Origin of the sequence: Kocuria sp. JC486 (genome assembly GCF_011602805.1) — a bacterium.
Taxonomy (GTDB): Bacteria; Actinomycetota; Actinomycetes; order Actinomycetales; family Micrococcaceae; genus Kocuria; species Kocuria soli.
In genome coordinates this window covers 57672-115342 of record NZ_JAAOZS010000006.1, presented here as the reverse complement: position 1 = coordinate 115342, position 57671 = coordinate 57672, and the positions used below count along the sequence as shown (strand labels likewise).

The window sequence follows — 57671 nt, the reverse complement described above, 5'->3', positions numbered from 1 at the left end:
CCCGGTCGAACAGGGTCCCAGCCTCCGGCAGGGAGGCATCACCCGACTCACCGGCCGAGCCGGTGGCCGACTGATGGAGTTCTTCCTGCGCACGGGCCTCACGGCGTGACGTCGGGGTACGCTCCAGGCTGCTCTCCCCGCTGCTTCCCCACGGCGTGGGTGAGGTGGCTGCGTTCACGTCAGCGTCCGCTTCCGGTCGTGCGGCCTGTGCCGCGCGCGGTTGGAACCGTACCCAGAACTGCGTCGACCGTCGGTGCCCAGTCGGCGTGCTCCGCCTGCGTCACGGCGGCCGCCCGGGTGCCGCGGGCCACGGCGTCGTCGAACCCCTGGCGCAGCGCGGCCGCGAAGGCCGCGGTGTCCCGGACATCGGCGAAGAGCGCGGGTTCGTGAGAGCCCGCCTGTTCCTTCAGGGAGGGCAGGTCGGAGGCGACGATCGGCAGACCGGCCGCGACGGCCTTGGCGAGGATGCCCGACTGCGCGTCGAAGTGGGTGTAGGGCAGCACGACGACGGCGGCCCCTTCCAGCAGTTGCGTGAACTCGGACCGTTCCAGGAACCGGTCCAGGATTTCCACGCTGCCGGCGGCGCGGGCACGGTCGTGCAGGAGCTGGCCAAGCTCAGCGCTCTCGGGCCGACCCGCGACCAGGAGGGGTACACCTGCCTGACCGGCGGCATCGATGGCCAGCTCCACGCCCTTGTTGGCCCGCAGTTCACCCAACACCAGAGCGTAGGGCTCGGCGGTGGCCGATGTGAGACCCCGCCCGGTGCGCGCTGCCGCGGTGCTGTCCGTACCGGTCTCCCCGGGAACGTCTACCGGTACGGACTCGGCCGTGGCTGCCTGGTCGATCCGGGTGGAGGTGGGCAGGGTCACAGCCACCAGATCCCCGGGGACCGTGGCGCGCGCGGTGCGCTTCTGGTCCTCGCCGTGGACGATCACGCGATCCACCCCGCGTGCCGCCCCGAGTTCGAGGTAGCGCAGGACGCGTTCCCGCAGGGATGCCGCGTTCTCGTCATGGTGAGGTTTGACGTTGTGCAGGAACAGCGCGGTCCGCTGGTCGCGGCGCGCGGTCAGCAGACCCGGCCAGGGGTACTTGCTCGAGTCCAGTGCCAACACGGTTCCCGGGCCGGCGAGTCGGCTCAGGCGGCGGATTTGGGCGTGCTCCCGGATCAGGTCCAGGACCTGCAGTCCCTGACGCAACGGGCCGAAGCCACCTGTACGGCGCGGGGGCACTGTCTCCACGACCGTGAGGCCCTCCACGGCGGGGCGGCCCAGGTAGGCGTCGGCCCCAGGGCGCGACAGCAGGACCACGCTCTCGACTCGCGGGTCGACGGCCAGCGCCATGGCGGTGTCAGCGGCGTGTTCGATCTGCCCGCCGTATTCGGTCGGGCAGACCACGAGTACGCGGGTACGGGCGTCGTTGCTCACCGGGATCTCCGATCAGGCGTCGGCGCGGCGGGTGGTCCCGGCGCGGGCCAGGACGATCAGCAGCCCGATCAGCAGCCCGACGACGGCGCCCACCAGCATGTTCATGGAGGTCGAGGGGGCCGACGGCGAGCTCGGGACGGCGGCCTCCTCCATGACGTTCAGCTTGACGGGGGAGGAGTCGGCGTCCTTGGCCCCTTCGAGTTCGGCCGAGGTGTCCACGAGCGACTGGGCGGCACCGTTGGCGATCTCCGCGGCCCGCTCCGGGTGCCCGTCCGTGCCGGTCACGGTGATCACGGCGGTGTTGGGGGAGTTGGTCACGGTCACCTGTGAGCCCAGCGAGGAGGCGGTCACATCGCCTCCCAGTTCTTCGGCCAGCGGCTCGAGGACTCGCGACGACGTTCCGATGGCCGCGTAGGAAGCGGCCCTCGCCTGAGCGAACTGCTCGCCCATCTGCAGGTCCTGGACGGTCTCCGAGTCGGACACGTTGACGAAGATCGTGGACTGCGCCTCGTAGGACTTCGGCATGACCAGGGCCGAGCCGAAGCCCAGCGCCAGCCCCAGTCCGGTGGTGATCAGTGCGATCGGCCACAGGCGGCGTAGAGCCCTCAGAAAACGCGCGAGCGTCACGGTGTTTCCCCCTTCTCGGTGGCCCGGTCACAGGACCGTGCCGTTCGGCCCGGTCCCACCGGGACGTCTGTTCCGGTGCACCGTTCGACGACCTCGTGGGGGCGGTCGTGCCGGGCACGGTTTGTCGATGACGGTTTTCAGGAGCCGGGCGTCGTCACGGACCCCGACGGGACAGCGTGCGTGGCCCGTGGCCTCCCCTGACCTCGCGGGCACTGCGATCAACTCGGCCGGGCTCTTGGGGGATCGGCGCGGTGATCGACGCTGCGTTTGGCGAGACTACATCGGAATTCGTCCGAAAAGATGGTGCCTGGGCCGGATGAGACCCAGTACACGCTCCGTTTGGGGGACAGGTCCCCGCGATGGTGCGGCGGCCCGTCGTTAGACTCGCCGTGATCGCCGAGGCGTCGGTCCTTGTGACCCGCATGTCGCGTACAACCTTGCGTGGCACCCGTGCGATCACCGTCCATGTCGTGAGGGGGACTCACGAGAACAGTCGCGGGGGGATCGAGACCATGACCCAAGAGTCGTCAGCGGAAGCCGTAGCCACTAGTGCTGACAACAAGCATGCTGAGCAGCGCGGCGACGCCGCATCCGCGCAGGTCGGCAAGGCAGGGCAGGGCGGGAGCGCGTCGGAGTTCCCGCTGGTCTCCGTGGTGGTCCCGGTCTACAACGCACGGGCCAGCGTGGGAGAGACGATCTCGTCCTTGTTGCGCCAGACCTGGCCCAACCTGGAAATCATCGTGGTGGACGACGGCTCCCCGGACAACAGCCTGGACCTGGTGCGCGTGTATGCGGAGATGGACATCCCCGGCCGGAAGTTCGTCGTCGTCTCCCAGCCCAATGGTGGCGTAGCCTCGGCGCGCAACCACGGCCTGCGGCTCTACACCGGTGACTGGGTCGTGTTCCTGGACTCCGACGACGCCTACCTCCCCGGTGCCATCACCCACCTGATGGCCGAGCGGGAGAAGCTCGGTGAGGGCAACTGGCTGGTGGTCCCGCAGTCGGTCGAGGTCACCGGCGGAGGGCTGGACACCACCCGCCCGATGTACCGCGAGCCCATGCCGGCTCCCCACGATCAGCGCAACGTGATCCTGCAGTACAACTTCGGTGCGTTCACCGCATTGTTCCCCCGTAGGTTCTTCGAGGAGGTCGGGGTCTTCGACGAGACCATGGCCTACGTGGAGGACTGGGAGTTCTGGATCCGCGCCGTCTACTCCGGCTGGCGTTTCCACCGGACGCAGGAGGTGCTGTGCATGGTCTGGTGGACGGCAGGTTCCATGATGTCCAACCGGGAGGCCATGGACGCCGGTGAGGACGAGGCGCTGCGCCGTAACCTGGAACGCTTCCGGGACGAGATGACCCCGGCGGAGATCGCGTTCGTCGAACGGCGCCTGGAGGTGGGTTCGCCCCAGGGCCTGTTGAAGCAGATGGCCGCCAACCTCCGCAGTGGGCACCTGGACGAGGCCAGGCGCCAGCTGGACGCCGCGGCGGAGGTCATGCCCGCCCAGAAGCGCGTGGCGGTCAAACACAAGATCTCCAAGGTGCCCGGCGGCATGAAGTGGCTGCAGAAGCGCCAGGCCAAGATCGACGGATTCGTGGACTACGACCCCGGCCTGGGGCGCTGAGAACGCACCGGACCCCACAACTTAATGATCTTCACTTCGGTGGATGTCCCCACGTACGCTACTCATGAGTACACCTCATGGATTCAGACGGCCGTTGCGGGTGGGTACCGCATTTTTCTTCGGCCCGGGTGATTGCGTGGACGACGGGCAGCAGTGAAGCTGCGCGCTCCGTTCCAGATTGGTCACATCGGAATCCTGGGGCCTTGTGTACAGCGATTCGGGGGAGGAATGTGCTGTGAATTGGGGAAACGGGTTCAACTTGTCTGGTGGTGCGGAGGCGCCACGAGAGGACGACACGCGGTCACGGGAAGCGGATGGGATCGCAGGGTGGTTGCAGGTCGATGACGACGCCTTGGCCGTTGTGACACACATTCCGGACGGGCAGCCACGCGGGATCATGGTCATCGCCACGTCTGTTGGACGGGAAGGTGTCGTGGCCTATCGTTCCTTGCGTGTCCTGGCGTTGACCGCCGTTGCGGCTGGTCTGCTGGTCTATCGATTCGCCTGGCGAGGCACGGGGGACAGCGGTGGCGAGCTGCCCGACGACGTGGCGGCGGCATGGTCTCGTGACCTGACAGCAGTGATACAGCATGCTCGGCAGACGGCGCCTGGTCGTCCAGTGACTGTTGTGGGTCTGCGACTCGGGGCGGCCATCGCATTCAGTTGCCGAACCGTTCTGGACGATGGTGACCTCACCATCGGGTGGGAGCCGGTCGCGGGCCGCCGTTGGCTTCGTGAACACGTGGCACTGCGCAAGCTTTGGGTGTCACAAGCTCCCGATTCGACGGGCGTTGAGGTCGGGGGTGCTTTGTTCTCCCAGGCCGGCGCGAACTCATTGTCCAATCTCAGGTTGCCGAAATCACCAACGCCCGGGTGGGTCGAAATGAGGGGCGAGAACCGGGAATCTGCCGAGCGCCTGTACGCCGTCCCCTCCCGTGATGCGCTCGTCGAGTACCAAGCAATCAACCGTGTCGTCGAACTTGCGGTTGCAACGTGCGCGACGGCGCCGGGAGCGGGCGAGAGTGTTTCGGTCGATCTGCCGGAAGAGTGGATGCACGTCGTCGATGGTTCACGCGTTCGCGAACATTTCGTCAGAGTGGGGCCCGAACACCTGCCTGCCGTGCTGACGGAGCCGGCGGAGAAGACGCAGATCAATAACGCGATGGTCCTGGTACCGGCTGATGCGGAGCCGAGGGACGGGCCGACCGGCCTGTGGGCTCGTACCGCGCGCCGGTTGGCCAGCCGAGGTGCCAGCGTGCTCAGAGTGGACCGTCGTGACATGGGCGAGGCCACCCAGATGGGACGGGCGGAGCAACCCATCCCGTACCGCGAGGAAATCCTCCAGGACGTGGCTGCCGCAGTGTGCGATCAACGAGCGCGGACCGGCATGGAGGTGACCGGAGTGGGGTTGTGTTCCGGTGCGTGGCTGTTGCTGCGGGATGCTGCCAGGCTGCCCCTGAAGAAAGTGATTGCCATAAACAACGTGGCGTGGTCTCCTCGACCCGATTACTACGATCGGTATTACAAAACAGGCCGACTCAAGGCCCTATTGGGTGCTGATGCAACGTCGGAACCCGTTGCCCCGTTCACCAAAGCTCCAACCAGCTGGAAATTACGACTCAAACTTTTCCTCAAGGCGGCACGAAATGAGGCACAAATGCGAATGCCCCACGCGGCTCGTCGCCAACTGTCGCGTTACGGGGTCATGCAGACCGTGAGTCAGCTGTTCGAGAAAGGCACACCGGAAGTACTCCTGGCCATGGGCTCTGAGGACCTGATCGAATTCAAGCGATCAGGAGGTGTGCAAGAGGTGCAGCGACTCCGGAAGGCCGGCCACAAAATTCAGGTATTCCCTCTGGGGGACGTGGATCATGCACTTCTTTCGTTTGCCGGAAGATCTTCGGTGGAGCAAATGCTGCTCAGGGAGATTCGCGCGTGAGAAGGCGGATGTCTTTCTTGGTCACCACGTTTCGTCGTTGGATTCAAGCATGTTGATTCGTGAGACAGCGAGTTCGCTTCACGGAGCTGTGTTCGTCCCCGAAAAACCCCACAATGAATGGCATTGTGCCGCGGAGACTCGTGAGACGCTGAGTCTTGGTGGGACGACGCGCACCACGGGGTCAGCAATCCCATGAGTCGACCGAAATTGGAGGTCAAGTGTCTCGAGTCTTGATCGTGCAACCCATGATTCCCGGCTACCGGTCGGAGTTCTTTCGGCGGGTGGTTGACCGTCTTCAGAGCTCCGGGAACCAGGTCATCGTGGCCACGGGAGTTTCCTCCGGGGAGCACGCCAAGCGGGGGGATGTCGCGAACGACAGCCTGCCGTGGCAGCGCAGCGGTCGGGGGTGGGGCCGATTCTTCGGCCCCATGTATGTGCGATACCACGGTTCCGTCGGATTCCAGCGAACGGCCGACGTCGTGGTCTGTGAACTGGCCACGGGTTGCATTGACACACATGTGGCACTGTTGCGGCGCGCTCTGACCCGGTGGTTGCCGGGCATCCGCTCCCCGCGGGTCATCACGTGGGGCCACGTCGGGGCATACACACGAACGCACGGGACCTTCTTGAATGCGGTGGAAACCATCATGATGAGGGCCTCGGACCAGGTTCTCGCCTACACACCCAAGGGGGTTCTGGACGCCCGTGACCGCGGCGTGCCCCAGAACAGGGTGCGGTCCCTGGACAACACCGTGGATCTCGAAGCGCTTCAAGCGGCAGTCGACGAAGTGTCTGTCTTGTCCCCCTCCCAGGCATGGTCGGAGCTCACCAGCGGTGCGGAGCAGGAGACCGTTCCGGTGCGGTGCGTCGCATACGTCGGTGGCCTCGATCGTTCCAAACGAGTTGATTTCCTGGCGGAGGCATTGGAGCGGTGGTGGCAGGCCGATCCGCAATTGCGCGTGTTGGTGGGTGGGGCTGGTGCGGACGCCCACCTCCTGGACCTGGCGGTCCAGCGTGGACAGGTTCTCCGCCTGGGACGCGTGGGAGATCGAGAAAAAGCCCTCATGTCTCGGGTTGCCCAGTTCATGCTCATGCCGGGGCGGGTCGGCCTTGTCGCGGTTGAGAGTTTCGTCCTCGCACTGCCGGTGGTGACCACACCGCACCCCTACCACGCTCCGGAGTTCGACTATCTGGTTCCCGGAACGGACTCATTGGTTCTCACGGATGAGCCGACGCAGTGGGCCGATGAGATCCTGGACGTGTACGAACAGCCGGGGGCAATTGACCGTCTTCGCTCGGCGGCGAGGGAGCGCGCGGGGACGCCGAGCATGGACCACATGGTTGCCACCTTCGTCGACGCCTGTGAGTCGGCGATGTGAGTCAGGGGTGCACAACCGTGCACGCTTGGACATGGGGCCGGGGCACCGTAAGAAATGCCCCCTGGAAGTCAGCAAGCGTAGACAAATCGCAGAACAAGGGGGAGAGATGGATTTTGTCGATTATGTGATGGCGTTTCGGCGCAGCGTGGTTTGGGTGCTGATCAGTACGATCATCGGTGCGCTCATCGGAGGTGCTGTCGCTTTGATGACACCACCCAGGTATTTGGCCACGGCCACAACGTTGTTGACGGCCACAGAGGCAACTGAGGCTGCCGAACTGCCTCAGATCGGAACCTACATGTCCCAACAAATCGCGACGTTGTCGACCTTGGCCACTACGGAGACGGTCCTGCAGCCCGTCATCGACGACCTCGGAATGGACACGACGCCCCAGGAACTCGCCACCCGGGTGAGCGTCTCCACTCCTCCCGACACCATGATGGTGGAAATCACGACCACTGGCGCGGACCCTGACGAGGCCGCGGAAACGTCGAACGCCATTGCTCAGCAGCTGTCCGAGACGGTCGATGAGGTCGCACCGACCGTGGCCGAAGAGGGCCCTGTGACCAGCATGGAAACTGTGACGCAGGCACCGGTGCCCACCCGGGACCAGTCAGTTTCCCTGACCACGGCGGCACTGGCGGGGGCCGCTCTCGGTTTCTTGCTGGGACTGGTGATCGCTGTGGCGCAGTATGCGTTTGCTCAGCGACGGCACGTGACCAGGGCCTCCTGACATGGACAGTCTGTCCCTGAGGCTCCACGGGTACTGCTCGGACGCTCGGGGTGGTGACCGACAGTGGAGTGGCTCGCGCTGATCGTCGCCGTCCTGTGCGTCACGGCTGTGATCGCAACCTGCCCGGTGCAGGGAGTCGGACGCTTCTTGGCTCCTGAAACCTTGGCTGTTCTGGTTCTGTCCTTCATCTTCGGTGCCAGGCCGGTGTTCAAAGCCACGATGCCGGACGCCATCGAGGCTTCGGGTAGGGACCCTTGGTATCTCTACGAGCAGCCCATCACGTCGCTCGGCTGGGACATAGCCCTGTGGGTCGGAATCTGTGCACTGGTGGCGTTCACGCTGGGTGTGGTGGTCCTCAGTTTTGCCAGGCGGCCCGGGCGGCCGCTGGCCCGGGACACCGGGCCCTGGAGTGCCCAAGAACGCGTGGACACATGGAGCTTCGGTGCAACTGCCTGCCTTGTGACGGCTGTTGGCGGAACCGTGATCAACTTCGGTGCAATTGCCGCGATTGCTGGGCCGCAGACCGTGCTGACCATGTTCGGGGGGCGCTCAGCCGAAAGCACTGTGCCTGGGTTGCCGGAAGCCGTCGTCATTGCGGGCATGTCCGGTTCTCTGGCGGCAGCCGTGTTGCTGATCAGCAAGCGGCACACTGCCTTGCTGCCCGCGCAGTGGGCAGCGGTGGTATTTTCTGTGGCACTTTCCGTGTTCCAGGTCTCCTTGGGCGGTAACCGCCGATTCCTGATTCCGGCGCTCTTGATTCCCATCATTGCGTTTCTGGTCAGGAAACCGCAGAGAGTCACGCTTCCGTGGGTGGTTGCTGCCGGAATCGGTGCCGTCTTCTTGGCGGTGGTTCCGATGGTTCGATCGGCTGGGGCCCGGTTGCCCGGAGAGAATCTGTTCTCCGCGAGCTGGCGCTACATCACCGAAGAGGGTCCATTGGCAAGTGTGTTGCCGGTGTTCACCTCCTACGACACCGAGATGATCGACTACATTGCGGTGATTGCCCCCCGCTTGGGAGGAGACCAACCCTGGGGGTGGGGAAGAGGGACGCTGCTGGAATTCCTGGAACACCCGTTGCCCTCGGGTGGATTGGACGGTTCCACCACAACTCAGGTGTTCTCGGATGAAGTCCTCAGTAGGGTCTGGGGCGGCGGGTGCGCGGAGGCTGTCTGCCCCGTGAGTTCGGTGGCCGGGGTCTCGTACTTCGACGGAGGGTTCCTGGGCGTCGCAATCGGCTGCTTCCTCTTCGGCGCCGTACTGCGGTTGCTTTCCAATCTGTGGAGCCGAGCCGACGAACTCAGCGATTCGACGGTCGTCGTCGTGGTGGTTCTGTCGGCCTTCGCCCTGGTGGCAGCACGGACCAACACCGTCCATGCCACATGGTGGGCCATGTACGCCGTGGGCTTTGCCCTGGTGCCGTTCTGGGTATTGCGCAGCAGAGTTCAGGCACTCTCGATCCCGGCGGCGTGGAACTCGAAGGGTGGGCGTCACGTGATGTCGTGATTGGCGTGACCGGAGTGCGGTGTCTGGTCAGAGGTGGCGACCGCGTTGCGGACCGAAGAACAGATGTCCCCCTCCGACGAGCATGATGACGAACTGCACGACGTAGGACAGCGCCAGACCGGCTGCGGCGCCCGTGGCGCCCTCGAGCCAACCTCCCAGTGCCACGGCGCCCAGCCCGAGGAGGGAGGACGCAGTGGCCGACCATGCCACCACCCTCTCCAGGCCGGAGCCCTGCATGACTGCCGTGATCACGGAGGAGACCCCGTCCAGGGCAAGTGCCACCAGGAGAAACCGGAATCCGGCGACGGCGCCCTGGTAGTCGCTGCCCAGGAGCCAAACCACCCAGCTGTGTGCAGTGACACCCAGGGCGGTGTAGGCCAGGCCCAGGCCCAGGAGGAGGACCATGAGCACGCGGCGCTTGCCGCGCTTGTCGCCGCGGCCGCTCTTCACCGCAGCCGGCATCATGACGCCCGCCAGGGACGTCCCGATCATGCGCAACGGGGAGACGGAGCGGGAGATCGCACCGTAGTAACCGGTCTGGACCGAACTGGCAACAAAACCCACCACGAGTGTGTCCAGGTTTCGAACTTGGGCCATGAACGAGTTCGCCCAGAAGGGTCGGCTGCGTCGCAGGATGTAGCGCGTGTCATTCGGGGGACGCTCGCTGCTGGGCGTGGTGACGCTGACGAGTTGAGTACCCAGCAGCCAACTCAGCAGCGCTGCCAGAAGACTTCCGAGCCCGTATGCCGTAATGGGGCCCAACGCCTCTGCGGCAACCACGACAATGCCCAGCGCAACCATTCGGCGTGCCACCAGCACGCTTGAGTTCTTCCACGTGTCCCCGTCGGCGATGGCCATGTTCAACCGCATGTCCGCTTGTCGCTCCACGGTCAGTCCCACGGCCAGCGGAATCAGCCACCACCACGGGATTTCACCGAATGTTGCGAGGAGCATGCCCGCAACCAGGAGCGCGGACAGCAAGACCGCCCCGAGCCACCGGTAAACGTTCAGGCACCGTCGAATGTCTGGATCGGACGGATCAGCGGCGCGGGCGCGCAGCGCATAGGTCGACACACCCAGGTCAACCGAAGTCTGGAGCACCACCACCAGACCCAGGAAAGCGGAGAACACCCCGAACTTCTCGGGGTCGGTGCCACGCGCGACCAGGATCAGGGCCAGAGACTGCAGGAGGGCAGCGGCCAACCTGCCACCGGTGACCCACAGGAACCCGCTGAGTACCCGGTACCTGGGTGGTTCCTGACGCTGGTCAGGCACGGAGGTCGTCTCGGTGCTCTCGGTACCAGGTGACGGTTGAACGCAGTCCCTCCTCCAAGGTGATGGCGTGCTGCCAACCCGCGGCGTTGAGCTTCGAGACGTCCAGGAGTTTCTGGGGCGTGCCGTCCGGCTTGGTGGTGTCCCACTGGACCTCGCCGGTGTAGCCCACAGCCGCGGCAATCAGGTCGGACAGTTCCGCGATCGTGATGTCTTTGCCCGTACCCACATTGACCTGTTGGCCGCCGTCGTAGTGGTCCAGAAGGTGGAGGCAGGCATCGGCCATGTCGTCCACGTGCAGGAACTCTCTGCGAGGGGTTCCGGTGCCCCAGTTCGTCACTGAGGGAGTTCCGTCGATTCTGGCCTGTTCGAAGCGTCGGATCAGGGCCGGCAGCACGTGTGACCCCTGCGGCGAGAAATTGTCTCCCGGGCCGTAGAGGTTGGTGGGCATGGCCGAAATCCATGGCAGGCCGTCTTGCTTCCGCACCGCCTGCACCTGCTGGATTCCCGCGATCTTGGCGATGGCGTAGGCGTCGTTGGTCGGTTCCAGGTGCCCTGTGAGGAGGGCATCTTCCACAATGGGTTGCTCCGCGAACTTGGGGTAGATGCAGGAGGAACCCAAGAACAGCAACCGTTGCACCCCGACGGAACGGGCCGCATCCATCACGTTGAGTTGGATCCTGAGGTTGTCGCTCAGGAAGTCCACGGGGTAGGTGTCGTTGGCCAGGATTCCGCCGACCTTGGCGGCCGCGAGTACGACCGCCTGAGGTTTGTGTTGTTGGAAGAAGTCCGACACGCTGTCGCGCTCTCGCAGATCAAGCTCCGCCGAGGTCACTCCAAGGAGGTTGGTGAATCCGGCGGCTTGCAATCGGCGCCAGATGGCGGAACCAACCAGTCCACGGTGCCCCGCCACGTAGACCAGGGCGTCGCGTGGTATCGGTTGGACGGTTCGGGAAGTGGTTTCAACAGACATGACAGATTCCTTAAAGAGTCAGTTCAATCAGGCGGGGGTCGACGTCACGCGGTGCTCGGACGGGGCGTGTCGATGTAGGGGCGCCCTTGGCACTCCAGCCGTTCGATGTCAGCATCAACCATGATCCTCGCCAACTCGGCGCTGTTGACGGAGGTCCGCCAGCCGAGTTTCTCGGCGGCTTTGGACGGGTCCCCGATCAGTGCGTCCACCTCCGTGGGGCGAAGGTAGCGGGGGTCGAACCGGACGTGCTTCTCCCAGTCCAGACCCGCATGCTCGAAAGCAACGATCAGGAAGTCCCGCACGGTGCTCTCCTGCCCCGTGGCAAGGACAAAGTCTTCCGGTTCGTCGGCTTGGAGCATCCTCCACATGCCCTCGACGTACTCGGGGGCATAGCCCCAGTCCCGTACGGCATCCAGATTTCCCATGTAGAGATGGTCCTGGACACCGGCTTTGATGGCTGCAGCCGCCCTGGTGATCTTGCGAGTCACGAAAGTCTCTCCGCGTCGCGGTGATTCGTGATTGAAAAGGATGCCGTTGACGGCAAAAAGTCCGTAGGCTTCGCGATAATTCTTTGTGATCCAGTACGAATAGAGTTTCGCAACTCCGTACGGGGACCTCGGGTAGAAGGGGGTCGTTTCGTTCTGGGGTGGTGGTGTGGCGCCGAACAGCTCAGAAGTCGAGGCCTGATAGAACTTACAGCCCACGCCGGACTGCCGGACGGCTTCGAGCAGGCGGATGGTGGAGGCGCCAGTGGTTTCTGCCGTGTGTACCGGCTCGTCGAAGGACACCCGCACGTGGGACTGCGCGCCCAAGTTGTAGATCTCGTCCGGCTCGATGTCACGCAACAGTGTGGTGAGGCGAACACCGTCGGAAAGATCACCGTAGTGCAGTTGCAACCTGACATCCGGATCGTGCGGATCCTGGTACAGGTGATCAATCCGTTCCGTATTGAAACTCGAAGAGCGCCGGATCAGACCATGCACCTCGTAGTTCTTGCTCAACAACAATTCAGCCAGGTACGAGCCGTCTTGGCCCGTGATGCCCGTGATAAATGCCTTACGACGTTCACTTGTCATTGCAGTATCTCTCCCGCTTTCGTTGCTCGTGCTGCCTCTGGTTCTGTTCGTTGCGGCTTGGAGGTACGTGGCATGTTCGTTCCGAGTGACCGGCTTCGCTCGGCCCTCGACGAGGGGCGGACGGCCAGTTGCCTCAACCACGCCTCGTTGCGGGCCAGGGCTGAACTCTGGGTCAGGTTCTCCTCTGCGTGGCGCAAGCCGTTGGCACCCAGTGCTTGACACCTGACGGCATCCGCAGTCAGGTCCTGGGCGGCCTGGAGGAGCAGGGACGGATCACCCGGTGGAACGACCACTCCCGCCCGCGCCTCGAGGACCTCCTGCGCGGTGGTTCCGTCCGGTTCAACCGCCGCCAGAACGGGGAGACCGGTTCTGAAATAGGACGTGAGCTTGCTGGGCACCGCCATTTCCCGCAGTCCGGGCTGTTCATTCACCAGGAGAGCGTCGGCACTGTGCAGGATTTCCTGGAATCGTCGATCGTCCTGGGGAGGCAGGAAGTGAAGGTTCTCCACTCCCTGACCGAGTTCTTCCAGGGCTGCGCGTCGGGAACCCGAGCCCAGGAGCACGAAGTGCACGGATGACCCTTGAACCTGCGCGCGTCGAGCGGCCTCCACCACATTCTCCAGGTCCTGCTTGGCGCCCATGTTCCCTGCGTGCAGGATGATGCGGTCACCATCGCCCCACCCGTGCTTGGCTCTGACGGCTGCGCGGTCGACCGGGGAACTCACGGTCTGGAGGTGTGACCAATTGCGGTGTACGACAACACCTTGGGACGGAAAACCGAGGGACTCGATGACATGCGCCGCAAAGCGCGGATGGATCACGGCCACGGACTGGGCCTGTCCGAGCACCTTCCCTTCCAGCCACTTGAGGAGCCGGCGGGAGCGCCGCACGGAACCGTTCAATTCCTCGGCACCCTTGCTGTACAGGTCCTGGACCCAGATGGCCCTGCCTGAACGGCCGGTGAGACGGGCTCGGACCAACGCGATGCCGGAGGAGAACAGTGCGGGTGACACAGTCAGGACCACGTCGCTGTGAGGCCACCGGCTGAAAGCTGCGCGCAGACCGAAGTGCAGCTCCATCAGGAGCCGGGCTGCTCCGGTGCCCCCTTGGCTGGGCACCATGTGTCGAAACCGGTGAACTCGTACGCCGTCGATGAGCTCTGTTTGACGCCTACCGGTGTAACCCTCCGCGATTCTCCACTCCGGGTAGTGGGGGTATCCGGTGAGCACAGTCACGGTGTGGCCGCGCTCCACGAGCCCCCTTGCCAGTGCCGTGGTGTACGGGGCGTTCCCGGTGGGTTCCGGAGCGTAGTTGAGGCCGATGATCAGGATTCGCATGCTGGTGGCTTCCCCTTGTCGCTGGCTGTAGCCCGGGGCGTGGAATCACCAACGCCCTTCGAATAGATCTGGTCCAGCACATCCCCGACGCGTCGCATGGAGAGCTCTTCACGGATCAGTCGTTGACCTGCTCTGCCCATCCGGTCTCTTCTGTCCGCGTCCTTGAGCAGCTGGTCGACCGCTTCTGCCAGTTCGGGCCCGGAACGATCACAGACGATGCCGGCACCGTATTCCTGAACCAGTGGAGCCAGCCCGCAGTCGTGGTTGATCACCACGGGCCGTCCGCAGGCCATGGCCTCCAGGACGGACATCGGAAACGGTTCATTGCGGGAAGGCAGGACGAACACGGAACACTTGCTGATGGCCTCCGTGACGGCTGTGGGCTCGACCGGACCGTTCCATTGCAGCCTTCCGGACAGAGGAGTTGTGGCGATTGCCTGGGTCACGCGGTCTCCTTCGCCTTCATCAGGCCCCAGGAGCGTGAAATCGACCTCGGGGTGATGCGCATGGAGTTGTCTTGCAGCTTCGACGAACGCCATGGGCTGCTTGCGCGGGTGAAGGCGGGCCAGAAACAGCACGGCCGGGTGCTCGGGTTGGGGCGCCGGCGCGGACGGAGGGGTCGGGAGTCCGTTGGGCACCTGAACTGTTGGCAGGCTGCGCCCCGCAACGGCTTCGATCTCGTCGGCTTCCACCGGACGCAAGTGCAGAATTGCCTTCGCCGAGTGCAGCACACGTTTGACTGCAATTGCGTCAAGAATTCTGGCCAGGAGCCGAGGTGACGGGACGATCATGCCGTGGGTCTGTAGGACGTAAGGAATACGAAACATCGCGCACAACCATGCGATGGGTAGCGTGACCAGATCGCGGGCCAAGTGGATGTGAACGACGTCGAAATTCTTTCGATTTCGCAGAAACCATGCGAAGAGCCCGGGGGCAATGGTGGTGGCGAAACCGAGGGTCGGTAACGGATTATATGCTCGGAACAATTGGACCGGCACCCCGTCGAACTCCTGTGGCGCGGTGGCAGACTGAAATCCCTTGTGCGAGCCGGTGAGTATTGCTTGATGTCCCCGGTGTCGGAGTTCTTCGACCTGTCGGCAGGCCACGCGAACCGGGCCGCCGTACTCACCGTGCGGGGAAATCAGCGTGGCCACGTGGACAATCCTCACGGCCGAACTCCACGGGTGGAGGACGGCGGTGCCACTTCGGCCCGGGGTGCGAGGACTCGCGAGTCGGGTGCTACATCCTGCGTGACCAGTGCAGTCGCGCCGATCACGGCATTCTCTCCCACGGTGACCCCGCGTAGGACAGTGGCCCGCGTTGCAATCCAGGCACCGTCGCGGATGGTGACGGGTGCGTTGTCGAAGTCGAAGGACTCCACATCGGCACGGTGGCTACCTGTGCACAGCATGGACTGCTGGGACAGGCAGACGTCCTCGCCGATGATGATGTCCTCGAGGTTGATGAGTTGTGATTCGACGCCAATCCAGGAATTGGAGCCGACAGTCAATTTCCAAGGCCATTGGATGTGTACCCGGTGGCGGATCAGAACATTTTCACCGATGTTGGCCCCAAAAGCCCTGAGGACTTTCACGCGAATTTTGGACGGACACAGAATTGAGCGAGTCGCAGGGCTGCCCACCGCCACCCAGAGTGCCTGGATGGGTAGGTTTCGTCCCTTGTCGTACCCATTTCCCGTGAATGAGGCCAAACGCCGTCGCATGAATCAGTTCCCCCTTTTGGCTCTTGTGTCCCCCTGATGCGATGACTGAACGCTGCATCAACCGTGGCCGCCGCGACATTCCGGTGATGTCCCCACATCTCTGGTCATCGCGTAGAACACAACCCTATCCGGACACGTGTGGCCTGGGCCTCATGGGAGCGGACTGCGGAGTAAATCTACATGCAGATGCATTGAGCCGTGGGCGGAGATGAGTTCGTCGATCGTGGCCGGCGTTCATGCAACCGGCCAGATTCAGGCAATCGCTCGGCGCGCGGTGCGGAGGCGCATACACCTGGACCGCGAGTGAACCGCACAAAAGAGGACAGAGCCATTGGTTGCCACGGTGTGACGCAGTGCCAGGGGCAGTCTCTGCAGTTTGCTGATCCGTGTCTGCCCCACCGAGTAACCTGGACGGGCGCTTTCGCGTCTTCTGATCCAACACCTCTGCGCCCAGGAGTCCTTTCACCATGTCCTTGACCGGCCTGGCATCAGTGCTGACCACCGAACGCTCGATCGCCAACGTTCGGAACCAGGCTGCGCTGAAGCCGTCCGAGCGCTCCGCCGAGACGGTCATCAGCGTGACCGACGGGTTGCGGCCCGCGCTGCTGGCCCAGGTGCTGGACGGGATGCGCTCTGCGACCAGTGGTCGTGACGTTAGCGGCTCCGGCGACGACGCCGGGCAACCCGCCCCCGTCCTGCTGGTCGTCACGGCCACGGGTCGGGAGGCCGAGGACGTGGTCGCCCAGCTTCCGGCATGGGCCCCCGGCGCCAGGATCGCGGACTTCCCTTCCTGGGAGACCCTTCCGCACGAACGTCTGTCCCCGCGCTCGGACACCGTGGGCCGCCGCCTGGAGGTCATGCGGCGTCTGCGCCGACCGGACGGGGACCCACTGGACGTCGTGGTCGCGCCGGTCCGTTCGCTGCTGCAGCCCGTGGTCGAAGGCCTGGGGGACCTCCAGCCCGTGGTATTGGAGCGCGGTGCCGAACAGTCCTTCGACGACGTCGTGGCAGCCCTGGTCGCGGCCGCGTACGCGCGCGTGGACATGGTCACCAAACGCGGCGAGTTCGCGGTGCGCGGCGGCATCGTCGACGTCTTCCCCCCGACGGCCGACCACCCGGTGCGCGTGGAGTTCTTCGGGGACGAGATCGATGAACTGCGCTGGTTCGCCGTCGCCGACCAGCGCACCCTGCGCGGCACCGAGCACCCCGAACGCATCGTGGCACCCCCGTGCCGTGAACTGCTCATCACGCCCGCGGTGCAGTCGCGTGCAGCGCACCTCAAGAACCAGCTTCCCGGCGCCGAGGCACTGCTCGAAAAGGTCGCCGGTGGGATCTACACGGAGGGCATGGAGTCCCTGGCTCCGCTGCTTGCCGAACGCATGGTGCCCGTGCTCTCCCTGCTGCCGGCGGGCTCGCTGGTCGTGGTCATGGAGCCGGAGAAGGTGCGGACGCGCGCCGCCGACCTGGTCGCCACCAACGAGGAGTTCTTGGCCGCCGCCTGGGAATCGGCCGCGGACACCGACGTCGCACCCCTGGACGTGAACACCGTCGGCGAGCAGGGCCGCACCCTGGACAGCGGGTCCTTCCAGACCCTCGAACAGGCCCGGGAAACGGCCCTGGACCTGGGGCTGGGCTGGTGGGCCACCACCGCGTTGCCCGTGGACTCGACCATCGCCGAGGTCGACGCGGACACCAGCGCCGCCGTGATTCGCATGTTGGACTCCGAGGCCGACAGCCTGACGGTTGCCGGGCGGGAACCGCTGCGTTTCGGTGGTGACGTGGAGGCGGTGCTCGCGCACCTGGCCGAATCCGTCCGAGACGGCTGGCGCGTGGTCGCCGTGACCGAGGGGCCCGGTCCGTTGCAACGGCTGGCCGAACTGATGCACGACGCAGACGTACCCGCGGCCAGGCACGACACGCTTGCGAATGAGCCCCAGGCGGGACTCGTGGAACTCACGTGCGCGACGGCGGGCACGGGGTTCGTGCTCGACGAGCTCAAGGTCGCCTTCCTCACCGAGTCCGACCTGCTGGGGCGGTCCTCCGCGTACGCCGCCAAGAACAGCCGACAGCTCCCGCAGCGTCGTCGCCGTAACGCCGTGGATCCCCTGGCACTCAAGGCCGGTGACTACGTGGTGCACGAACAACACGGCATCGGACAGTTCGTGGAACTCATCGCGCGGCCCATCGCCGGGGCCGTGCCCAAGGCAGGTCAGCCGCGCCCCATGCGCGAATACCTGGTGCTCGAATACGCGGCCTCCAAGCGCAACGGACCCAAGGACCGCCTGTTCGTGCCCACGGACCAGCTGGACCAGATCTCCGCCTACGTCGGCGGAGAGACCCCGGCGCTGTCCAAGATGGGTGGCGCGGACTGGAACCAGAAGAAGAAGGCGGCCAAGCGGGCCGTCAAGGACATCGCGGGGGAGCTGATCCGGCTCTATTCGGCCCGCATGGCCACCCGCGGTCACGCCTTCGGCCAGGACACGCCGTGGCAGCGGGAACTCGAGGACGCCTTCCCGTACATCGAGACCCCGGACCAGCTGACGACCATCGACGAGGTCAAGGCCGACATGCAGCGGGAGGTCCCCATGGACCGCCTGATCTCCGGCGACGTCGGGTACGGCAAGACCGAGGTGGCGGTACGCGCCGCTTTCAAGGCCGTCCAGGACGGCAAACAGGTGGCCGTCCTGGTGCCCACCACGCTGCTGGGGCAGCAGCACACGGAAACCTTCAGCGAACGCTATTCGGGCTTCCCGGTGCGGGTGGCCTCCCTGTCACGCTTCCAGACCCCCAAGGAGTCCCGCGAGGTCCTCAAGGGTCTGGCGGATGGCACCGTCGACGTCGTCATCGGCACCCACCGTCTGCTCGGCTCAGAGGTCACCTTCAAGGACCTCGGTCTGGTGATCATCGACGAGGAACAGCGCTTCGGCGTCGAACACAAGGAAAAGCTCAAGGCCATGCGCACCAACGTGGACGTGTTGGCCATGTCCGCGACCCCGATTCCGCGCACCCTGGAGATGTCCCTCACGGGAATCCGCGAAACCTCCACGCTGGCCACCCCGCCCGAGGAACGCCACCCCGTGCTGACCTACGTGGGCGCGTACACGAACAAGCAGGTCACGGCGGCCGTGCGCCGTGAGCTGATGCGCGAGGGCCAGGTGTTCTTCGTCCACAACCGGGTGTCCTCCATCCAGCGTCGGGCCGCCGAACTACGCGAACTGGTCCCCGAGGCGCGGATCGCCGTGGCGCACGGACAGATGAGCGAGAACGAACTCGAACAGATCATCGTGGACTTCTACGAGAAGCGCTTCGACGTCCTGGTCTCCACCACGATCGTGGAGACCGGCCTGGACATCGCCAACGCGAACACGCTGATCGTGGACGGTGCCGACAAGTACGGGCTGTCCCAGCTGCACCAGTTGCGCGGCCGCGTGGGGCGCGGCCGGGAGCGTGCCTACGCGTACTTCCTCTACGACGTCGAAAAGCCGCTCACGGAGACCGCCCTGGAACGCCTCAAGGCAGTGGCGGCTCACAACGAACTCGGGGCCGGCCTCCAACTGGCGCAGAAGGACTTGGAGATCCGCGGCGCCGGCAACCTCCTGGGCGGGGAACAGTCCGGGCACATCGCCGGAGTCGGCTTCGACATGTACCTGCGCCTGGTCGGGGAGGCCGTTGCCGAGTTCCGCGGGGACGCGGACGAATCACCCGCCGAGATGAAGATCGAACTGCCCGTCAACGCCCACCTGCCGCATGACTACGTGCCGGGAGAGCGTCTGCGCCTGGACGCCTACCGGACGCTGGCCAACGCCACGGACGAGGCGGGCGTCCAAGAGGTGGCCGACGAACTCCAGGACCGCTACGGCACGCTGCCCGAGCCTGCGCAGTTGCTGCTGGACGTGGCCAGGTTGCGGATCAAGGCCCGCGCGGCGGGGTTGGTGGACGTCGCGGCTCAAGGCCCGAACATCAGGTTCGGGCCGGTGGACCTGCCCGAGTCCCGTCAGATGCGACTCCAGCGGATGTATCCCGGCTCCAAGTACGTGACTGTCCCCAACACGGATCAGCACATGGCGCTGGTCCCCAAGCCCAAGACCGCCCGCGTGGGTGGCAAGGACCTGGTGGACGGGGCGATCCTTGCCTGGGCGGACGAGGTGATCACCGCGGTCATCGCTGCCCCGCAGCCGGCCTCGGAGACCGATGTCAAGACCGCGCCACAGGTCTGATCCCACAGGCCTGACTCCACGCGTCTGATACCCCAGCACCCGATTCCCCGCAGGAGTAGGGCACGTGAGGCGGAGGAATTGTCAAGCCATCTGCAACGTCTTGTGGGCCACACTGGCGATACTTTTGGGGACACCGCGTCAAAGTGACCCTTCTGGACGTGCATTTTCATCGAATTACCTCTATCTTCGTTCCCGGAACAGGGAGAAGGCGACCACTCCTCCTGGAATCGGATCCACGTCACCGAAGAGTTTTGGGGTTTCGGTGATCGCGTGCACGGGAGTCAGACGGGTCGCACGGACCGCGGGCCGCTCCAGGGGGGAGCAGTTCAGCCCGCGGTCATCGTCTTCAACCATCCGAGCTGAGGATGGCAATGCAAAGGCCCCGCACCGTGATCGGTGCGGGGCCTTTCGCATGTTCTGCGGGCGCGGGAGTCTGCAGAACAGAACAGGTCAGTTGCGCAGTTCCTGCTGCGGTGCGGACTCGGTAGAGGCCGGAATGTCGATCATCAGGTTGCGACCACCCGCAGAGCGCGCGGCGGTCTTGCTGCGGAAGATCAACGTGGGGATCAGCAGGGCGGCGCCGTAGGCCAGGATGCCCGCTCCGAACCACCAGTTCTCCGGGATGGTGAACAACCAGAAGCTGGCGAGCATGGCCGCGACGGGCAAAAGCCACAGGATGAAATTGGCGAAGAACTGGCCCTCGCCGGAGTAGCGGCGGATTGTGCGTCCCTGACTGTCGGTAGCCATTCGAGCCTCTTCCTCGTGGTGCGTCGGCCGGATCCGAGGGTGGCGTACCCACTCACATGGAATGGGCCGGGTCCGGCGATGAGTTCGTCGTGCCCCAGTGTAGTGGTTGATGGCGACGATGTGTCAGTTCCGACGGCCATCGTTGCGCGGAACCGGCCGCGCCACACCCCCGGTTAATCCCGGTCTGGGCCCGGGTCACCTCCGGCTCTCGACGATCCGGCCTCGTCGGTTCGTGTACTCAGTACAGGCCCGAGCCGGCGTCGCCGTCGGTGGGCTGTCAAAGCAGGGCCTCCCCGGCCGAGGCGCCGATGCGGGACGCTCCCGCCTGCAACATGGCGATGGCCGCCTCGCGCGTGCGCACACCGCCCGAGGCCTTCACTCCGATGTCTTCGCCGACGGTGCGCCGCATGAGGGCGACGTCCTCAGGGGTGGCCCCGCCCGTGGAGAACCCGGTGGAGGTCTTGACGTAATCCGTTCCGGCCGCGACGGCCGCTTCACAGGCCAGGACCTTCTGCTCGTCGGTCAGGAGGCAGGTTTCGATGATGGTCTTCAGCTGGGCGCCGCCGCGGTGCACCACCTCGGCCACCGCGCGGACGTCGGCTTCAAGGGCCTCGCGGTCCCCGGCACGGGCTGCGGCGATGTCGATCACCATGTCGATCTCACCCGCTCCGTCGGCCACGGCCTGCTCGGCCTCGGCGGCCTTGGCCTGAGACGTCGAGGCGCCCAACGGGAAACCGACGACGGTGCAGGTCAGGACGTCCGATCCGCTGAGCTTCCGGGCCACCAACGCCGTCCACACGCCGTTGACGCACACGGAGGCGAAACCGTGCTCGAGGGCTTCGGCGCACAGGGTCTCGACCTGTTCCCGGGAGGCCTCCGGCTTGAGCAGGGTGTGATCGATCCGGGCCGCCAGTTCGGCGCCGACGGGTTCGGAGGTCGCGGGGAGGCTGTGGCGTTCGGAGATCTCGGGCACGGCGGGGCCTTTCTGCGGGGGTGGGTTCCTCCCCACCCTAACGGTCACCGTCCGCCCAGGGTCTCGGCGAGTTGATTGATCATGGCGCCCATTCGGAAACGTTCGGGAACCAACGCGGGAACACCGGCCCTCTGCAACGGTGCCGCGGTCACCGGGCCGACGGTGGCCGCCACGACGGTTCGTGGTGCCTCGCCTTGGCTGCCCGGCTCGGTGTCCGCGGGGGAGAAGGCCGCCACGAACTCCCGTTCCACGCCGAGCTCGGAGGCGGTGGACAGCAGGGACTCAGCTCCGGCGGCGGAGGTGAACGTCACGGCGTCGATCTCCCGGGCGCAGATCTGGCGGATCAGGCCCGGCAGCACACCGGCGTCGTCGGCGTCGGCCCAGCGGTGCGGGACCACGGTGTGCACGGTGGCCCCCGCGTCCATCAGGCGTTGGCGCTGCTCGCGGTCGTGGTAGCCGTTCTCCTGCCAGCCGATCACGGCGCCCGTGAGGTCGTGGTCGTAGGACTCCAGGATCTCGTCCACCAGCGGCCCGATGGTTTCGTCGGGGGAGATGCCGACGTCGTGCAGACCCAGGTTGCGGACCGCAGCCCGGCCCTTGGGGCCTCGGACCCAGATGTCCGCGGTGGCCAGCATGGCGTGGACCCCGTCCGCTTGCCCGGAGGCTTCGACCACCTCCCACCAGCGCTTGAATCCGTAGCCCGTGGTCACCACGATCAGGTCCGGGTGGGCGGCCAGCAGGTCGCGGGTCTCGGACACGACGGCGGCGTCCTGCTCCACCGGGACCAGCTTGAGCGACGGGGCCGCGATGACCGTGGCACCCTTGCGCTCCAGGGCACCGATCTGGTCGTCGGCGCGGCGGTGGGCGGTCACCGCGACCGTTCGACCGGACAGCGGACCCTGGGGGTGGGACTGGGCGCCGTCGGCACCGTTGCCGGTCTCGTCGTCTGTCCTGGCATCTGTCCCGTGGTCGTTCGCGGTGTTCGAGGTCATGGGGTCCTCCGGTGCGGGGGCGGGCCCGCGGTGGGCCACGGCGCGGTGTGGGGTCAGTTCACCGAGAATTCGTTCCCGGTCCTCCGAGGCAAGGGCCGCCACGGGACCGATCACGGTCACCGCGGGGGAGCCGGCCGCGGCCAGATCGGTGACCGCGGAGCCCAGGACGGACGTGTAGGTCTTCTGTTCCGCGCTGAAGCCCTTTTCGACCAGGGCGATCGGGGTGTCGACGGCTGCGCCGTGCCGGGTCAGCCCCGCCACCAGCTGGGGGAGGGTTGCCACCCCCATGAGCACCACCAGCGTGGCACCCGTCCCCAGCAGGTCGCAGAACCCGTCCAGTTCCGCCTCGGAGAACGGCACGTGCCCGGAGGCCACGGTGAAGGTCCGGGAGACGTCGCGGAACGTGACGGGGATCCCGGCCGCTCCGGGCACGGAGATCGCAGAGGTGATCCCGGGGACCACGTCCACCGGCACACCCCAGGATTCGCAGTCCGCGGCCTCCTCCCCACCTCGTCCGAAGACGTACGGGTCGCCGCCCTTGAGCCGCACCACGTGTCGACCCTCCTGCGCGGAGTTCAACAGGATCGACTGGATCTGCTCCTGCGGCACAGGGTGGTGGCCGGGCCACTTGCCCACGCGGACCACCTCGGCGTGCGGGGCCTGGCGTTCGACGACGTCCTGGGGCGCCAGACGGTCCAGGAGAACGACGTCGGCGTCCCCCACGGCGGCCAGCCCGCGGGCGGTCACCAGGTCGGCAGCACCCGGGCCACCGCCCACCAGGCTGACTCCGGCGCGTTCGGCGGGGACCTCGGCCACGGGTAGGGATCCGTGCTCGGCCCGGAGTGCCGTCACGGTCCGGTCCCACCGGGCGCAGTCGCCCACGACCAGGACCAGCCCGGGACGCCACCGATTGCCCGGTACGGGATCGGGCTGAACGTCCTCCTCACCCGGAGGTGCGGTCTCGACGGCGTGCACGGTGGCTCCTGCGGCGCGAAGGCGACGTGCGCTGCGGGAATCCTTCCCGGCTCCGAGGAGGAGGACGTTCACCTGGGTGAGATCTGTGTCCAAGAACATGATCCAACCCTAGGCGGCGTCGGTCAGGAATCCGCACCCACGGGGATCCGTGCCCCGGAGATCAGGACCGGGCCGGACCCGTCCTCGGCGGCCCGGATCTCGTCCTGGGTCGCGGGCCGGATCTGGTCGCGTTCCAGCACGTACTGCCGGGAGGCGTCGTCGGAGGTCTCGGGTTCGTTGACGAAGGACCGGAAGCGGCGCAGCCGCTCCGGGGAGGCCAGGGTCGCGGCCCACTCGTCCTGGTAGCCCTCGATCTGACGCTCCATGTCCGCCTCCAGGTCCGCGCAGATGCCCAGGGAGTCGTCGATCAGCACGGACTTGAGGTGTGCCATGGCGTCGCCGTACTCCTCGTCCAGGTCCTCGAGCCAGCGGGCGGTGCGCTGCAGCTTGTCAGCGGTGCGGATGTAGTACATGAGGTACCGGTCGATGTACTTGACCAGGGTGAGTTCGTCGATGTCCTGGGCGATCACGCGTGCGTGCGCCGGGTTGGCGCCGCCGTTGCCGCCCAGGTACAGCGTCCAGCCCTCGGGTGTGGCCATCACGCCGATGTCCTTGCCCTGAGCCTCGGCGCAATCGCGGGCGCAGCCGGAGGAGCCGATCTTGAACTTGTGCGGCGAACGCAGCCCTCGGTACCGGTTCTCCAACCGGATGCCCATGCCCACGGAGTCCTGCACGCCGAAGCGGCACCACGTGGAGCCGATGCAGGACTTCACGTTGCGCAGGGCCTTGCCGTAGGCCTGGCCGGATTCGAACCCGGCGTCCACGAACCGCTTCCAGATCTCCGGGAGTTCCTCCAGGCGGGCACCGTAGAGGCCGATGCGCTGGGCGCCGGTGACCTTGGTGTAGAGCCCGTAGTCCTTGGCCACGGAGGCGATCACGGCCAGCTTCTCCGGGGTGATCTCGCCACCCGGGATGCGCGGGACCACCGAGTAGGTGCCGTCCTTCTGCATGTTGCCCAGGTTGCGGTCGTTGGTGTCCTGCAGTGCACCGCGGCCCTCGTCCAACACGTAGGCCTTGGGCTGGGAGGAGAGGATCGAGGCCATGACCGGCTTGCAGATCAGGCAGCCGTCGCGGCCCTTGCCGAAACGCTCCAGGGCTTCCGGGAACGTGCGGATCCCACTGGCGCGCACCGTGGCGTAGAGCTCCTGACGGGAGAGGTCGAAGTGCTCGCACAGGGCCTTGGAGACCGTCAGCCCCAGGGAGAGCATGGTCTTCTCCATGGTCTTCTGAAGCATGGGCACGCACGAACCGCACTGCGTGCCGGCGCTGGTGCACTTCTTGAGCGCGGGGACCGACTGGTTGCCGTCCTTGACGGCTTCGCGCACGGTGCCGAAGGAGACGTTGTTGCACGAACACAGGATCGCGTCGTCCGGCAGTTCAGTTTCGGGGGCGTCACCACCGGCGGCGGAGAGGTAGCGGGCCGGTTCGGCCGGCAGGGAGCGGCCCTGCAAGGGTCGCAGGGCGTCGTAGGGGTCCGCGTTGCCCACGAACACGCCGCCCAACAGCGTCTCCTGGTCCTTGCCCACCACGATCTTCTGGTAGACACCGGCCACGGGGTCCGTGTAATTGACTTCGATGCTGCCCGGAGTCTTGGCGTACACGTCACCGAAGGAGGCCACGTCCACCCCCGAGAACTTCAAGCGCGTGGAGGTGTCAAAGCCCGTGACCGTGGAGTCCCCGCCGAAGAGCCGATCGGCCACCACCTCCGCCATGATGTTGGCGGGGCCCACGAGGCCCCAGGTCTGGCCCAGGATGTCCGCGACTTCGCCGATGGCCCACACGTGCGCCACGGAGGTCTTGCAGGACTCGTCGACCACCACGCCGCCGCGCGCGCCCAGGTGGAACCCGGCGCGCCGGGCCAGCCCCGAACGGGCCCGGATGCCGATGCCCAGGACCACCATGTCGGCGTCGATGTGTTCGACGGCGGCGTCCTCACCCGGGCCGTCCTTGACTGTCACGCCCACGACGTTTTCTTCCTCGTCCAGCTCCACCCCGGCGATGAAGCGCTCGCAGCGCACGTCCAGCCCGTGTTCGCGCATCAGCGAGTTCACGGCCAGGCCGCCGTCGCGGTCCATCTGGGTGCACAGCAGGAACTCGGCCACGTCCAGGATGGTCGCCTCCGCGCCCAGGTCCTTGAGGCCCGCGGCCGCTTCGAGCCCCAACAGGCCACCGCCGACGACGACGCCGCGCGGGGCGCGTCCGAGCTTTTCGCGCAGGTCGGCGACCTCCTTGACCATGCCCTGGACGTCCTCGATCGTGCGGAACAAGTGCACGCGGTGAGCACCCGGGATGTTCAACGTGGCGGCGTTCGACCCGGTGGCCAACACGAGTTCGTCGTACGGGAAGTCCTCACCGCCACGGGTGTGGACCACCTGGTTCTTGACGTCCAGGTCGGAGGCGCGGGTCTTGGTGCGCAGATCCAGCTGCGGATGATCCCAGAAGCCGGAATCCCCCAGGGACAGGTCGCGTTCGGGGTCGTTGAACAGCGTCTCCAGGGCCACACGGTCGTACGGAGCCCACGGTTCCTCCGTGAGCACCGTGATGGTGTCCTCGCCCAGGCCCTTCTGCAGCATCTTCTGGGTGAACCGGTGGGCGGCTGGGCCACCACCGATCACCAAGATCTTGCGTCCGGTTCCGGGGGCTGGCGTGTGCGGCATGGTGGAGTCGCTTCCTGCTGGTCCTGGCTGTCACTGTCGGCCGACGCGGTGCGGCGGGACTGGTGACCCGGACCGCTCGTCGTCGATGCGCTCACACGTGGAAAACCCTGCAACGGCTTGGGCGGACCACGTGAGCTCTGGTGACATGGAACCACTTTCGTCGCCTGCCGGTCATACTGTTGCCGCAGGATGCTTGGACGGACAGCTCCCTGATCAGATCGGGGTGCTGTGCCCGAATTGCAGCGAAGCCGTACCGAGAGGACCTTCATGAGCACCGAGACCGCCATCGTCCAGGGCCCCGTGGACATCTGCGCCGTGACCGACTTGGAACGTGACTGGGGGGAAGTGGCACTGATCGGTGAGCGCCAGGTGGCGGTCTTCCGGATGCAGGACGACACCGTGTACGCCTGCGACCACACCGACCCGCATTCGGGCGCGTTGGTCATGGCCCGCGGCATCGTGGGGGAGACCGTCGACGGCGTTCCGACCCTTGCCTCCCCGCTGTACAAGGAGATCTATGACCTCCGCAGCGGGGCGTGCGTCTCCGGCGCCGAGTTCACCCTCCCGGTGCACAAGGTCACCGTGGAGAACGACCGCGTGCTGGTCGAGCTGAGCGCGTGAACCAGGCCCCTGGACCGGGGCGTTCTGGTGAAACGCCCCTGCAGGACCCGGATCCCGTCCTGCTGCTGTGCGCGCACGGTTCCCGTGCTCGTTCCGCGCAGGTGGCCACCGAGGAGATCGCCGCCGCGGTCTCGCACGCATTGCCCACCACGGACGTGGTTCTGACGTGGGTCGATGTTCAGGAACCGGATGTCGTGGCGCGTTGCGAGGAGTTCGCCGACCGCCCCGTCGTCGTCGTCCCCCTGCTGTTGGCGGCCGGGTACCACGTGCACAAGGACCTGGCCGATGCCGTGGCCGGCCGCGGGCATCACGTGGTCACCGCGGCACTCGGCCCGCACCGCGGCCTGTCGGAAGTCATGGCGCGACGGATCCAGGAAGCGGAGGCGGCGCACGACGACGACGCGCCCGCCCCGGACCTGGTCCTGATCGCGGCCGGGTCCTCCGACGATCGAGCGGTGGCAGACGTCCGCCGCCAGGCCGAAGACCTCGCCGAACTCACGGGCCGGTCCGTGCGCACCGGATTCGTCTCGGCCGTCGAACCGGCGGCACGCCGGGCCGTGGCCGAAGCGTGGCGCGACGGCGCCCATCACGTCACAACGGTGTCCTTCCACATGGCACCGGGCATGTTCCACCGGGACGCCACCGACGCCGGTGCATCTCCCGTGGACGGCGCAGCCTCCCCTCACGCCCGGGCGGGCGGGCGGGTGACCGAACCGTTGCTGGTGGACGGCACACAGGTCCCGCCTGAACTGGTGAACGTGGTGATCGAGCGCTGGCAGGAGGGCGTGACGGCTCTCGCCCAGAGGGGCTGAGAGTTCATCCCGGTGACCGGTCCTCACACGGCCCTGCGCGGCCGGTGAGGAAGACGTCACGCTCACGTGACGGTTGAGCAACCGTGTCCGCAACACGGGATTCCTAGGTTCAAGTGCAATGACACCCGGATGGCCGGGCGTCGACCACGACACCTGGAGGTCCTGTTGAGCACCGAACCCCGCGTCTCGGAGACCAGGCAGAGCGGCTCCACCCAGCCCCTTCCCAAGCTTGCCCTGCGTGAGCGCCCCGGCCGGTGGCTGGACGGCTACGACCCCGAGGACCAGCACCAATGGGAGACCCAGGGGCAGGCCATCGCGCGAACCAACCTCAAGTGGTCGATCTTCGCCGAATTCCTCGGATTCGCCGTGTGGCAGCTGTGGGCCGTCGTGGTGGTGTTCCTGCCGCGTGCCGGGTACGCCTTCACCGACTCCCAGTTGTTCTGGTTGATCTCCATGCCGTCGCTGATCGGAGCGACGTTGCGGGTTCCGTACACGTTCATGGTCGGCCGGTTCGGAGGCCGCAACTGGACCGTGGTCTCCGCGTTGCTGTTGCTGATCCCGTCGATCGGCCTGGCCCTTGCCGTGACCGTCCCGTCCACGCCGTTCTGGGTCATGCTGCTGATCGCTGCCACCGCGGGCTTCGGCGGCGGAAACTTCGCCTCGTCCATGGCCAACATCACCTACTTCTACCCGGCTCGGGAAAAGGGCTACGCACTGGGACTCAACGCCGCCGGCGGCAATCTGGGCGCAGGCATTGCCCAACTGGTGGTGCCGCTGGTCATCACCCTCGGCGGTGCGGGTGCGCTGAACCTCCCCCTGGCGGGATGGTTCTGGGTGCCGCTGATCCTCCTGGCCGCCTGGGGCGCCAAGACCTGCATGCACAACATCTCCGACGCCAAAGGTGACGTGGCCGGTTCACTCGCGGCGGTCAAGGAACCGCACTTCTGGATCGTGTCCCTGCTCTACGTCGGGACGTTCGGGTCGTTCATCGGATTCTCCGGAGTGTTCCCCAAACTGATCGCGGACACGTTCCCCGAGTTCGCCACGTTCTCCGTCGGTGCTGCGGCCCTCTCCCTGGCATTCATGGGCCCCATCATCGGTTCCTTGGCCCGGCCCTACGGCGGGAAACTGGCCGATCGTTTCGGCGGGGCCCGCATGACGGCGTGGTCCTTCACAGGTATGGCGTTCTTTGCCCTGGCAGTGGTGTTGACCCTCCCGTTGCGCAACTTCTGGCTCTTCCTGGTCCTGTTCCTGGCCCTGTTCATCTGCTCGGGGATCGGAAACGGCGCTACATACCGCATGATCCCCTCGATCTACCGAATCCGGGCACTCCTGCGTGGGCCCGGGACGGACCGGGACGACGTGAATGTCGAACAGACCAATGAAGGCCGCAGGGTCTCCTCCGCGCGTCGTGCCTCGGCGGCACTGGGCCTGATCTCCGCGGTGGGTGCCTACGGCGGATTCGCCATTCCCCAGGTGCTCTCCGCGTCCAAAGCGGCCACCGGCCAGTACGTCATCGCCTTCTACGGTTTCGTCGGGTTCTACATTCTGGCTCTCGCGATCACCTGGGCCTGCTACCTGCGTCCCGGGACCGCCATGGCCGCCGAACACATCTGAGGTACGACGACGATGGATTCCACACCCTCGACGGCGCGCTCCACGACGAACACCAAAGCTGCCGGTGGTACGGCACACCACCGGCGCGTTCAGACCCATTGTCCGTACTGCGCGTTGCAGTGCGCGATCACGCTGAAGAACGCGGTCGACGGCGTCGAACTCACCCCGCGGGATTTCCCCACCAATCGGGGAGGGTTGTGCCGCAAGGGCTGGACCGCCGCCGAACTGTTGGATTCCGGTGACCGCCTGACTCACCCGCTGCGTCGGGTGGGCACCGATGAACACGGCGAGGCGCGCTTCGAACGGATCTCCTGGCCCGAAGCGCTGGACCTGATCGTGGCGCAGTTCAGGGGCGTTCAGGAACGCCACGGGCGTGACGCCGTGGGCATTTTCGGGGGAGCCTCCCTGACCACCGAACGCGCCTACCAGTTGGGCAAGTTCGCCCGCATTGCATTGCGGACTTCGCGGATCGACTACAACGGGCGGTTCTGCATGTCCTCGGCTGCGGCCGCGGCCAACAGTGTGTTGGGCCTGGACCGGGGGATGCCGTTTCCCGTCCAGGACCTGGATGCGGCACACACCGTGCTGCTGGTCGGCTCCAACCCGGCGCAGACCATGCCACCGTTCGTCCAGCACCTGGGTACGGCCCGGGCGGCGGGCGGATTGTTGGTCATCGACCCGCGGCGCTCCGCCACGGCCGCCCTGACGGAGGACGGTGCTGGGCTGCACCTGGCACCCCGCCCGGGCACCGACCTGACGTTGCTGCTGGGCATCACCCACGTGATCCTCCGCGAGGGCCGTGCCGATGAGCCCTACCTGACCGAACGGACCACCGGATCTTCCGCCGCCCGCGCGGCCGTGGCGAACTGGTGGCCCGAACGGGTGGAAGCCGTCACAGGAGTTGCGGCCTCCGACGTCGTCCGTGCTGCCCGCCTGCTCACCCGTGAACGTGAGGGAACCTACGTCCTCACCGGGCGCGGCGCCGAACAACACGTCGACGGTGTGGACACCGTGATTGCTGCGATCAACCTGGCTCTGTTCCTGGGCCTACCCGGACGTCCCGGTTCCGGGTGGGGCACACTGACCGGGCAGGGCAACGGCCAAGGTGCACGGGAACACGGTCAGAAGGCCGACCAGCTGCCCGGTTACCGCAGGATCACGGACCCCGCTGCCCGTGCGCACGTGGCCGGGGTCTGGGGAGTGGACCCGGAGATCATTCCCGGCCCGGGGCTGCCCGCGGCGGAACTGCTCACAACCCTGGGTACCCCTCACGGAGTGAAGGCCCTGTGGGTCAACGGGTCCAACGTGGTGGTTTCCGCACCGGACACACTGGAGGTCACGCGGGGCCTGGAACGTCTGGAGTTCCTGGTCGTCTCCGACTTCTTCATGTCCGAGACAGCCCTGCACGCAGACCTGGTGTTGCCGGTGCCGCAATGGGCCGAGGAAGAGGGCACCGTGACCAACCTGGAGGGGCGGGTGCTGCGGCGGCGGAAACTCCAGGAGCCTCCGGGGCAGGTGCGCGACGAGTTGTGGATCCTCTCCGAACTGGCCCGTCGGTTGGGTGCGCCCGGTTCGTTCTCCACGGAGGCGACCGAGGTGTTCGACGAACTGACTCGAGCCTCCGCGGGAGGCGCCGCAGATTACTCGGGACTCAGCCATGCGGTACTCGATGGTCTGGAAGGTCCCGATGCATCGAATGCGCGGCAATGGCCCGTCACGGCTCAGGTAGCAGAGGGCACACCGCGCATGTTCCTAGAAAACTTCGGCCACACGGACGGCCTGGCACACATGACGGGTGTTCAGCCGCGCACCCCCGGTCAGCGGGCTGCCGTGGGCCGGGGCCACGACCGTGAAGCGGTACCGGAACCGCTGCCCCCAGCTGGGTCCACGGGACCCACCGCTGAACTCATGCTGACCACGGGACGTTTGCTCGAGCACTACCAGTCGGGCACCCAGACTCGGCGGATACCGTCCCTCCGCGCAGCCGCACCTCAGGCCAGGGCACAACTGCACCCCACCGTGGCTGCGTACCTCGGCGTCCAGGACGGGGACCGTCTCCTCTTGGCCTCCGCCGTCGGGGAGGCCGAGGCCGTCGTCGCCGTGGATGCCGACGTCGCCCCACACACCGTGTTCCTGCCCTTCCATTTTGCGGCGGAACAGACCGTGAACCGCCTGGTCAGTGCGATCACGGATCCGGTGTCGGGCATGCCCGAGTTCAAGGCGGTACGGGTCCGGGTGGCCCGGGGCGTGCCTCGCTCCGACCAGCACACCGCCCGACGAACCGACCACCCCACCGCCCGCCCCGCAGCCCGCCCCACCGCCCGCCTCACGTTGGTGCCCGAGGAGGTCATCTCATGAAGCATGAACGTCGTTCCGCCGCAGCCGAGCACGGGGACACGGACACGGGACACCCGACAGGCACCGGTGGCGGGGAGATTCCTGACCGGGAATCCATGGTGTTTCGAGCTCGGCGTGCGCGGGCCAGGGTGGCCTTCGACCTCGGTGAACACCTGGTCGTGGTGGGGTGCGGTCCCGTGGCGGCGCGGCTGGTCGACGACCTGCTGCCGTTGGTCCGGAAGGGTTTGCTGCACCTCACGGTCCTGGGCGCCGAACCGCATCCCGCCTACAACCGTGTACTGGTGGGTGAGTACGCCGTCGGACGCGTCACCCGAGAGGCACTGACGGTTGCGGATGTGCAGACCTGGCGGGAGGCGGGTGTCACCGTCCACCTGGGAACCGAGGTGGTCGGGATCGACCGCACGCGGCGGCTGGTCAAGGTGCGCCACGACGCCGATGCTCCCGACACCGATCCTCCCGACGCCGATGCTCCCGGCACCGATGCTCACGGCGGCGTCGACCACGATGTGAGCTGGGACCGCCTGGTCCTGGTCACCGGGGCACGACCCGTCCGACCGAACATGCGAGGCCTGGACCCTTCACCGGACGGGGCCGCACTGCCCTCCGGTGTGGTCACGTTGCGTGATCTGGACGACGCCGAGGCGGTGCGCACGGTGGTCGGTGCCGGCGGACACGTCGTCGTCCTGGGTGGAGGGGTCCTGGGTGTGGAAGCCGCGCTGGCCGCCGCCGAGACCGCGGGTACGGCGACCCTGGTCCACACGGGGGATGAACCCATGGAACGGATGCTGCCGGCGAGCACCGCGCAGCTCCTGGGAGACCGACTGAAAGCCGCCGGTGTCCACTGCGTGTCCGCCCGCGCGGTGGGAGTGAGCACTGATGCCAACGGTGGTTTCGCGGCCCTTGAGGTGGCCAGCCGGGCTCCCCTGACGGGTGACCTCCTGGTCATCTCGTGCGGGGTCCAGGCACGTACCGCGTTGGCGGAGGGCGCTGGTCTGAGAACCCAACACGGGATCGTGGTGGACCACGAGCTCCAGGCTGACGCGGAAGGACGCGTCTACGCCATGGGGGATTGTGCCGAGGTGTTGTGCAGGGACCCGGGATGTCAACCGTGTACCGCTCGTTCCCGCGGTGCGGCTGCCCCCGGGCAGACCGGAACCATCGCACCGGGCTGGCGACAAGCGGAGTACCTGTCCGCGCGGATTGCGGCGGAGCTGACCGCCCTGCAGACCCAGAACCAGGGCGCGGTTCCGGTCGAACCCATGCCGGCCCACGCCCCCGCTGTCCTGCGGCTCAAGGCCAAGGACATCGATCTGACGGTCCTGGACAGCGGCCGACCGGCTCCGGACCGGGCAACCCGGCACATGGAGTTCACCGACACGGCCCTCCGCCAGGACCTACAGGTCACCCTGCACCAGGACGGAAGCCTCCGATACGCCGTCGTTCTCGGACGCCCCCGCGCACTGGCCCACCTCACGGCGGTCCTGGAATCCGGAGAACCGATGCGTGGCGACCTCACCTACCTGTTGTCCTTGGACTCGACCTGGGCGGCACCGGTGCAAGAGGGCATGGGGGAGAGCTCCGTGGTCTGTCGATGCGCGGGGGTCACCCGGGGAACGCTGGAATCGGCGGTGGAGGACGGAGCCGTCACAGTGGAGTCCGTCACGGCAGCCACCCGCGCCTGCACCGGGTGCGGTACCTGCCGCCCGGAGATCGAGGCACTGCTGGCCCAACGACGTCGCGACAGGTCACCGGGTGACGGTGCACGCCCGGTCCCGGTGTCCTGACGGCGTGCCTCCTGCGTGGGCGGCGACGTCCAACCGGTACCCCCGCTTGACGACGGTTCGGACCAGGGGCACGGGAAGCTTGCGGCGCAGACGGGACACCGTCATCTCGAGCGCGTGGGCGCCGTCGAGCCCGGGGACGGCCTTGATGAGCTGCCCTCGCGAGATCACGGCCCCTTCGGCGGCGATCAGGGCACGGAGCACGGCCTCCTGCTGGGGTGTGAGCCGGATGTCCAGGTCCTCGACCGTCAGAATGGCACCGCGCAGTTCAAGATCGCCGTGCCGTGTGGCGACCCGAACCTGTTCTTCTTCGGCCCTGGCACACAACGCTCTCACCACCTCGGCCATCCTGGGACGTTCGGGAATGACCGGTTGGACACCGACCTCCTGCAACGGGCGAGCGCAGGTCTCACCAACAACGACGGCTGTAACGGATTCCTCCCTCAAGGCCTCGAGGAACTCGTCGTACATGTCGGTCTCTCGTGCCACGGCGAGCACCGAGTCCACGGCCGGCGCGGCGTTGAACACAATGGCATCCAGCCGTCGCGCACAGGCCTGCTGCACGAGTGTGCGGACGGCGTCGCGACCCGAGGGCCGCAACCGGTAGGGCACCACGGCCTGAACTTCCCGTCCCGCCGAGAGCAGACGCTGAACGGCGTGGTCGTCGTTGCCACCGGGGAGCTGAACGCCCACGCACCGCGCCGGGCCCCGGAGAATCACGTCCACGCCGTCGGACAGGTGCGAGACGGTCGTGAGGGTCCGCGGTGCCAGGTCGAGAGCCGCCACCTGTCCTGTGGCCTTGGCGCCTCGGACCACCATGTCCAGCTGTCCGACGGTCTCGCGCAGCCGGGCCCCAAGGCCCGTGGCATCGGCGGTTTCCAACCAACGCCGTAACCCGTACCCGGTCGAGACCAGCAGAGCCTGGGGGCGGCGTTCGAGCAACGCGGTCGTCGCGTTCATGAGTGGAACGTCGTGTGCGACCGGAACCAGGGTCAGGGCGGGGGCGTGGAGAACCTCCGCTCCGTGGCGTTCAAGGGCGGAACACAGATCGTCTCCGCGTCGTGATGCGGTCACGCCGATCCGCTGACCACGCAGTTCCTGGAGTCCGGGGGAATCGAACGTCGGCATTGCTCAGCCCCCGTGCGGGGGGCCGACGGGCAGGGACACACCGGCAACCATGACCGGTTCCGGGACGCCCAGGCCGGCTTCGATCTCCTCCGCGGTGGCCGGTCGGTGCTGGTCACGTTCGGGCATCCAGCGAATGGAGTCGTCACGTTCGGCGTCGTTGACGAACGACCGGAACCGGGCCAGCCGCTGCGGGTCCTCCAAGGTCGCGGCCCATTCGTCCTGATAGTTCGCCACGTGCCGTGCCATGGACGCTTCCAGGTCCGGTGCGATTCCCAGAACGTCGTCGACCACCACTGCACGTACCCGATCGATGCCGCCGTCCAACTCCTCCTGCCACCGGGCCGTGCGCTGCATCCGCTCTGCCGTGCGGATGTAGAACATGAGATAGCGGTCGATGTACGTCACCAGGGTGTCGTCGTCCAAGCCCTGGGCCAGCAATTCTCCGTGAACCGGTGTGGCGCCGCCGTTGCCGCCCACGTAGAGGTTCCAGCCATCGGAGGTCGCGATCACGCCCACGTCCTTGGCCCGGGCTTCCGCACACTCGCGGGCACACCCGGAAACCCCCATCTTGAACTTGTGTGGTGAGCGCAAACCGCGGTAGCGCAGTTCCAACCGGATCCCCATGCCTACGGAATCCAGCACGCCGTACCGGCACCACGTCGACCCCAGGCAGGACTTCACGTTGCGCAGTGCTTTGCCGTAGGCCTGTCCGGACTCGAAACCCGCCTCGACCAGGTCCTTCCAGATCTCGGGCAACTGCTCCAATCGCGCGCCGAGCATGGTGATCCGCAGGGCCCCCGTGAGTTTGGTGTAGAGGCCGTACTTCTTTGCGATCTCGCCCAGGACGATCAGCTTGTCGGGGGTGATCTCACCACCGGGCATCCGGGGGACCACCGAGTAGGTCCCGTTGCGTTGCATGTTGGCCAGGGCGCGGTCATTGGTGTCCTGCAGTCCGCTGCGGCCTGCGTCCAGGACGTACTGTGCCCGCTGTGAGGCCAGGATCGAGGCCACCGCCGGTTTGCAGATGTCGCAGCCCAGGCCGGTTCCGAACCGTTCCAGCACGGCGTCCCATGAGTCCAGTTCCAAGGACCGGACCGCCTCGAAGAGCTCTGGCCGCGAGAGCTCGAAATGCTCGCACAGTGCGGTGGAGACCTCCAGGCCGGCCTTGGCCAGTTCCTGGTCGAGGGTCTTCTTGAGCATGGGCACACACGAACCGCACTGGGTCCCGGCCCGTGTACAGGTCTTCAACTCGGAGATCTCGTGCACGCCGCAGGCGACGGCACTGCGGACGTCACCGAAGCTCACCCCGTTGCAGGAGCAGAGTTCGGCGTCGTCCGGAAGCTCGGAATCCGGGGCTTCCCCGCCCGCGGCCGAGAGGTACTGCCCGGGTTCCGCGGGGAGGTCCCGGTCCAGCAGGGGGCGCAGGGACTGGTAGGGCGAGGCGTCGCCCACGAACACCCCACCCAGAAGGGTCCTGGCGTCGGAGGTGGTCACGATCTTCTGGTACAGGCCCCGGGCAGGATCGGCGTAGACGATCTCCAGGCAGCCCTCGGCCTCCCCGTAGGCGTCACCGAAGGAGGCGACGTCCACGCCCGAAAGCTTGAGCTTGGTGGCGGTGTCGAACCCGTCGAAGCGCGAGGAACCACCGGCCAGCCGGTCGGCCACGATCTCGGCCATTGCGTTGGCTGGGGCCACCAGGCCGACGCATTCGCCGTCGAAACTGGCCACCTCGCCGATCGCCCAGACGTGCTCCGCCGAGGTCCGGCAGGCGTCGTCGATGACGATGCCGCCGCGTGGCGCCGTGGTGATCCCACAGTTGTAGGCCAACCGATCACGGGCGCGGATGCCCGTGGAGACCACGACCATGTCAGCGGCCAGTGCGGCGGACTCGGCGAACTCGACGGCGGCGATCTCGTTGGTCTTCTTGTCCAACGTGATGCCGGAGGGGCGTTCTCCCATGTGCAACGCCACACCGCGCTGGGAGATCAGGGCGTTGAGTGCCTGGCCTGCGCCTTGGTCGAGCTGAGCGTTCATCAACCACTGACGTGAGTGCACCACGGTGGCCTCGGCTCCGAGCTCCTGGAGCCCACCGGCGGCCTCCAGGCCCAGCAGACCGCCACCCACCACGGCTGCCTTGGGCGGGCGGCCCAGGGCGGTGCGGAGCCGACGGACCTCGGCCCGGACGGCGGCGACATCCTCCAGGGTCCGGTAGACGAAAGCGCGGTGGGCGCCGGGGATGTTCAGCCGCGCGGCATCCGATCCCGTGGCCAGGACCAACTCGTCCCATTCGACACTGTGCCCCGTGTCCGTGCGAAGCGACCGGGCACCGGGGTCGATCTCACGAACTTTGCATCCGGTCCGCAGCGTCACCCTGGGGTCCGCCCAGATCGCCCCGGATCCCAGGGTGAGATCCACGTGTTCAGGCAGTGCCTTGGACAGCTGCACCCGGTCGTAGGGCAGGTGCGGCTCGTCGGCGAAGACTTCCACCGTCACGTGGTGGTCCTGCGCGCTGAGCACGGCTTCGACGAAGCGGTGGGCGGCCGGCCCGCCTCCGACGACGGCGATGCGCTGGGGGTTGCTCGGTGTGAACGGCGATCGGGCCACGAGTGTCTCCTCGTTCGGAACCAGTGCAGCGGGCCGGTGTGCGGTGGCATCACGGACGACGGCACGAGATTGTGGACTAACGGCTGGACTTCACCGTAGGAAGAGGCCTTTGCCCTGGCCTTTCACCTCTGTTGCGGTCGTGTTGCAAAGTGCCGCACACGGGTGACACCCGAGGTGAGATCGCCGTCGCCCACTTGCAACACGGCCGAGAACGTCGTGAAATCCGTCCGCGGCACAGTGGAACGCGAGAGTCCGGGGTGCGTGCCCCGGACCCGGCCCGGAACGGAGATACCCATGTACGACGCCACGACGATCAGCCCGGTGCCCGGCGGTGTCGGGCTCGATCTGCCGCAGATCACGCCTGACCCATGCGAGGAGGGGCCCAACCTGCGCGATCCGCGGCCTGTCACGGGACGTGCGGTCGACATCTGTGCGCTGCGGGACCTCGAGCCAACGGTGGCGGTCGCCGCCCGCGTCGACGGTGTTCAGGTTGCGCTGGTGCGCATGCCGGACGACACCGTGTACGCGGTGGACCATCGCGATCCGCGAACCGGGACGTGCACCATGGCGCGCGGCATCGTGGGTTCCAAAGGCGATGAACCCACCATCGCGGCGCCGCTGTACAAGGAGGTCTATTCGCTGCTCAGCGGCCGCTGTCTCTCCGATACCGGCCACAGCCTGGTGACCCACCCCGTGGAGGTCCGCGACGGCCGGGTCATGGTGCTCGCGAGGCAGTGGGGAACCGCAGAACACCGGCCGTCGTCGATCACTGCGTGACCACCTGACCCGTGGCCCGGGAGTCCTCGCGCAGCAGCCATCCCATGCGTTTGTGGGTGCGGACCCCGACGTCGGACTCGACCACCTGCACGCTGGACGCGGCGGACTGCAGCCCCGACTCCACGCCCAGCACGGCCTCCGGGGAACGCAGCCACAACAAGAAGGTGAGATTGGTGTCGCCCGTACCACTGGCAGGCCACGGGGTACCCGGAGAACTCCTGCGCGAGCTCGCAGCGCAGATGGACCAAGCCGGTTTCGACGGCCAGCCGCAGATGCCGCATGGCGGTGGTCGGGTGGCTGCCCGTGGCTTCGGCGATCTGGGCACTCGTGGCGCGCCCGTCGTTCTGCAGGACCCGCAGGAGGGCATCCATGGCGGGGGGAGTGCTCCCGGGTTCCCGCGTGGCCCGCGGATGGAAGGCCTGGAGGTCGCGTTGCTGCTGGGCGCTCAAGACGTCCAGCCGCAGGTGGTTGCCGGTCACGAACAGTCGGGTGACCACGTTCATGCGCACCCGGGCCACCCCGGGATCCTGGCGCACGGCGGCTAGCACGTCGCGGGACATCTCCTGCCAGGAACGCGCCAAGGCCGTGAGGCGCAGGTCCCAGTCGCGGGCGGATTCCTCGACCGTCGCGATCGGAGCCATCGCGCACAACCGCCCCAGAACCTCCTCCCTGCGCCCGGGCAGACACTCGACGCCGATGAACGCCGCGCACCCGTCCCCGCCCACGGTCCCCGCGTGGGCGGTGACCCAGGTGTAGCCCTCGGTGCGCAGACGCTCCCACCGTGCGGCCAAAGTGGCCGGGTGGCGTCCCAGAATCGCGGACAGCTGCGTCCATGTGGCGCGCGGAGCGATCTGAAGCGCGTGGACCAGTTCCAGGTCCTCGGCGGGAAGTTCCATGCACGATCCTTCATAAATGGCCGGTTCTCATGCAGTAAATCAGAAAAATCAGCGCAAAGTGATGTGCAGCACACCAGTCTCGCCGTCAGGAATCACCCGAACACCCATCCGACCGGAGGCCCCATGATTCAGCGAGCAGTGGACGGATCGTCCACGGAGATACTGGAGGTGGCCAATCTCCCCGTGCTGTGGATCTGCGCGTTGGGAGTCTTCGCCGTCATCATCGTCCAGTCCGTGATTTACATCCGAGCCGCCAGGGTGGCCGCCCCCGCGGGCGGCATGAGTCGGAAGGAACTCAACACCTCCTTCCGGGCCGGGGCCGTCTCAGCCATCGGACCCTCCTTGGCCGTCGCGCTGGTCGCCATCGCACTGTTGGCGGTCTTCGGCGCTCCCGCCGTGCTGGTCCGGATCGGACTGATCGGGTCGGTGTCCTTCGAGACCGGGGCCGCCAGCATTGCCGCCGGAACCATGGACGCCGAACTGGGTGGGCCCACCTACACGCAGGGCGTGTTCGCGGTGGCCTTCATGGCCATGAGCCTGGGCGGGTCCATGTGGATGATCGCCACGTTGATCATGACGCCCCTGCTCAAGCGCGGTGACGTCAGCCTGCGGAAGGTGAACCCGGCGATCATGACCGTGGTGCCGGGGGCAGCCCTCCTGGCGGCGTTCTTCGCCCTGGGCCTGGGGGAGTTGCCCAAATCGGGAAACCACGTCGTCGCGTTCCTGACCTCCGCGCTGGCAATGGCCGCGTGCCTGGGGGTGGCCCACGTCCTCAAGCGCCAGTGGATGAAGGAATGGTCCCTCGGCATCGCCATCCTCATCGCACTGATCGTGACCTACTTGGTCGTCCAGTCCGGTGCCTTCCCCGTTCCCGCCTGACCGGGACCCAGTCACAGAGGAGCAGACATGACCTCCACCGCTTCATCCACCGGCGCCCGGGCCGAGTCCCAGGGCACGGCAGACCTCGAACAGTTCGACCGCACGACGGCGCGCTGGGGTCGCCTGACCATGATTGCCGGGATGTTCTTCGCGCTCGCGGGCCCCGCCTACCTGGTGTTCTTCAGCGGCCTGGACGTGGACCACGGCCGGATCTGGGTCGCCCTGCTGGCCATTGCGGGAACCTTCGGAGTCCTGTGGGTGGTCGAGCCCCTGACGTACTACCCGATCCTGGGCCAGGCCTCGATGTACCAGGCCTTCATGATCGGCAACATCTCCAACAAGCTCCTGCCCTCCGCCCTGGTGGCCCAGGCCGCCGTCGACGCCAAAGCGGGTACCCGCCGCGGAGAGTTGGCCGCCGTCATGGCCATCAGCGGTGCCGCAGCGGTCCACCTGCTGTCCCTGCTGATCTTCGTGGGCCTGCTGGGCACCTGGTTGGTCCAGGCCGTCCCGCCCGAGGTGATCGCCGTGGTGCAGGTCTACATCCTGCCCTCCGTGCTCGGCGCGGTCCTGGTCCAGGCCATCGTGACCCTCAAACAGTGGCGAGTGGCCCTGATCGCTGGCCTGGTCTCCGCGGCGGTCGTGTTCCTGCTGCTCCCCGCGGTACCTCAGTTGGCCTTCTTCGGCACCGCGCTCGCCGTCGTGGTGACCGCCGTCCTGGCCTGGCTGCTGCGATCCATGAATGACGACGGGGCGACGACGGAGATCTGACCACCCTCGTCCACATCACCGCCACTGCCACCCCTGCCGCCACGACCGATACCGACCCCGAAGCCGCAACCGACCCTGACACCGACACCAGGAGACCCCACGATGTCCGTCCCCACCCTGACCGAGGCCCAGACCGAGACTCTGCACCGGACGTATCGCCACCTGCACCAACACCCGGAGCTGTCCATGCAGGAACACCGGACCGCGGAGTTCATCGAGAACCGTCTCGCGGAGCTGGGCGTCGAGAGTTTCCGCTGCGGTGGGACCGGTGTGGTCGGTGTGATCCGCAACGGGGACGGCCCCGTCGTCGCCTTCCGCGCCGACACGGACGGCCTCCCGCTGCAGGAGGACACGGCCCTGGGGTACGCGAGCACCGCCACCGGGAACCTGCCGGACGGGACCGAGGTCCCGGTCATGCACGGCTGCGGGCACGACACCCACATCGCCTGTCTCCTGTCGGCCACGGAAGTTCTCCTGAGTGCACGGGACACCTGGGCTGGAACGCTCGTCCTGATCTTCCAACCCGGGGAGGAAACCGCGGCGGGCGCCCGCGCCATGGTCGACGACGGACTCTGGGACAAGGCTCCCGTTCCGGAGGTCGTGTTCGGCCAACACGTCATGCCGGTCGAATCGGGCACGCTCACCTACTCCGTGGGGGACGCCCTGGCCATGTCCGACTCCTGGAAGGTCACCGTGCGCGGCAAGGGCGGGCACGGCTCACAACCGCAAGACTGCGTGGACCCGATCGTGCTCGGCGCGTTCATGGTCACCCGCATCCAGTCCGTGGTCGCGCGGGAGGTCGATCCGCGGGAGTCCGCGGTCGTGACCGTCGGCAGCTTCCACGGCGGGCTCAAGGAGAACATCATCCCGGCCGCGACCGAGTTCACGCTCAACGTGCGCAGTCTGGATCCGGCCACTCGCGACGTCGTCCTCGGTGCCCTGCGTCGCATCATCATGGCGGAGGCCCAGGCATCCGGGGCGCCGGAGCCGGTGATCGAGGAACTCTCGCACTTCCCGCGCACCTTCAACGACCCCGCCGCGACCGCGGAGGTGGTCCGCGGGTTCGAGGCGGAATTCGGCGCCGACCGCGTGGTGGAGTCGGCACCGCTCATGGGATCGGAGGACTTCGGTGCGCTCGCGGAGGCCATCGGGGTGCCGTCGGTGTTCTGGATGTTCGGTGCGCACGACCGCGGTGTCATGGACTCGCAGGAACCGACGCCGGTCAACCACTCGCCGTTCTTCGTCCCGGTCGAGGAGCCCACCCTCAGTACCGGAGTGCGGGCGGCCACCACGGCGATCCTGAGCCGGTTGGGGAACTGACCGCCCAGGGATTCAGCTCAGGGGATTCAGCCGCCCTCTGTGGGCCCTTTGCGCCGGCGGGACTTGGGGAACGCCGGGGCCTTGGGCAACCGGACCTCCAGGCTGCCCACCCCGGGCAGCCGCCACCCGCGACGTCGCGCGACGACCGTCAGCAGGGCGGCCGAGACGATGGCCACCGCCATGCCCCACGTGGGGTGGGTCATCCGGTAGAGGATGACCATTTCGATGCTGGCCACCAGGGCGCCGGTCGCGTAGAGGGTGTTGCCGCCGAAGATCTGGGGAACCCGGCCGACCGACGTGTCGCGGATCATACCGCCGCCCACCGCGGTGATGACGCCGATCATGAGGGCGGGCAGCCAGCTGAGGCCGACGCTCAACGCCTTCGCCGTGCCGGTGGCGGCCCAACACCCCAGGGACAGGGAGTCGGCCACCACCAGCACGCGAAGCGCCCACTTGCCACGGAAGTGCAGCAGAAAGGCCACGACCGCACCCACCAGGGCCGTTCCCAGGTACGCCGGATTGGTCAGGGCCACGGGGAAGCCGACCTGCAGCAGCACGTCGCGCAGCATGCCGCCGCCCAACCCGGACATGACGGCAAGGAACATGAACCCGATCAGGTCCATCTTCAACTGGCGCGCGATGGCCCCGCCCAGGATGGCGTTGGTCAACACACCCAGGAGGTCCACGGTGTCGAAGACCAGTTGTGGGTCGAGTCTGTCCATCGGGGCGTCAGGTACCGGTCGGCCGGTGGGATCGTCGATCTGTCAGGCGCATCAGGTGCCGAACAACTCCCGCAGCTGATCCACCACGGCCTGCAACCGTGCCATGCCCTGGTTCCGGGCGCGCGGCACGTCGTCGGTCCCGGTCACGGGGGTGACGGCTTCGAGGTAGCACTTGAGCTTGGGTTCGGTGCCCGACGGGCGCACGATCACCCGGGTGTCGTCCTCGGTGAGCAGCAGCATCCCGTCCGTGGGTGGCAGCGGGGATCCGGCCGGCGGGGCGGCCAGGTCCCGGACCTCGACGACGCGTGACCCCGCCAACTCGGTGGGGGTTCGTTCCCGTAGCGCGGTCATCATCTCCGGAATCAAGGCCAGGTCGGCCACCCGGATCGAGAGCTGGTCCGTGGTGAACAGCCCGTGCTCGACGGCCAGCTCCGCGAGTTCGTCCGTGAGCGAGCGTCCCTGGGACCGTGCCTGCTGGGCGAGCCGCGCGACGGCAACCGCCGCGGAGATCCCGTCCTTGTCCCGGACGGTGTCCGGTTGCGTGCAGTAGCCCAGGGCCTCCTCGTAGCCGAACACGATGCCCGGAACCCGGGCAATCCACTTGAACCCGGTCAGGGTTTCCCGGTGCTCCACTCCCGCCGTCCGCGCCATCCGGCCCAACAGGCGGGAGGACACGATCGAGTTGGCCAGCACGGGGGACTCGGCATCGGCCCCGAGGTTGCGCAGCGCGGCGAGCCCCAGGAGCACACCCACTTCGTCCCCGCGCAGCATGCGCCAGCCGTCCACGGCAGCCGGGTGATCGGCGTCGGGAACGGCGACGGCGCAGCGGTCGGCGTCGGGGTCGTTGGCAATGACCAGATCCGCGTGGACGGAGCGGGCCAGCTCGAAGGCCAGGTCCAGTGCCCCGGGTTCCTCCGGGTTGGGGAAGGCCACCGTGGGGAACGTGGGGTCCGGTGTGTGCTGCTCGCGGACGGGATGGACATCCGTGAAACCGGCGCGGGTCAGTGCCTCCGTGGTCGTGGGGCCACCCACGCCGTGCATGGCCGTGAGGACGATCCGCGGGGCGTTCGGGTCCCGCGAGTCCGTACGGGGCGTGGTGTCGATGACGGTGGGTTCCCCGGGTGTCGGGGCGGTGCGGCTGGGCGTGCTGCCCGGGACGATCGCGTCGAGGTACGAGTTCTCGATCAGGACGGGGAAGACCGTCCAACCGTCGTCGGCCCGGGGGATCTCCCGGACATCACCCACCTGGGCGATCTGGGCGGCGATCTGGGCGTCGTGCGGCGGCACGATCTGGCAGCCGCGTCCGGACTCTTCGACGGCACGGCTGCCCAGGTAGACCTTGTAGCCGTTGTCCGCCGCGGGGTTGTGTGAGGCCGTGACCATCACGCCCACCTCGGCGTCGAACTCCCGAACGGCCCAGGCCAGGACCGGTGTGGGCAACGGGCGGGGCATGATCATCGTCTCGATGCCGGCGGCGGTGAACACCGCCGCCGTGTCTCGGGCGAAGACGGCCGAGTTCTTGCGGGCGTCGAACCCGATGACCGCCCGCGGAGGCTTCCCGGTTTCGTCTGAGTCGCTTGGGACAGCTGAGTCAGCCGAGTTGCCTGAGTTGCCGGCGCCGGCCGAGCCTGCCGAGGCACCGGTGGTCGCCGCGGTCACCTCGAGGACGTGTGCCGCCACTCCCGCTGCCGCGCGTTGCACCACCACGCGGTTCATGCGCATCGGTCCGGCGCCCAGCTCGGCGCGCAACCCGGCCGTGCCGAACTGAAGGGTTCCGCTGAAGCGCTCCGCGAGGTCCAGGGCTGCCGCCTGCGCCGCGAGTTCCCCGGGAGAGCCCGCGCCCGCCGCCGGATCCCCGGTGGGGGCGGCCGTCGAGTCGGCGTCCTCGGCGGGGAGTTCCGTGGCTGCGTCCAGCAACTGCCGGAGTTCGTCACGGGTCTCCGGATCAGGGTCCTGGGCGATCCAGTCCCGGGCGGCCGTGAGCAGTGCCTCGGCGGCACCGGCTGCGTCGCTGGAACCGTGGGTCGGGTCTGATGCGGTGTTCACTTGACCCCCCGCACGATCTCGGCCAGCAGTTTCGCGATCCGTGGTCCGGCGGCGCGGCCGGCCTCCACGACCTCTTCGTGGGACAGCGGAGTCTCCTGGATCCCGGCGGCCAGGTTGGTGACCAGGGAGATGCCCATGACTTCCAGGCCCGCGTGGCGGGCGGCGATCGCTTCGAGCGCGGTGGACATGCCCACCAGGTCAGCCCCCAGGACGCCGGCCATGCGGACTTCGGCGGGGGTCTCGTAGTGCGGGCCGGGGAACTGCGCGTAGACACCGTCCTCCAGCGTGGGGTCCACCGTGCGGGCCAGATCGCGCAGCCGCTGGGAGTAGAGATCGGTGAGGTCCACGAACGTGGCACCTTCCAGTGGCGAGGTGGCCGTGAGGTTGATGTGGTCGGAGATCAGCACGGGTGTGCCGGGCTGCCAGCTCGGGTTGAGGCCACCGCATCCGTTGGTGAGCACCATGGTCTTGGCACCGGCGGCTGCGGCCGTCCGCACACCGTGGACCACGGCGCGCACGCCGCGGCCTTCGTAGTAGTGGGTCCGGGCGCCGATCACCAGGGCGTGCCGGGGGGCGTCGTCGTCGCCAGCGATGCGGATCGAACGAAGGGTTCCCACGTGCCCCTCCAACGCGGGCTTGGAGAAGCCGGGGATCTCGGTGGCGGGGATTTCCGCAACGGTTTCACCGAGAAGTTCGGCCGCACCACCCCAACCGGAGCCGAGGGTCAGTGCGATGTCGTGGGTCTGGATTCCCGTGCGTTCCCGTAACGCGTCGGCAGCCTGCGCAGCAAGGTCGAACGGATCGATGGACTGGGTGGGTGCCACCACGGCAACGGCCTCCTGGGGGATTGCGGCGTGTCTGCGACGACGACGGCGCGCGGCCCGGTGTGCTCGCGAGCGTCGTCACGATCCATCCTGCCATCTGCGCGCAACGGCGGCGATGCCCTCGCATCCCCACCCGTCGCGCCGGTTCGCGCCTCAGCGCTTGCGCTTCTTGACCCGCCTGATGGCCAGCACGGACAGCAGCAGGAAGGCCAGTCCGAAACCTGCGGTGATGCCCGTGGAACCCCACCACATGACGGTGCCCTGGTTCCACAGCGGGTCCAGCACGGCGCTGGAGGTGTCGACCTCGGGGAGGTCCAAGGGCTCGGGTTCCGGCAGGCCCTGTTCTTCGGCGGCGGTCACGGCGTCGTCGTGCTTGGCCTGCGCGTCGTCGTTGGCCTCCTCCTGGGGAAGGGCGACGGCCGCCGTGCGGACGATCTCGTTGAGGTCACCGGACTGCGCCATGGCCGCGTAGGCCCACCGGGTGGGAACCACGCGCGAAACGGTGTCCGAAACCCCTTCCATGGCGAACAGCCCGCCGCAGAAGATCAATTGCACCACCACCAGCAGGGACGCGGTGTTCATGGCCACGTCCGAGCGGCCCACCAGCGCGGAGACCAGGAACCCGAGCAACCAGGACGTCAGGATGAGCAGGAAGGTCACGATCCACAGTTCCAGCCACATCGGCCCCCAGGAGGCGAAGGGGTCGGCCGGGACCAGTGCCAGGACCGTGAAGACCAGGATCGCGGACTGGATCAGGGAGGTGACGATCGTGACCAGCGTCTTGGCGCCCACGTAGGGCCACACGCCGAGCCCGGTGCGAGCTTCCCGCAGGAAGATGCGTTTCTCGTCCAGGAACGTTCGGCAGGCGGGGAACAGCCCGATGGCCACCGCCGCCAGGAGGATCACGATGAGCAGGATCTGGGGCTGATTGACCTCGGACTCCGTGGACTTCGGGTAGGTCAGACCGTGATCGCCCGGAACCACCAGGACCAGCAGCGCCAGCAGGGCAGGGGCGATGAAGGTGGTGATCAGTACGGAGACCTTGTCCGTGCGCATGAGCTGGATCTGCCGCCGCAGCAGCACCCCCAGCTGGAACATGCCGCGTCTGGAAACCTGCTTCTGCGGTCCGGAGGGGGTCTGCGCGGACAGGCGTTCGTGGGTGTCCTGGGACATCTCCCGCCGGAATGCCGCGGCGGCGCGGGCGGGGTCCTCCTTGAGGCCCTTGTAGACCTCCCGGACCTGCGGCCCCAGGCTCTGCGACCGTTCGAAGTACGGCATCATCCCGTCCGGATCGCCGAAGTAGGCCACGGATCCGCCCGGTGCGAGCACCAGGACCTTGTCGGCCAGATCCAGATTCGCCGTGGAATGGGTGATGACGACGACGGTCGAACCCTCCCGGCCGCCGACGTCGCCGTGGGCCATGCGACGCAGCAGGTCCATGACCTCGAAGTCCATGTCCGGGTCCAGGCCGGAGGTGGGCTCGTCCAGGAACAGGTAGCGCGGACCCGTCAGCAACTCCATGGCCGTGGACACGCGCTTGCGCTGACCGCCCGAGAGCTGGGAGGCCGGTGTCCGCGCGTGTTCGGTCAGCCCCAGGGCTTCGATCACCGCCGCGATACGTGCTTTGCGCTGTTCCTTGTCCACGTCCTCCGGCAGACGCAGGGCCGCGGTGGCTTCCAGGATCTGTTCCGACGTGAGTTCCCGGTGCAGCACGTCCTCCTGTGGGACCATGCCGATCTGCGTGGACAGGGCCGGGCCGAACTGGGCCATGTCCAGGCCGTGGTACTCGATCCTGCCCTTGTCCGGGTGGATGTCACCCAGCAGACAGTTCAGGAACGTGGACTTGCCGGCACCGGAGGGGCCGATCACGGCGATCAGGGAACGGTCGGGGATCTCCAAGGAGACGTCGTCGACCAGCGTGCGCTTCATCTTGGGGTTGATGCGGTCCGGGACGGAGAAGGTCAGGTCCCGCACCACGATCGACATGTTGCCTTCGGCGCGGATGAGCTCGGAGAGCCCGTTCGGCGTCTGTCGGAACGGCACACCGCCGATGACCACCTGGGAGCCCAACCGGAGGGGCACGGTCGTAGAGATGCGTTGGCCGTCCACCCACGTGCCGTTGGTCGAACCCAGGTCCGTGATCGTGGCGCCGTCGTGGGTGCGGGTGATGCGGGCGTGCTGGCGGGACACCAGCAGACCGTCGATCAGGACGTCCGCCGAGGCGTCGCGCCCCACCACGATCGACCCACCCGGGGCCGCGGCGCGAAACGCGGGGGACAGGCTCATGCCCGACCGCTCGTCCTCCGGGCTGGGCAGGGCGGGCATGACCTCCGCATTGTCCATCCGGTTGACCCAGGATCGCTGTTGGGACTCCACGACGGGCGCGGAGGCGTCCAGGTCGGACTCGGACGGATCGGAATCGGGATCCCGCGAGACTTCGCCGGGGCGTCCGGGGGTCGCGTCCAGGCCGGCGGAACGGCGGTTGATGGAGATGGCAGCGACCGTCGGCTCGGCGGAGGCGGCAGGAATGTCGCCGGAATGCAACGGGTCCTCGCCGCTGGTCCCGGGGGCGGCGTCGTCCGTCTGTCGACGGAGAGGAATGGAGGCGACAGTCGGTTCGATGCTGGCCGCGACCCCGCCGTCGACGTCGTCATGGGTGGTTCCGGCCTCGGTACCGACGCTGTTGTCCCGCGCGGCCGTCGGGAGGACGCCGTAGGAGGTCGAAGTGCTGCCCGTGTCTTCACTGGTGGCTGCACCCGCAGCGGGGCTGCCCACCGAGGTGGGGTGGTTGGACGCCGCGGGGCGCTGTTCCTGCTCCCCGGTGACGTAGCCGTACCCGTCGGAGGAGGGACGAACGGGCTCGGCGGTGGGCACGTCGGCGACCACGACATCGGCCTGGACCCCCGTGTTGGGTGCCAAGCTGAGCACGGCGCGACCGTCGATGATGGCGGCCATGTTGGCCATGAGCATGTAGCCGTTCATGGCGGTGCCGGTGCGGGTGCCGCGGTCCTCGACCGTCCAGCAGTTCCCGCTCCACCGCAGGATCACGTGGATGTCCTGCACCGCGGGGGAGTGCACCTGGATGTCCGCGTACTGCGAAGATCCCACGGTCCAAGGTCGCCACGGATCAAGCCTGCGGGTGGTGCCACCGGCTTCGATGGAAAGGGGACGCATGAATCTCCTCATGACAACTGGACGGATGCTGGGCCACCACCGAGCATAGTCTTAGCAGATGCAAATACAAATGTGTGTCGTGGAATGTTCAACGGCCGGGGAGCGGGCGTGTTGCCCGTTCCCCGGCCGTTGCCCAGGCTTGCGTTCAGAGGTTGAGAGCGAACCTCAACGGGCGGGCCTGTCGTGCTGCCGACCGCGACCGCGCGCGAATACACCCCGGGTCCGGGAGATGCGGTAGTCGATTCGCCGGTCCACGTAGGACTCGAACTCCGGGAACTCCTCGAGGTTTCCGGTCAACTCTTCCGTGACGTAGTCGCGGAGCCTGTCCATATCCTGACGCCGCTTGATGTGGTCACGGGCCCGTGTCTCCACGACCAGGGCCTGGATGGTCGAGACACACATCAGGATCAGGACGACGCTGAAGGGCAGCGCCGTGATGAGCGAGCCGGCCTGCAGTGCCTCCAGGCCTCCGGCGAGCAGGAGCCCCGTCGCCAGGAAACCCTCGAGCAGCGCCCACACGACCCGCGACCAGGTGGGCGGGTTCGGGTGGCCGCCGGAGGCGAGCATGTCGACGACGAGCGACCCCGAGTCCGAGGAGGTGATGAAGAAGACGGCCACCAGGATGATCGCGATCACGGAGAGGATCGAGCCCAGGGGCAGTCCGTCCAGGACCTGGAACAGTGCCGATTCCACGGAGACTGCGCCGTCGGCGACCAGGTCCCCCTCGCCGTACATCTGGCGGAACAACCCCGAGCCACCCATCACGGCGAACCACAGGAAGCCCACGATGGTGGGAACCAACAGAACACCGGCGACGAACTGTCGAATGGTGCGACCCTTGGAAATTCTGGCGATGAAGACGCCGACGAACGGGGACCATGCGATCCACCAGCCCCAGTAGAAGATGGTCCAGCCGGTGAACCAGCTGGCGGCTTCCTCACCGCGCTGATAGGCGCCGACGTCGAACGTCATTTGCATCAGGTTGGCCAGGTAGACGCCCAAGGACTCGACGAAGTTCTGCAGGAGGAAGACCGTGGGGCCCAGCACGAGCATGGAGATCAACAGGAGCCCGGCCAGCGACAGGTTGATGTTCGACAGCCAGCGGATGCCGGCACCCAGCCCGCTGACCACGGACAACGTTGCCAGGAAGGTGATCACGATGATCAGGATGACCAACAGGGTATTGTCCGTCGAGTCCACGATGCCCATGGCCGCCATGCCCGCGGAGATCTGCTGCACGCCGAGGCCCAGCGACGTGGCCACGCCGAAGACGGTCCCGAAGATCGCCAGGATGTCGATGGCGTCTCCCATCCAGCCCTTGACCCGGTAGCCGAGCAGGGGCTCGAGCGCCCATCGGATCGACACCGGGCGTCCGCGACGGTGGATGGCGTATGCCAGGGCCAGACCGATCACCGAGTAGATGGACCAGGGGTGCAGGCCCCAGTGGATGAAGGTCTGTGCCATGGCCAGGCCCTGCAATTCGGCCTCGCTGCCTTCCCAACCCGGTTTGGGCGAGACGGTTGCATAGGTGAGAGGTTCACCCACGCCGTAGAACACCAAGCCGATGCCCATACCCGCCGCGAACAGCATGGCGAACCAGGAGAACACCCCGAATTCGGGTTCCTCGTCGTCACGGCCGAGCCGGATGTCGCCCATACGGGAGAGGCCCACGACCACGGTGAACGCGACGAATCCGCCCACGATCAGCATGTAGTACCAACCCAGGGTGGACACGATCCAACCCTGGACCGAGGTGAAGACGGTTCCGGTCCGCTCGGGGAAGGCGACTCCCACGAACCCGACAGCGAGGATCACCAGCATCGATGGCCAGAACACCCGGGGGGCGATGCCGAACTTGCCGATCTTGACGCCCTGCGCGCGGAGCTTCTCCGTGATGTCGTCGTCGCTGTCCTCCGCCCGGATCTGTTCTGATGCCGGGACGGACAGCTCTTCGTGCCTGGCGAGGGCGGCCTCGTCCGCGTCGATCGTGGCGGTGTCCGTTGCGGTAGTGTCCGCTGTGGAGGGTGCCTCTGTCGGGGTGTCCTCCGTAGGGGCATCCTCGTCGTGGGTCGCGAGGGCCACGTCGTGTTCGTGCTGCAGGGGGGTCTTGTCCGAGTCGTCCTGAGGGTCGCCCGCGGAATGCGGGGGTTGGGCCGAGGAGGTCATTGTGTACCTAACTGTCGCGAATTGGACTCGACCACACTGACCAATTACCAGTCAACTTTCAAGTTCCTCATTGGTCCGGTGAAGAATCCTGCGGTAGACGACTCGGGGCTGTCCTGCACGGTTGCACGGGCCCCACGATGTCCGGGTCCTTGGATGTTTGACACAATGACCCGGTGAGCTCAAGCGCGGAAACTCCCCAGAAGAAGATCGTCGTCATCGGTGGTGGCCCGGGTGGCTACGAGGCTGCCCTGCACGCCCGCGGACTGGGGGCGGAAGTCACCCTGATCGAACGTCAGGGCACAGGCGGTGCCGCGGTGCTGACCGACGTCGTGCCCTCCAAGACGCTGATCGCCTCCGCCGACACCATCCACCGCTTCCACGAGGTCCGCGACCTGGGTGTGCACTTCGTGGGTGGGCCCCAGGACGGTACGGAGGTCCAGGGGCTCGCGGCGAACCTGCAGACCATCAACACGCGGCTGCTCCGCCTGGCCGCCACCCAATCCCGCGACATCCGCCGCGGACTGGAGAAGGAAGGTGTGCAGGTGGTCGACGGGGTCGGCTCGCTTGTGGACCCCAACACCGTGCACGTGAAGGCCACCGACGGCATGGAGTACGACCTGGCGGCCGACGCCATCCTGGTCGCCGTCGGAGCTCATCCGCGGACCCTGCCCAACGCTCAGCCGGACGGCGAGCGCATCCTGACCTGGACGCAGGTCTACAACACGACCGAGATCCCCGAGCACTTGGTGGTTGTGGGCTCCGGCGTGACCGGCGCGGAGTTCGCCTCCGCCTACAACGGACTCGGCGCCAAGGTCACCCTGGTCTCCTCCCGGGACCAGGTTCTCCCGGGTGAGGACACCGACGCTGCCGAGGTGCTGGAGAGCGTTTTCGAGCGCCGCGGGCTCACCGTGGTCTCTCGGTCCCGCGCGGAAGCCGTGGAACGTACCGACGACGGCGTGGTGGTCACCCTCACCGGCGGCCGCAAGATCGCGGCCTCCCACTGCCTGCTGGCTGTTGGGTCGATCCCCAACACGGAGGGCATCGGACTCGAAGAAGTGGGCGTGCGCCTGGAGGACTCCGGCCACATCGCGGTGGACAGGGTTTCCCGTACGTCTGTGCCCAGCATTTACGCGGCCGGTGACTGCACGGGTGTCCTGCCGCTGGCCTCCGTTGCCGCCATGCAGGGCCGCATCGCCATGGCTCATGTGCTCGGCGATGCCGTCCAGCCGCTGCGTACCTCCGTGGTGGCCTCCAACATCTTTACCTCCCCGGAGATCGCCTCCGTGGGTGTGTCGGAGAAGGCGATCAAGGACGGGATCTACTCCGCGGACGTGATCAAGCTGGACCTGGCCACCAATGCCCGCGCCAAGATGATGGCGGTGGAGGACGGCTTCGTGAAGCTGTTCGCCCGCAAGGGCCCCGGCACGATCATCGGCGGCGTGGTGGTGGGCCCGCGCGCCTCCGAGCTGATCTTCGCGATCTCCGTGGCCGTCTCCAAGGGCCTCACGGTGGACGACTTCTCCGAGACCTTCACGGTGTATCCGTCCCTGTCCGGGTCGATCTCCGAGGCGGCCCGGCGTCTGCACCACCTGCAGGCCTGACTCACACTGTCCCCGCGCCGAGTGCGCAGTTTGATCGCCGCTGACTGTTTCAGCGGCGATCAAACTGCGCACTCGGCGCGAATCTCGGCTCCACAGGTGCCCGGCGGGTGGTCGGGCAGGGGCGGCTGTACTCGTCTGGGCGGCGAAACGGTCCCGGGGCGCTTGCGCCGCGTGTACTCATCCCATGGTCACGCCCGCTCACACACCACCCGCCGGACTCCGGGGCCGTTGTTTCACGACGGCGGAGGCGTACGCCCACGGGGTCACCCGCGGCCAGCTCTTGGGTCCGGGCTACGTATCGGTCTTCCGGAACGTGTGGGCGGTCGCGGGTCATGTGTTCCCGGCGGACCCGGTCGAGCATCTGATGGACCTGCTGCCGGCCGTGCAACTCGCGTATCCGGGGACTGCCGCGAGCCACACGACGGCGGCGCTGGTGCTGGGGCTCCGGGTCCCCGGTCGGTTGCGGCTTGCGCTACCGATACATCTCACTCCCTGGACAGAAGTCCTCCCTCCCCGGGTGAAGGGGCTGCGAGGCCATCGGTCCTGGATTCCGCCGCAGGACCGGGTGCTTCAGACCGGGGTGGGAGTCACCGGTCCCGTCCGGACCCTCGTGGATCTGGCCGGAGCGGCCGGGCCGCGGGGCCCGTGGTTCCTTGACCAGGCTGCTCTGGTGAGCGTGTTGGACGGCGTGATCTGTGAACACCGGTACGGCCCGTTGCGGGGTGTGCCTCCGCTCCGGGCCCGGGAGGCCGTCGCCGAGGACCTGGCACGAATGACGGGGTTGCGCGGCGTGGCTCGAGTGCGATCCGCGTTGGCCCTGGCGCGGCCGGGAGTGGACTCGGCGGCCGAGACCCGCGCGCGTCTGGTGCTCCAGGACAACGGGCTGGGGGAGTGGGTCACCGACCTCGAGCTCAGGGCCCCGGGGCATCGGTCGGTCTGGCCGGATCTTGCGCGTCCAGAGGACAAGGTGTCGCTGCAGATCGAGGGCCCGCACCACGACGCCGACCGCCAACGCGTCCGGGACATCGAACGCCAGCGGGCCACGGAGGCGGCGGGATGGATCGAGGTGCGCGTACTGATCTCCGACCTGTATCCGCGGTCGTTCGACCCACCGGGAACGCCTCCGCGCGTGGTGGACCTGGTCCGCGAGGCCATCGCCCGCCGTCGTCGGGGATGACAAACGCCGAGTGCGCAGTTCGATCGCTGCTCACTGACTCAGGGGCGATCAAACTGCGCACTCGGCGCGGGGAAAGTCGGGAAGGTTACTTCCTGCCGACCTCGACCATGTCCACGTGGCGGGTCTCCGGGGAGAGCCACAGGGCCACGAAGGTGATGACGGCGGCCGCCGACAGGTACATGCCCACTGCGGAGACGCCGAACTTGGCGTTGAGCCACACCGCGGCGTACGGGGTGAGCGCCGCACCCAGGATGGAGGCGACGTTGTACGCGATCCCCGAACCCGTGTAACGCACGTTGGTGGGGAACAGCTCCGGGAGCACGGCCGACATGGAACCGAAGGTCAGGCCCATGAGCGCCATGCCGACGGCCAGGAACACCACCAGGCGTACCAGGCTCAGGTCCTCACCGGTCCCCAGGTTCTCCGGCGCGATGAACCAGCCGAAGATCAACCCGAAGGCCACGATCAGCGCGGTGATCACCAGCAGCGAGGAACGCCGTCCGAACTTGTCGGCCAGCCAGCCGGAGACCGGGACCATGGCCGCGAACATGAGCACCGCGATGAGCTGAATGACCAGGAAGTTGCGGTAGGCGATGCCCAGGCCGCCCACGGACGCGGAGCCGATGCCGTAGGACAGGATCCAGGCCGTCATGAGGTAGAAGAGCACGTAGGTGGCCAGCATGATGAACGTGCCCTGGATGATCTGCAGCCAAGAGGTCTTGAAGACTTCCAGCACGGGCGACTTGACCGGCTCCGCGCGTTCCACGGCCTTTTTGAACACCGGGGTCTCCTCGAGGGAGAAACGCACGTAGAGGCCGACGATCACCATGATCACGGAGGCGATGAACGGGATGCGCCAGCCCCAGGTCAGGAACGCGTGGCTGGATCCGCTGTCTGCCAGGGTGGTGAAGCCCATGATCACGGTGAGGACCAGGAAGAACCCGTTGGCCAGGATGAACCCGAACGGCGCACCCAACTGGGGCCACATGGCCGCGCGGGCTCGTTTGCCGTCTTCGGCGTACTCCGTGGCCAGCAGGGACGCCCCGGACCATTCGCCGCCGAGCCCCAGGCCCTGGCAGAACCTCAGCACCGTCAGGATGATGGGCGCCCACAGGCCGATCGAGTAGTAGGTCGGCAGCAGGCCGATCAGGAACGTGGCAATGCCCATGGTCAACAGGGCGCCGATCAGGGTTGCCTTGCGGCCCACCCGGTCCCCGAAGTGACCGAACAGCACGGAACCGATGGGGCGGGCGACGAACGCCGCGCCGAACGTGGCCATCGAGGCCAGCAGCTTCGCGGTGTCGTTCTCGCCCGTGAAGAACAGGGCGGGGAACACGGCCACGGCGGCGGTCGCGTACACGTAGAAGTCGTAGAACTCGATGGTGGTTCCGACCAGCGACGCCGCGCGGACGCGGTTGCGCAGCGTCTTGGCGGTTCCGATCGGGTCCGTGATCACGGGGTCCGGGTCGCCGGAGTGATCCACAGTGGTTGACATGGGATTCCTTAGCGTCGTTCGCGGTGGCCGAGGCGGGCCCCGCGGGGGAGGGTCTGCGACCGGACCCATGGTCAGACCGCAGCGAACTTCACGGGGAGGTTACACGTCTGGTCATATCGCGGGACAGTGATCTCAATATTTGGTCACTATGTGGACCGACGCACGCAGAGGAGAGGGTCATGCCCGCGACCTGGGACCGGCTCCCCGCGACCGCGGCCCACGGGATGGCCGACGACGACGGCGGGTGGCCCGGTCGTCGTGACCGGGCCACCCGCCGTCGTGGGTGCGTGGTCTCCGGGGTCCCGGAGACGACCGTGGTTCAGGAGATGGTGGCCAGAACCGTGCCCGCGGAGACCGTGTCTCCGGGGTTGACGTCCAGGCCCGAGATGGTGCCCGCCTTGTGCGCCTTGAGTGGCTGCTCCATCTTCATGGCCTCGATGACCACGATCGTGTCGCCTTCCTCTACGTCGTCCCCGTTGTCCACGGCCAGCTTGACCACGGTGCCCTGCATGGGCGAGGTCAGGTCGTCGCCGGTGGCCTTGGCGCTGCCGCCGCGTCCGGAGCGTTCGCGGCGGGCCTTGGGGCCGCCGTTGCCGGAGGCCTTCGTGGTGCCCAGGACGGATGCGGGGAGGACGACTTCGAGGCGCTTGCCGGCAACTTCTACCACCACACTGCGGCGCTCCTCCGGGTCTCCCGCGGTTTCCGGGGTGCCCGCGAAGGGGTCGATCTGGTTGTCGAACTCGGTTTCGATCCAGCGGGTGTGCACGGTGAACGGCTGCCCGTCGGTCGGGGCGTAGGCCGGGTCGGAGACCACTGCGCGGTCGAAGGGCACCACGGTGGCCATGCCTTCGATCACGAGTTCCTCCAGGGCGCGACGCGACCGCGCCAAAGCCTGCTCGCGGGTGCTGCCGGTGACGATCAGCTTGGCGATCATCGAATCGAAGTTCCCGGAGACGGTCTCACCGGCCTCCACACCGGTGTCCACGCGAATGCCGGGTCCCGTGGGCAGCTTGAGCGCGGTGAGGGTGCCGGGGGCGGGCATGAAGTTGCGGCCCGGGTCCTCGCCGTTGATGCGGAACTCGATCGAATGTCCGCGGACTTCGGGGTCCTCGTAGCCGAGTTCCTCGCCGCGGGCCAGACGGAACTGCTCGCGGACCAGGTCGATGCCGGTGACCTCTTCGGAGACCGGGTGCTCGACCTGCAGGCGGGTGTTGACCTCCAGGAAGGAGATGGTCCCGTCCTTGCCCACCAGGAATTCGCAGGTGCCCGCACCCTGGTAGCCGGCTTCGCGCAGGATGGCCTTGGAGGATTCGTACAGGCGTCGATTCTGTTCCTCGCTCAGGAACGGGGCGGGCGCCTCCTCCACGAGCTTTTGGTTCCGGCGTTGCAGGGAGCAGTCGCGGGTGGAGATGACCGCCACGTTGCCGTGGGCATCCGCCAGGCACTGCGTCTCCACGTGGCGCGGTGCGTCCAGGAACCGTTCGACGAAGCACTCACCGCGGCCGAAAGCGGCCGTGGCCTCGCGGACGGCGGATTCGTAGAGTTCGGCGATCGATTCGCGTTCGCGGACCACCTTGATACCGCGGCCGCCGCCGCCGAAGGCCGCCTTGATGGCGATGGGCAGTCCGTGTTCGTCGGCGAAGGCCAGGACCTCGTCGGCGGACTGGACGGGCTCGGAGGTTCCGGGGACGCGGGGTGCGTCAACCTTCTCGGCAATCCGACGCGCGGCGACCTTGTCGCCGAGGGAGGCGATGGCGTGCGGCGGCGGGCCGATCCAGGTGAGCCCGGCGTTGATCACCGCGGCGGCGAAGTCCGCGTTCTCGGACAGGAAGCCGTACCCGGGGTGGACGGCGTCGGCTCCGGAGCGGGCCGCGGCGTCCAGGATCTTGTCGATCACCAAGTAGGAGTCCGTGGCGGTGTTACCACCCAGGCCGTAGGCCTCGTCTGCCATGCGGACGTGCAGGGCGTCGCGATCGGGATCGGCGTACACGGCCACGGAGGTGATGCCCTCGTCGCGGGCAGCCCTGATGACCCGGACGGCGATTTCGCCGCGGTTGGCCACCAGCACCTTGGACAAGGGCCGACGTCGGGGGGGTGCGGCGTTGGGTGCCTCGTGGGCTCCGGTCACGTGATCGATCTCCTCATCGCCATGAATGTGCGCCTGTCGTGTGCGCGACATCGAACCACAGCACTGTATTGCGTGGGGTTCCTCGGCGCACGTCATCGCCCATTCGATCACACGGGGATGCGTAACCTGATGTAGGACTTCCACAAAGTCACCGGGTGTGCCCGTGTCGGCCCCACCACAGGGCCGCCTGGATCCGTGAGGTGACCTGAAGTTTCGCCAGGACGTGGGAGACGTGGGTCTTGACCGTGGATTCGGCGACCACCAGCTCTCGGGCGATCTGCTGGTTGGACAGTCCCCGGGCCAACAGGGCCAGGACGTCCTGTTCGCGGTGGGTCAGGGGATCGGGCAGGTTGCCCGGGGGGACGAACCCGACGGCACGGTCTTCCTGCATTTCCTGAACTGCCTGCTCTTCCTCGCCCACGGCCGTGCCCACCTGGTTGGGGTCGGCGGCCTGCGACGGTGCAGCGTCTGCCGCCTGATCCCGGGGGCGGACGGCACGGGCGATC

41 protein-coding genes and 1 pseudogene (2 of these 42 cut by a window edge) are annotated in these 57671 nt (G+C 67.2%); 17 read left to right on the top strand and 25 right to left on the bottom strand.

Annotated features, from left to right (window positions below; translation table 11 throughout):
• The 3 genes in view from GWK18_RS05250 to GWK18_RS05240 are tightly spaced (at most 12 nt apart) and all read right to left on the bottom strand, a layout consistent with a single transcriptional unit that may run on beyond the window.
• Positions 1–178: the 5' portion of a hypothetical protein gene (locus GWK18_RS05250; protein ID WP_166833677.1), read on the bottom strand. It extends 1370 nt beyond the left edge of the window; only the first 178 of its 1548 coding nucleotides appear in the window; its start codon is at positions 176–178; its stop codon lies beyond the left edge, outside the window.
• A gap of 1 nt (position 179) precedes the next feature.
• The gene (locus tag GWK18_RS05245; RefSeq protein WP_348535839.1) at positions 180–1424 is read right to left on the bottom strand and encodes a glycosyltransferase family 4 protein; all 1245 of its coding nucleotides are present in this window, start codon (positions 1422–1424) and stop codon (positions 180–182) included.
• Positions 1425–1436: 12 nt separating this feature from the next.
• The gene (locus GWK18_RS05240) at positions 1437–2051 is read right to left on the bottom strand and encodes a Wzz/FepE/Etk N-terminal domain-containing protein (RefSeq protein WP_166833675.1); all 615 of its coding nucleotides are present in this window, start codon (positions 2049–2051) and stop codon (positions 1437–1439) included.
• A 512-nt stretch (positions 2052–2563) separates the two neighbouring features.
• Between GWK18_RS05240 and GWK18_RS05235 the strand changes: the two genes are divergently transcribed.
• The 5 genes from GWK18_RS05235 (at position 2564) to GWK18_RS05215 (ending at position 9230) form a co-directional block, all read left to right on the top strand.
• Positions 2564–3676 (top strand): glycosyltransferase, encoded by a 1113-nt coding sequence (locus GWK18_RS05235; RefSeq protein ID WP_166833673.1) that lies wholly within the window; start codon positions 2564–2566, stop codon positions 3674–3676.
• A 235-nt stretch (positions 3677–3911) separates the two neighbouring features.
• A complete protein-coding gene (locus tag GWK18_RS05230) occupies positions 3912–5615 on the top strand; it encodes a hypothetical protein (protein WP_166833671.1) in 1704 nt (567 codons plus the stop codon).
• 218 nt (positions 5616–5833) lie between these two features.
• On the top strand, positions 5834–6994 hold the full coding sequence (locus GWK18_RS13395) for a glycosyltransferase (RefSeq protein WP_166833669.1): 1161 nt from the start codon (positions 5834–5836) through the stop codon (positions 6992–6994).
• A 31-nt stretch (positions 6995–7025) separates the two neighbouring features.
• Positions 7026–7727, top strand: coding sequence for a Wzz/FepE/Etk N-terminal domain-containing protein (locus GWK18_RS05220; RefSeq protein ID WP_348535840.1), 702 nt, complete (start codon positions 7026–7028; stop codon positions 7725–7727).
• Between the two features lie 63 nt (positions 7728–7790).
• Complete coding sequence (locus GWK18_RS05215) at positions 7791–9230, top strand: O-antigen polymerase (protein WP_166833665.1); 1440 nt, start codon at positions 7791–7793, stop codon at positions 9228–9230.
• Between the two features lie 27 nt (positions 9231–9257).
• On the opposite strand, the gene GWK18_RS05210 is transcribed toward GWK18_RS05215, so the two are convergent.
• From GWK18_RS05210 to GWK18_RS13090, 6 genes are read right to left on the bottom strand one after another with little or no spacing between them, the layout of a single operon-like run.
• A complete protein-coding gene (locus GWK18_RS05210; RefSeq protein ID WP_166833662.1) occupies positions 9258–10505 on the bottom strand; it encodes a lipopolysaccharide biosynthesis protein in 1248 nt (415 codons plus the stop codon).
• Entirely contained in the window at positions 10498–11475 is a 978-nt protein-coding gene (locus GWK18_RS05205) for a GDP-L-fucose synthase (protein WP_123825077.1), read from the bottom strand. Before GWK18_RS05205 ends, GWK18_RS05210 begins: the two co-directional genes overlap by 8 nt.
• 44 nt (positions 11476–11519) lie before the next feature.
• Positions 11520–12551 (bottom strand): GDP-mannose 4,6-dehydratase, encoded by a 1032-nt coding sequence (gene gmd / locus GWK18_RS05200; protein WP_166833660.1) that lies wholly within the window; start codon positions 12549–12551, stop codon positions 11520–11522.
• Complete coding sequence (locus GWK18_RS05195) at positions 12548–13888, bottom strand: glycosyltransferase (protein ID WP_166833658.1); 1341 nt, start codon at positions 13886–13888, stop codon at positions 12548–12550. Before GWK18_RS05195 ends, gmd begins: the two co-directional genes overlap by 4 nt.
• Positions 13876–15042, bottom strand: coding sequence for a glycosyltransferase (locus GWK18_RS05190; RefSeq protein ID WP_166833656.1), 1167 nt, complete (start codon positions 15040–15042; stop codon positions 13876–13878). Before GWK18_RS05190 ends, GWK18_RS05195 begins: the two co-directional genes overlap by 13 nt.
• A gap of 11 nt (positions 15043–15053) precedes the next feature.
• Positions 15054–15398, bottom strand: a complete 345-nt coding sequence (locus GWK18_RS13090; protein WP_245192873.1) for a hypothetical protein — start codon at positions 15396–15398, stop codon at positions 15054–15056.
• Between the two features lie 680 nt (positions 15399–16078).
• Here GWK18_RS13090 and mfd point away from each other — a divergent pair.
• Positions 16079–19828 carry a transcription-repair coupling factor gene (gene mfd, locus GWK18_RS05180; protein ID WP_166833652.1) on the top strand — a complete coding sequence of 1250 codons (3750 nt, stop codon included), beginning with the start codon at positions 16079–16081 and terminating at the stop codon, positions 19826–19828.
• A 450-nt stretch (positions 19829–20278) separates the two neighbouring features.
• Here mfd and GWK18_RS05175 read toward each other — a convergent pair whose 3' ends face one another.
• From GWK18_RS05175 to nirB (GWK18_RS05160), 4 genes are all read right to left on the bottom strand, one after another.
• Positions 20279–20575 (bottom strand): hypothetical protein, encoded by a 297-nt coding sequence (locus GWK18_RS05175; RefSeq protein ID WP_123825083.1) that lies wholly within the window; start codon positions 20573–20575, stop codon positions 20279–20281.
• A 277-nt stretch (positions 20576–20852) separates the two neighbouring features.
• Positions 20853–21539: a deoxyribose-phosphate aldolase gene (deoC, locus tag GWK18_RS05170; RefSeq protein WP_166833684.1), complete on the bottom strand. Its 687-nt coding sequence runs from the start codon at positions 21537–21539 to the stop codon at positions 20853–20855.
• Between the two features lie 53 nt (positions 21540–21592).
• Positions 21593–23614: a uroporphyrinogen-III C-methyltransferase gene (gene cobA, locus GWK18_RS05165; protein WP_166833650.1), complete on the bottom strand. Its 2022-nt coding sequence runs from the start codon at positions 23612–23614 to the stop codon at positions 21593–21595.
• Between the two features lie 23 nt (positions 23615–23637).
• Positions 23638–26271: a nitrite reductase large subunit NirB gene (gene nirB, locus GWK18_RS05160; protein WP_166833648.1), complete on the bottom strand. Its 2634-nt coding sequence runs from the start codon at positions 26269–26271 to the stop codon at positions 23638–23640.
• 267 nt (positions 26272–26538) lie between these two features.
• Between nirB (GWK18_RS05160) and nirD (GWK18_RS05155) the strand changes: the two genes are divergently transcribed.
• The 5 genes from nirD (GWK18_RS05155) to GWK18_RS05135 all read left to right on the top strand — a co-directional run bounded on the left by nirD (GWK18_RS05155) (position 26539) and on the right by GWK18_RS05135 (position 33463).
• Complete coding sequence (gene nirD, locus GWK18_RS05155) at positions 26539–26892, top strand: nitrite reductase small subunit NirD (RefSeq protein WP_123825086.1); 354 nt, start codon at positions 26539–26541, stop codon at positions 26890–26892.
• The gene (locus GWK18_RS05150) at positions 26889–27704 is read left to right on the top strand and encodes a CbiX/SirB N-terminal domain-containing protein (protein WP_348535838.1); all 816 of its coding nucleotides are present in this window, start codon (positions 26889–26891) and stop codon (positions 27702–27704) included. The genes nirD (GWK18_RS05155) and GWK18_RS05150 overlap by 4 nt, the downstream gene beginning before the upstream one ends.
• Positions 27705–27938: 234 nt before the next feature.
• Positions 27939–29321 (top strand): MFS transporter, encoded by a 1383-nt coding sequence (locus GWK18_RS05145; RefSeq protein ID WP_245192888.1) that lies wholly within the window; start codon positions 27939–27941, stop codon positions 29319–29321.
• Positions 29322–29333: 12 nt separating this feature from the next.
• On the top strand, positions 29334–31679 hold the full coding sequence (locus GWK18_RS05140; RefSeq protein ID WP_166833644.1) for a molybdopterin oxidoreductase family protein: 2346 nt from the start codon (positions 29334–29336) through the stop codon (positions 31677–31679).
• Positions 31676–33463: an FAD-dependent oxidoreductase gene (locus GWK18_RS05135; RefSeq protein WP_166833642.1), complete on the top strand. Its 1788-nt coding sequence runs from the start codon at positions 31676–31678 to the stop codon at positions 33461–33463. Before GWK18_RS05140 ends, GWK18_RS05135 begins: the two co-directional genes overlap by 4 nt.
• Here GWK18_RS05135 and GWK18_RS05130 read toward each other — a convergent pair.
• Both GWK18_RS05130 and nirB (GWK18_RS05125) read right to left on the bottom strand, forming a co-directional pair.
• Entirely contained in the window at positions 33425–34588 is a 1164-nt protein-coding gene (locus GWK18_RS05130; RefSeq protein WP_166833640.1) for a uroporphyrinogen-III synthase, read from the bottom strand. The two genes, GWK18_RS05135 and GWK18_RS05130, sit on opposite strands and share 39 nt — an antisense overlap.
• Positions 34589–34591: 3 nt before the next feature.
• Positions 34592–37192 (bottom strand): nitrite reductase large subunit NirB, encoded by a 2601-nt coding sequence (gene nirB / locus GWK18_RS05125; RefSeq protein ID WP_166833638.1) that lies wholly within the window; start codon positions 37190–37192, stop codon positions 34592–34594.
• 294 nt (positions 37193–37486) lie between these two features.
• Between nirB (GWK18_RS05125) and nirD (GWK18_RS05120) the strand changes: the two genes are divergently transcribed.
• The gene (gene nirD, locus GWK18_RS05120; RefSeq protein WP_166833636.1) at positions 37487–37969 is read left to right on the top strand and encodes a nitrite reductase small subunit NirD; all 483 of its coding nucleotides are present in this window, start codon (positions 37487–37489) and stop codon (positions 37967–37969) included.
• Here nirD (GWK18_RS05120) and GWK18_RS13085 read toward each other — a convergent pair.
• Positions 37959–38129, bottom strand: a complete 171-nt coding sequence (locus GWK18_RS13085) for a hypothetical protein (RefSeq protein ID WP_245192902.1) — start codon at positions 38127–38129, stop codon at positions 37959–37961. The genes nirD (GWK18_RS05120) and GWK18_RS13085 overlap by 11 nt on opposite strands.
• A gap of 139 nt (positions 38130–38268) precedes the next feature.
• Positions 38269–38340: pseudogene (locus tag GWK18_RS13080) on the bottom strand (hypothetical protein); the annotation flags it as partial.
• Between the two features lie 648 nt (positions 38341–38988).
• On the opposite strand from GWK18_RS13080, the gene GWK18_RS05110 reads away from it, so the two are divergent.
• The 3 genes from GWK18_RS05110 (at position 38989) to GWK18_RS05100 (ending at position 41832) form a co-directional block, all read left to right on the top strand.
• Complete coding sequence (locus tag GWK18_RS05110) at positions 38989–39744, top strand: DUF5058 family protein (protein WP_123825102.1); 756 nt, start codon at positions 38989–38991, stop codon at positions 39742–39744.
• Between the two features lie 27 nt (positions 39745–39771).
• On the top strand, positions 39772–40512 hold the full coding sequence (locus GWK18_RS05105; protein ID WP_166833634.1) for a hypothetical protein: 741 nt from the start codon (positions 39772–39774) through the stop codon (positions 40510–40512).
• Between the two features lie 102 nt (positions 40513–40614).
• Positions 40615–41832, top strand: a complete 1218-nt coding sequence (locus tag GWK18_RS05100) for an amidohydrolase (protein ID WP_166833632.1) — start codon at positions 40615–40617, stop codon at positions 41830–41832.
• Positions 41833–41858: 26 nt separating this feature from the next.
• On the opposite strand, the gene GWK18_RS05095 is transcribed toward GWK18_RS05100, so the two are convergent.
• The 5 genes from GWK18_RS05095 to GWK18_RS05075 form a co-directional block, all read right to left on the bottom strand.
• Positions 41859–42554, bottom strand: coding sequence for a trimeric intracellular cation channel family protein (locus tag GWK18_RS05095; RefSeq protein ID WP_166833630.1), 696 nt, complete (start codon positions 42552–42554; stop codon positions 41859–41861).
• Positions 42555–42605: 51 nt separating this feature from the next.
• The gene (locus GWK18_RS05090; protein WP_166833628.1) at positions 42606–44600 is read right to left on the bottom strand and encodes a phospho-sugar mutase; all 1995 of its coding nucleotides are present in this window, start codon (positions 44598–44600) and stop codon (positions 42606–42608) included.
• Entirely contained in the window at positions 44597–45424 is an 828-nt protein-coding gene (locus GWK18_RS05085; protein WP_166833682.1) for a purine-nucleoside phosphorylase, read from the bottom strand. The genes GWK18_RS05090 and GWK18_RS05085 overlap by 4 nt, the downstream gene beginning before the upstream one ends.
• A gap of 153 nt (positions 45425–45577) precedes the next feature.
• Complete coding sequence (locus tag GWK18_RS05080) at positions 45578–48598, bottom strand: ATP-binding cassette domain-containing protein (protein ID WP_166833626.1); 3021 nt, start codon at positions 48596–48598, stop codon at positions 45578–45580.
• Between the two features lie 165 nt (positions 48599–48763).
• A complete protein-coding gene (locus GWK18_RS05075) occupies positions 48764–50764 on the bottom strand; it encodes a BCCT family transporter (protein WP_166833623.1) in 2001 nt (666 codons plus the stop codon).
• Between the two features lie 173 nt (positions 50765–50937).
• Here GWK18_RS05075 and GWK18_RS05070 point away from each other — a divergent pair, with 173 nt between their 5' ends.
• Together GWK18_RS05070 and GWK18_RS05065 are read left to right on the top strand one after the other, a co-directional pair.
• Complete coding sequence (locus GWK18_RS05070) at positions 50938–52365, top strand: NAD(P)H-quinone dehydrogenase (protein WP_166833621.1); 1428 nt, start codon at positions 50938–50940, stop codon at positions 52363–52365.
• Positions 52366–52549: 184 nt separating this feature from the next.
• Entirely contained in the window at positions 52550–53542 is a 993-nt protein-coding gene (locus tag GWK18_RS05065; RefSeq protein WP_166833619.1) for a hypothetical protein, read from the top strand.
• 85 nt (positions 53543–53627) lie between these two features.
• Here GWK18_RS05065 and GWK18_RS05060 read toward each other — a convergent pair whose 3' ends face one another.
• The 3 genes from GWK18_RS05060 to GWK18_RS05050 all read right to left on the bottom strand — a co-directional run.
• Entirely contained in the window at positions 53628–55037 is a 1410-nt protein-coding gene (locus GWK18_RS05060; protein WP_166833617.1) for an MFS transporter, read from the bottom strand.
• A gap of 319 nt (positions 55038–55356) precedes the next feature.
• Positions 55357–57165: a biotin carboxylase N-terminal domain-containing protein gene (locus GWK18_RS05055; protein WP_348535837.1), complete on the bottom strand. Its 1809-nt coding sequence runs from the start codon at positions 57163–57165 to the stop codon at positions 55357–55359.
• 148 nt (positions 57166–57313) lie between these two features.
• Positions 57314–57671, bottom strand: the 3' end of a protein-coding gene (locus tag GWK18_RS05050) for a response regulator transcription factor (protein WP_123825114.1). The gene runs 455 nt beyond the window's last position; only the last 358 of its 813 coding nucleotides appear in the window; the start codon falls outside the window, past its right edge — the gene reads right to left on this strand; the stop codon is at positions 57314–57316.

What these genes read in the sequence shown, in the direction of transcription:
- GWK18_RS05235 (WP_166833673.1), top strand. Translation starts at nt 2,564, where the DNA reads ATGACCCAAGAGTCGTCAGCGGAAGCCGTAGCCACTAGTGCTGACAAC.
- GWK18_RS05220 (WP_348535840.1), top strand. Translation starts at nt 7,026, where the DNA reads ATGGGGCCGGGGCACCGTAAGAAATGCCCCCTGGAAGTCAGCAAGCGT.
- GWK18_RS05205 (WP_123825077.1), bottom strand. Translation starts at nt 11,475, where the DNA reads ATGTCTGTTGAAACCACTTCCCGAACCGTCCAACCGATACCACGCGAC.
- gmd (WP_166833660.1), bottom strand. Translation starts at nt 12,551, where the DNA reads ATGACAAGTGAACGTCGTAAGGCATTTATCACGGGCATCACGGGCCAA.
- GWK18_RS05195 (WP_166833658.1), bottom strand. Translation starts at nt 13,888, where the DNA reads ATGCGAATCCTGATCATCGGCCTCAACTACGCTCCGGAACCCACCGGG.
- mfd (WP_166833652.1), top strand. Translation starts at nt 16,079, where the DNA reads ATGTCCTTGACCGGCCTGGCATCAGTGCTGACCACCGAACGCTCGATC.
- GWK18_RS05175 (WP_123825083.1), bottom strand. Translation starts at nt 20,575, where the DNA reads ATGGCTACCGACAGTCAGGGACGCACAATCCGCCGCTACTCCGGCGAG.
- cobA (WP_166833650.1), bottom strand. Translation starts at nt 23,614, where the DNA reads ATGTTCTTGGACACAGATCTCACCCAGGTGAACGTCCTCCTCCTCGGA.
- nirB (WP_166833648.1), bottom strand. Translation starts at nt 26,271, where the DNA reads ATGCCGCACACGCCAGCCCCCGGAACCGGACGCAAGATCTTGGTGATC.
- nirD (WP_123825086.1), top strand. Translation starts at nt 26,539, where the DNA reads ATGAGCACCGAGACCGCCATCGTCCAGGGCCCCGTGGACATCTGCGCC.
- GWK18_RS05140 (WP_166833644.1), top strand. Translation starts at nt 29,334, where the DNA reads ATGGATTCCACACCCTCGACGGCGCGCTCCACGACGAACACCAAAGCT.
- GWK18_RS05135 (WP_166833642.1), top strand. Translation starts at nt 31,676, where the DNA reads ATGAAGCATGAACGTCGTTCCGCCGCAGCCGAGCACGGGGACACGGAC.
- GWK18_RS05130 (WP_166833640.1), bottom strand. Translation starts at nt 34,588, where the DNA reads ATGCCGACGTTCGATTCCCCCGGACTCCAGGAACTGCGTGGTCAGCGG.
- nirD (WP_166833636.1), top strand. Translation starts at nt 37,487, where the DNA reads ATGTACGACGCCACGACGATCAGCCCGGTGCCCGGCGGTGTCGGGCTC.
- GWK18_RS05110 (WP_123825102.1), top strand. Translation starts at nt 38,989, where the DNA reads ATGATTCAGCGAGCAGTGGACGGATCGTCCACGGAGATACTGGAGGTG.
- GWK18_RS05105 (WP_166833634.1), top strand. Translation starts at nt 39,772, where the DNA reads ATGACCTCCACCGCTTCATCCACCGGCGCCCGGGCCGAGTCCCAGGGC.
- GWK18_RS05100 (WP_166833632.1), top strand. Translation starts at nt 40,615, where the DNA reads ATGTCCGTCCCCACCCTGACCGAGGCCCAGACCGAGACTCTGCACCGG.
- GWK18_RS05095 (WP_166833630.1), bottom strand. Translation starts at nt 42,554, where the DNA reads ATGGACAGACTCGACCCACAACTGGTCTTCGACACCGTGGACCTCCTG.
- GWK18_RS05080 (WP_166833626.1), bottom strand. Translation starts at nt 48,598, where the DNA reads ATGCGTCCCCTTTCCATCGAAGCCGGTGGCACCACCCGCAGGCTTGAT.
- GWK18_RS05075 (WP_166833623.1), bottom strand. Translation starts at nt 50,764, where the DNA reads ATGACCTCCTCGGCCCAACCCCCGCATTCCGCGGGCGACCCTCAGGAC.
- GWK18_RS05065 (WP_166833619.1), top strand. Translation starts at nt 52,550, where the DNA reads ATGGTCACGCCCGCTCACACACCACCCGCCGGACTCCGGGGCCGTTGT.
- GWK18_RS05060 (WP_166833617.1), bottom strand. Translation starts at nt 55,037, where the DNA reads ATGTCAACCACTGTGGATCACTCCGGCGACCCGGACCCCGTGATCACG.